We start from the raw sequence: 55,759 nt of genomic DNA, 5'->3' as shown, positions 1-55,759 counted from the left end.
TGGACTTGCTGGAATGCTGGGCGAGCAGGTCCAGCCGCAACTGTTTGGGCCACCAGTCGCGGTTGGTGGTACCGCTGCCGGCGGCATGGTTGAACGGGCACTTTGCTTCGGTTGACATGCGCTCTCTCCTTGGGAGGACCAACCCACTACGCGTTCTGCAATGGCGTCAGGCGTCGATGCCGCATTCGAGAGGTGGACCGTTGCCGGTCACCCAAGGCGCATGATCCTGATCCGGTGGGGGTGCCGTGACGCGAGCCGGGCGGGCTTTGGCGCGCGTCGACATGCCCCGCAATGGCCGAGCGTACGCCGACGAGAGCGAAGGTTCCGTGTTTGCTTGAGGCTTAGGTTCGTCGTTCTGGCGAAGCGCGAAAGCCGAAGGCTAGGCTGGTCGTCCAAGGCGGCGTGCTGCGATTGATGCGATACCGCCAGGGTGCCGCCTACGACGCAAAGCTAGTCCCGTGGGACGCGGCGGGCGTTTCGATCGACTGCCGCCGACGCAAAGCTAGCCCCCTTTTTTGGGACGCTCGAGTCACTTTTCTCTTGCTGGCCCAAGAGATCCCACGGGACTAGCTTCGCGTCGAAAGTAACCCAAAGAAAATGGCCTAAAAAGCTCACACTGACTGCGGTATACGAGCCTGAAGGATTCGGAGCCCGGATCGTCACGATCTCCCAAATCGACGGTATGGCTATATCGCGAGTAAGGCGGTGCAGAAGACTTAAGGCGGAGGCTCGCTTCGCATCGCCTTTTGCGGTGCGCGCCACTTCTCCCTCTCCCCTCCGGGAGAGGGCCAGGATGAGGGGCGAATGTTCGCCGGAACGTATAAAAATCGCAGGCATTTAAATGGATGCCGCGCACGTTCAAAAAAACATAACAGTGCGGCGGCATTGCACCACCGCACTGCGATTGGTCTAACTTTAAGCCTTCTTGGCCGTCTTTCTGACCGCGCGCTTGACTGCCTTCTTCGGAGCCTTCTTGGCTGCTTTCGCACGCTTGGCCGGCGCCGTCGACGGTTTCGCCGAGCTGTCGATCAGCAGGTGCTGTTCCGTGACGCCGCGACGCTTGAGCGCCTTGACGAACCACAGCGGCTGGCGGCCGCGGCCGGTCCAGGTGACGGAGGGGTCGGAAGGATCGCGGTATTTGGGGGCGACCGAACCGGTCTTGCCCTTCGCCGTCTTCTTACCGCGGGAAGGATAGATGTCGTCCAGGCTCAGCCCGCTCTGGCGCAGCAACGCCTCGATCTTGTCCTTGACGGCCCGTACGTGCGCCGTGCGCGCCTCACGCATATGGGCGCTCGCGTTGGCAATAAGTGCCTCGAGTTCTTTCGGGGAGAGGTGCTTCAGATCAATCGCCATTGCGATACCTACGTGGTGGAATCAAGCCCAGTCTAGGACATTAACGGCGACAAGCCACACCTGTCATGTCTGAAAAGCCTTATTTTTGGCTTGTGCAGCATGCGAACGCGGCAAACGATACGATTGGCGACAACGCATGCGAGGCCCGGCCGGCTCGAGACGTTGCGATGCCATGCACGGATTCAAGGGAGACCCCGTGAAGATCGAAACGCTAGCCATCCTGCTTTTCGCCGCATGGTTCCTGTCGGAACTGGCCATCCTGCGTACCGCCAACGATCGAAGCGGCTCCAACGTCGACCGGCGATCCATGCAGCTATTGGCCTCCAGCAACCTGTTTATTCCATGGCTTTGCATTGCTCTCTATCTTTTTGGCATCGGCGCAAACGCTTTTCCGCCCGCGATCAAGATAATCGGCGTGGCAATCATGCTGCTCGGGTTCTGCATCCGTTGGGCCGGCATGTGGACCTTGCGCAAATTCTTTTCGGCGAACGTGGCGGTGCAAAGCGACCATCGCCTGGTCATCCAGGGCCCTTATCGATTCGTGCGCCATCCGGGCTATTTCGGCGGATGGCTGGCCTTCGTGGGCCTGGGCCTCGCGCTGGGCGACTGGCTCGCGCTGGTGTTATTGACCCTATTGACGATACCGGCCTTTCTTTATCGCATCGACGTCGAGGAAAACATGCTTCGACAAGCCTTCCCCGATTATTCGTCCTATGCCTTGAAGGTAAAGCGGTTCGTGCCGTTTATTTGGTGATGCGGCGCTTCGCCACCTCGGATGCGCTGAGCGTTCCCTGCTGACCGCCAAAATGGCCGACTACATAATTGGATAATGCCGCGATCTCCGCATCGGAATACGCGCGACCAAACGAAGGCATGAAAATACGCTGGCCGCTCACGTCCAATTGCGTGCCATGCAGGATCACCTGGGTCAGGTTCGTCGCGTGCGGATCGCGCACGGATCGCAAGCCGGTGAGCGCGGCGTAGTCCGTCTGACGTCCCTGCCCGCTATCCAGATGGCAGCCCGCACAAGCACCGACGAACAATTGCTCGCCAAGACTGGCGCTGGTCGGCAATGCGGTGGCGGCCAGCGGAGCGTGCTCGGGCACGCCACCCTGCTGCGGCTTCACCTCCCGCAAGTACGCAACCAGCGCAGTGAGATCCGATGGCGTGAGGTATTGCAGGCTGTATTCCACCACTTCGCCCATCGGACCGGACGCGGTGCCGCGACCGGCAGCGTGGCCCTTGGAGAAATAATCGATCAGCTCCTGATCGCTCCACGCACCGATGCCGTGCTCCTTGTCGGACGTGATGTTATAGGCCTTCCAGCCTTCCAACTCGGCGCCGGCCAGCGCTTCGCCGTGCTTCATCGCAAACGCGGCATTCCTCGGCGTATGGCATTCGCCGCAATGGCCCAGCGCCGTGGCCAGGTAGGCGCCGCGATTCCACGCTTCCGATTTGCCGGGCACGGGCTGGAAGCGCTCTTTCTTCAGGAACACCGCATTCCACAGGCTGATCGCCCAGCGCTGATTGAACGGAAACGACAGATCGTTCGCCGGCGCCGGTGCGTGCACGACTGGCAAGCTGAACAGATACGCCTTGATCGCCAGGATGTCATCGCGACTCAGCGCGGTGTACGAGGCGTACGGAAAAGCCGGATACAACGGACGCCCATCCTTGTCGACGCCGGCATGCAGCGCGCGCACGAAATCGTCGTCGCTCCAGCCGCCGATGCCGGTTTCCTTATCCGCGGTGATGTTGGATGAGTAGATCGTTCCGAACGGAAGCTTGAACGGCACCCCGCCCGCATACGCCGCACCGCCGGGCACGGTGTGGCAGGCGGCGCAGTCGGCCGCGCGCGTGAGGTATTCGCCACGCGCCATTTGCGCAGTGAGGTCGGGCGGTGTGCCCGCCCCGGCCGGCTGTGCAAGCGATTCGTCGCCGCTGTGCGTCACGGTCAACAATGCGTAGCCGGTGAACACGACGGCCACCAGCACCACGATGCCGACGACCACGGCAATGGCACGTCCGATTCTCATGTCGGCGTCCTCACGATGGCGGCGAGCGCGTCCGATGCGGCAGAAGGATCCGGAGTGGTTGCCGACAGCACTGCGTCCAGCGCGTGCTTGTCCTGCACCAGTGCCGACGTATCGATGGGCAGCGTCCTCAGGCGCACGCCGGTGGCGGCGAAGATGGCATTGGCCAGGCTCGGCATGGCCATCACGGTGCCGGTTTCGCCGATACCGCCCGGCGTTTCGGTACTGGGCACGAGGTAGACCTCGGTGGGCGGCGTCTGGTTCATGCGCAGCACGCGGTAATCGTTGAAGTTGCGCTGCTCGACCGCGCCATGCTTCAACGTGATGCCGCTATACAGCGCCGCGCTCCAGCCGTAGACGAGTCCGCCCTGGATCTGCGCTTCCACGGTGTTGGGATTGATCACGGTGCCGCAGTCCACCGCCGCCACCGCCCGCCGCATGATCACTTCGCCTTGCGGCGACACTTCCACTTCCATCACCACGCAAAGAAAGCTGCCGAACGGTGCCGCCAGCGCGATGCCGCGGCCGTGCCGCGGAGGCAGGCTGCCGCTTCCCCATCCCGACTTCTGTATGGCCAGGTCCAACACGCCCCGTGCGCGCGGGTTGTCACTGACCAGGTCGCGGCGATAGGCGGCGGGGTCCTTGCCGGCGGCGTGGGCGAGTTCGTCGATGAAGCTTTCCACCACGAACACGTTGTGCGTCGGCCCCACGCCGCGCCACCAGCCCACATGCAAACCGGTGGGCATGTCGTGCCGCACCCAGTCCACGCGTAGATTGGGGATCGCGTAAGGCAACTCGGCGGCACATTCGACCAGATCCGGATCGAGGCCGTTCTTGCCCATCGCGCCGGGCGCGAACGTCGCCATCACCGACGCGCCGGTGGTGCGGTCGGTCCATGCCTGCGGCCGCCCCTGATCGTCGAGGGTGGCCGAAATGCGATCGTAGTAGGCAGCGCGATAGCGGTCCTGCGCGATGTCTTCTTCGCGCGTCCAGATGACCTTGACGGGGTAGGCCACCTGCTTGGCAATCGCCACTGCCTGCTCGACGGAGTCCTCGAACAGCCGCCGCCCGAAGCCGCCGCCCATGTACTGGTTGTGCACCTGGATGCTTTCCGCTGGCAGCCCGGTGACCTTCATGGCCACGTCGACACAGCGCGCAGGTACCTGCGTACCCACCCATATCTCGCACGCATCCGGGCGCACGTGGACGGTGGTGTTGAGCGGCTCCATGGTGGCGTGCGCGAGCATCGGCAACTGATAGGTGGCCGAGATCAGCTTGCCCTTCACGTTGCCCACCTGCCCCACTTCGCGGCCAAGGATCGGCGTGCCATGTTCGGAGGCGTCGGCCAGATCCTTGAACAGTTGCTCGGTGGTGAAGGCGCCGTTCGCGCCCGGATCCCAATGGATGTCCAGCGCCTCCAGACCCTTCTTGGCCGCCCAGAAATGCTCGCCGATCACGGCGACGGCATTGTCCAGCTTCACCACGTCGATCACGCCGGGAATCGCGCGAGCGCGCGTCTCGTCCACCGAGACCAGCTTGCCGCCGAAGGTGGGGCTGGCCTGCACGGTGGCGACCTTCATGCCGGCCACGCGGATGTCCATGCCGAACGCCAGCGTGCCATCGACCTTGCCTGGCGTGTCGACCCGACGCAGCGATTTGCCAATCAGCTGGAATTGCTTGGGATCCTTCAGCGGCGCCTTGGCGGGAGGCGTCAACTGCCCGGCCGCGTCGGCCAGCTCGCCATAGCTCAGGGTGCGCCCACTGGGGGTATGCGTAACCACACCGTGCGCGGTGGTGCATTGGCCGGGGTCCACCTTCCAGCGTTGCGCGGCGGCCGCCACCAACATGGAGCGTGCTGCGGCACCGGCATCGCGCAAGGTGGTCCAGCAAAAGCGAATGGTGGTGGAGCCGCCCGTCGCCTGGTCGCCCAGCAGGGGGTTGGTGTAGAGCTTGCGGTTGGGCGGCGCATGCTCGACCGCGATCTGATCGAGCCCCACGTCCAATTCTTCGGCCAGCAGCGTGGCCTGGCCGGTATAGGCGCCCTGCCCCATTTCAATGCTCGGCATCACCAGTTGCACGCTGCCGTCCCGGTTTACCCGCACGAAAGCGTTGGGCGCAAACTGCGGATGATCGGCATCGAGGCGTGCGTGCTCGGGAAATCCCCAGACATGTCGTGCCCCACCAAGCGATATGAACGCCACCACCAGGCCGCCGCGCTTGAGCCATTCGCGCCGCTGCGGGTCTTGCAGTCCGGGCTCTTCCTGCGCGCGATCAACACGAAGCGTCATGGCGAAGTCTCGACAGTCAGGCGGGAATGGAATCGAACGATGCTCAGGCGATGGTTTGCGGAAGCGTGATCTGGCCGGTGGCGGCCTGCTTGATGGCCGCGCGAATACGCACATAGGTGCCGCAGCGGCAGAGGTTGCCCGACATCGCGCTGTCGATGTCCGCATCCGTGGGCGACGGCTTCTGCGCCAACAGCGCGGTCGCGGCCATGATCTGGCCGGTCTGGCAGTAGCCGCATTGCGCCACCTCGATACCGAGCCACGCCTTCTGCACACGCTGGCCGAGGTCGGTGCCGCCGACGCCTTCGATGGTGGTGATTTTCTTGCCCACCGCGCCGGCCACCGGCAGCACGCACGAGCGCACCGCCTGCTCGTCCAGATGCACCGTGCACGCGCCGCATTGGGCAATGCCGCAGCCGAACTTGGTGCCATTCATGCCGAGCACGTCGCGCAACACCCATAGCAGCGGCATGTCGTCGGGGACGTCGACCTGCGAATCCTGACCATTGATGGAAAGAACGATCATCGAAGACCCCTTGCAAGGCTCGCACACGGTGGCGACTGGCTGCCGGCAATGCCCTCGGCGCCGGCCGCAGCCGGCACCAGGAGTGAAACGGGATGATCTTCCTACGCTGAAAAGAAAGGACAGGTGAAGACCGATCGCCCGTCTTGACGCAGCGTCCACGCGATTCGTTGCTGACTTCCGCCATGAACGTGACGCAGGAATTCGAACCCTTGTACCGCGCCGCCCGGGCATTGGACTGGCGTGGCGGCAGCAGCCCGGCGGCGCTGATCACCATCACGCGCACGCGCGGCTCGACCTTTCGACGAGCCGGGGCGAGCATGCTGGTGATGCGTACCGGAACGCTGGTGTGCGAACTGTCGGGCGGCTGCCCCCAGCGCGATATCGTGCTGCGTGCGCAACGGGCGATGGAGCAAGGTCAGCCGGCCCTGGTCGGCTATGGTCGCGAAAGCAATTTCGACGTGATGCTGGAGACCGGCTGCGGCGGCGAACTGGAAGTGCTGATCGAACCCTGGCAGCAGCCGGACGACCTGCTCTTTCTCGATGCCATTGCACAGCTGCGCGAACGGCGGCAATCCGGCGCAATGGCCTCGGTCTTTGCCAGCAATGGCGATGCGCTGTCGGGTCGCCCGCAGCGACTGGTGCAGGGCGAGCAGACGCTGTGGTCCAACATCGGCCAGCCAGCGCTGGGCGAACGCGTCCTGGCGGAGCTTGCCGTCTCGACCATCGACGGCGGCGCGGCCGTCGCCCGCCCCGTGGAGAGCAGCGGCAGGCACTACGACATCCTGTTGGAATCGCTGCGACCGCCGCTCGCCCTGGTGGTGATCGGCGACGGCGCCGATGCCACCGCACTGGCCCGGCTGTCTCGCCAGCTCGGCTGGCACACGACGGTGGTCAGCCAGCGCGAGCCTCGGCAAGCGCTCGACGGCGCACATCAGCTCACTGCATCGCCGCGCTCACTGTCTGGCCAGGTGAGGCTCGACAGCATGACCGCGGTGGTGGTCATGACCCATCGACTGGAACACGATCTGGCGTATCTGGGTGAGCTGCTCGACACGCCCGTGCCCTACCTCGGCTGCATCGGCTCGCGCCAGCGCGCCGAGCAGATACGCGCCGCCCTGCCACGCCCCGATCCTCGCCTGCGCGCGCCCGCCGGACTGGACGTCGGCTCGGAAACGCCCGAGGAGATCGCGTTGGCGATCGCCGCGGAAATCCTGGCGACACGCAACGGCCGCAGCGGCGGATCGCTGGTGCATTCGCAGGTCTCCATCCACCCATGAGCCGCCATGACCTGCAGATCGGCGCCATCATTCTCGCGGCCGGCAGTGCCAGCCGCTACGGCGCGCTCAAGCAGGTGATCGCCATCGATGGCGAACCGATGGTGCGGCGGATCGCGCGCAACGCCCTGGCCGCGCGGTTGCAGCCGGTGATCGTGGTGGTTGGCGCGCAAGGCGACCGGGTGATCGACTGCCTCAACAACCTGGACGTGGTGGCTGTCGAAAACGTCGAATGGGCGAGCGGCATGGGCAGCTCGTTGTCCGAAGGGGTCAAGGCGCTGATGGCGCAGGCATCGACACTGCAGGCCCTGATGGTGCTGCTGGCGGACCAGCCGGCGATCCGCCTCGACGATCTGGAAAACATGCTGACCGCGCATGCCCAGGCACCCCAGCGCATCCTTGCCTGTGGGCACGAGGGCGCGCTCAGCCCGCCGTGCATTTTCCCCATGACCTATGCCGAAGAACTCAGCGCCCTGCAGGGTCCGCAAGGCGCGCGCTCGCTGCTGGAAAAACATGCGGCGCAGGTCGATGCCTTCGATCTGCCCGCCGCGCTCGCGGATATCGACGAGCCCGACGATTACACCGCCTGGGAAACCGCCCAGAACCGCTCGAGGGCGGACGAGATCTAGTCCTCGATTTCCTGGACCGGCGCCCCCATCTTGCGGACATCGCCACTCGTCCACCGCGCCGTTCCGTGACCCAGTTTTCGCTGTTCCCCCAAGGCCCGCTGGTACTGCTGGACGACTTCAGCGGGCGGATGGTCTACCAGGACAACGTCATCGCGCCGGACGAGGCCGCGGCCTGGCATGCGCACCTGCTCGACAGCCCGATCTGGCGGCAGCAGCGCCGCGTGATGTACGAACGCGAACTGGACGTGCCGCGCCTGACCGCGCATTTCGCCGCCGACGATCCCGGGCTGCCATGGCCGCTCGGCGAGGCGCTCGCGCAGGCATGCGCGGCGACGGGTGCGTCGTTCAACAGCATCGGGCTGAACCTCTATCGCGACGAGCACGATAGCGTCGCCATGCACAACGACCGCCTGGGCGACCTGGTCGACGGATGTCCGATCGCCTTGATCTCACTGGGCGAGACGCGCCGCATGCACATCCGCAGCAAGAAGCATCTCGCGCCCCGACGCCTGGACCTGGATCTGGCGCCGGGCAGCCTGTTGCTGATGAGCTGGGAAACGCAGACACACTACGACCACGGCATTCCCAAGCAGACGCATCCGCTGGGGCCGCGCATCAGCCTCGCCTTCAGGACGCGCAAGCCGGCCTGAGCATGCGCGCCTGAACGGGCGACACGATGCTCACGCCCGCGCGACGCGGCGTAGAACTCCGGCGCGACAGCCTCGTCACACATCTGACCAGGAGGCCGCGAGCATGAGCGCCGACAAGAAGCAAAAACACACACCGCAGCAGCCACCCGGCACCTCCGGCTATCCCGAACCGCAGCCTACGCCGTCCAAGGGCGGGACGATGCCGAACGAACACACGCCGCACGAGCCGCAGAACAATCCGGAGCAGAAGCCCAAGTCGTCCTGATGCCGATCAGGCCGCCAGGCTCTTGATCACTGCATCGACAAAGGCAGGGATGTCGTCCGGCTTGCGACTGGTGATGAGCTGGCCATCCGTGACGACTTCGCGGTCTTCCCAGGTAGCGCCGGCGTTCTCCAGATCCAGGCGCAGCGAAGGCCATGACGTCACCGTGTGCCCTTTCACCAGCCCCGCATTGATCAGAGTCCAGGGCCCGTGGCAGATCGCGGCGATAGGCTTGCCCGCATCGCCGAAGGCCTTGACGAAATCCACCGCCTTCTGCAGCTGCCGCAGGTTGTCCGGATTCATCACGCCGCCGGGCAGCACCAGCGCATCGAAGCTTTCGGCCTTCGCCTGATCCAGCGACTGGTCGACCGCGACCTTCCTGCCCCAGTCCTTCTTGTGCCAGCCGGTGATCTCCTGCTTGCCATCCGGTGCGATCACCGTGACCTGGGCGCCGGCTTCCTCCAGCAGTCGCTTGGGCTCCATCAGCTCCGATTGCTCGAAGCCGTCGGTGGCGAGCAGCGCAACTTTGCGGCCTTTGAGTTTGCTCTGGGTCATCACGTTCCCTCTCGTCAAGGTGAGTGCGCGATGCTGCAGAACGCCTCATACGACACGCGTCGGTTTTGCGTTTCGATCGCGTGACGAGCCAGCGGCGAGTCAGTCAGCCGTGCAGCGATCAGGCCGAACGCCGTGGCGCGCGCTTGCGCGTCGATGTCTTCTTCGTCGCCTTGGCGGTGGCGCGCTTGCTGGCCGTGCCGCCGCCCTTGGGCTTGGCGCGCGACGCGGCCTTCTTGGCGGGCGTGCGCTTCTTGCTCGCCAGGCTCTTCTGCAACAGCGACATGAAATCGACCACGTTGGTGCTGGCGTTCTCCGCCATCTCCGACTCGTCCTCCACCAGCGGCGTCACCACGCCTTTGGACTTCATGCGCTTCTCGATCACCTTGTGCAGGCGATTGCGGAATTCGTCGCGGTAATCGCCCGGCTTCCACTGGTCGGACATGGAATCGACCAGTTGCTCGGCCATCTGCATTTCCTTGGCGGTAATGCGGTAACTGGCCGTCTTGCCGGCGGGCAATGCGTAGTCCCCGACGTCCACCAGCTCCTGCGGGTAGCGCAGCAATACCAGCAGCAGGCTGTCCTCCTTGGGAATCACGGCCGAAAGATATTCGCGGGTGCGGATGACCACCCGGGCGATGCCGATCTTGCCGGTGCGCCGCAGCGTCTCGCGCAACAGCACGTAGCCCTTTTCGGCCTTCTTTCCCGGCACCAGCACGTACGGCTTTTCGTAGTACTCCGGCCCGATGGAGGCCGCGTCGACGAAAGCCTCCACCTCCACCGCCTCACGCCCTTCCGGCGAGGCAGACTTGAGGTCTTCCGGCCGCAGCACCACGTAGCTGCCCTTCTTGTACTCGTACGCCTTGACGATGTCCTTCCACGGCACTTCCTCGCCGGTATCGGCGTTGACGCGCTCGTAGCGGATGGGCGTATTGCTGCGGCTGTCGAGCATGCGGAAATGCAGGTCCACGCGCCGCTCGGCCGGCATCACCGATACCGGCACGTTCAACAGGCCGAACGACAGCGTGCCGTTCCAGATCGGGCGAGCCATGGCCGGACTCCTCATGAGGCGAATCGTGAGCAAAAGCCCTGCGGCGTGATTCCGCGGTGAGCCATGCGTGAAATCGCCGGAGAGTCGCCGGTTTCGTTTCAGCTAGCCGCGTTCGGCGGCGCCCTCGTTGATCGCGGCCAGCATCTCGCGACCCAGCTCCACCATGGTGAACGGCTTGCTGATCAGACGCACGCCCGCGTCGAGGATGCCGTTGTGGACGATGGCATTGCGGGTATAGCCGGTCATGTAGACCACGATGAGTTCCGGATAAAGCTCCTTGGCACGCGTGGCCAACTGGCGCCCGTTCATGCCGGGCATCACCACGTCGGTCAGCAGCACGCTCACATCGGGATGCGCTTCCAGTTCGCGCAGGGCGGCTTCCGCAACCGCCGCTTCCACCGCCTCGTAGCCGATCTCACGCAGTGCATTGACCACGAACAGGCGAACGTCCTGGTCGTCCTCCACCACCAGCACCTTGCGATGCGCGTGGATCGCCTCCTCGCCGTGGATGTCGACGCCTTCGTCCAGCGCCTCGGAGAAATCGCGCGGCAGATAGAGCTTCACCGTGGTGCCGACGCCGAGTTCGCTGTAGATCTTGATGTGTCCGTGCGATTGCTTGACGAAGCCATGCACCTGGCTGAGTCCCAGGCCGGTACCCTTGCCCAGCTCCTTGGTGGTGAAGAACGGATCGAAGGCCTTCTGCATCACCTCGGCCGACATGCCGCCGCCGGTGTCGGTGACGGCCACCATCACGTACTGGCCCGCGGTGACTTCCAGGTGCTGCTGCGCGTAGGAGCGATCGAGCACCGTGTTGGCGGTTTCAATGGTCAGCTTGCCGGCGCCACCCATGGCATCGCGACTGTTCACCGCCAAATTGACGATGGCGCTTTCCAGCTGTGCGCGATCCACGAAAGCGGGCCACAGGCCGCCCGTCTGGATCGTCTCGATCTTGATGTTTTCGCCCAGCGAGCGGCGCAGCAAGGCCGACATGTCGCGAATGCAGCGGTTGATGTCGGTGGGTTTGGGTTGCAGTGCCTGCTGGCGTGCGAAGGCCAGCAGTTGCTTGGTGAGTTCGGCCGCCATCATGGCGCCGTTCAAGGCGTTGTTGGCCGGGCCCTGCACGCGCGGATCGTCGCCGGGAAGCCGTCGCAGCAGCAATTCCAGGTTGCCGATGATGATGGCGAGCATATTGTTGAAGTCGTGCGCGACGCCGCCGGTCAACTGGCCGATCGCCTCCATCTTCTGCGCCTGCCGCAGCTGGGCTTCGACGTCTTCGCGCTGCTCGATTTCGTGCTCCAGCGCCTGCACCGAACGGGCCAGCGCGCCGGCATGCTGCTGTCCTTCGCGTATCACCATATAGGCAAGCGCAGCGGCCAGGCCGATGGCGAGCACGATGGCGATCATCAGCAGCAAGCGCTGCGTATCCATCGACGCACTACGCCGGCGCAGCATGTCCTGCTCGCCCTGGTCCATGCCCATCACGACGCTGCGGATCTGCACCATCAGCTGCCGGCCCGCATCGCCCTCGACCAGCTCCTGCGCTGCATCGACCTGTCCGTTGTCGCGCAACTGCACGGTGCGGCCAAGTTCGTCCATCTTCGCGGCAATGAGCTCGAACAACTGCGCCTGTTGTCCGGCCCGCTCGGGACTGAGCGTCACCATGCTGCGCAGCTTGCCTTCACGCACGGGAAGCTGCGTCTTGGCTTCCAGGAACGGCGTGAGGTAGGAGCGATCGCCGGTGAGCAGATAGCCGCGCTGGCCGGTCTCGGCATCCTGCACCAGACTGAAAAGCTCCCACGTGCTCTGTTGCATCTCCAGCGAATGCTGCACCCAATGTTCGGCGCGAAAACTCGACGCCACGGCGAACACGATCAACACGCAGGCGACGCCGAGCAGCATGAAGCCGCCGACGATGCCTCGCCTCATGCGCGAGCGAAGACCCACCGATTCCATCCAACCCCCTGATTGCACCATCGTCCGGCCGCACGACGTGGGTGAGCGGCGCGCTTTTCAGCGGCAGCCTCACTTTTTCGTAACGCGATTTGGCTGATTTTCAACAGTCCGCCGACGCTGTCAATCCCGCCTTTTTGCCGTGCCCGCGCCTGAATTTCCTGCATACGATTTCTTGATACGGTCATCACCTCCGCTGCCGCTACCATGCCTTCATGCGCCACGGTGGCGCCGGCTGGGGGAAGCTGAATGCGTTTGATGGCCACGCGGGAACGAAGCACCACCTCGCTCGACGAGCGGCCCGCCTTCGACGAGGCCATGGCGATCTATCTTCGTAAAGTGGCCGATTGCCGGCGCCGACGCCTGGGCGCGGACTTGCTGCTGGTGCTGGCCTGCGTGTTGCTGGCCAGCAGCGCACTGGCTCCGCCACCGTTACGCCTTGCGCTTTGGCCGGCGGCGTTTGGCGTGGCATGGGCGGGCGTACACTTGGGCGAGCGAGCCGCGCGTGCTCGTGCCCGCCTTCGCTGGTGAGCTGAGCCTATCGTTTGGATACGCCGTCAAACGAGTGCGCCAGCGCACCGGACTTCATCTCCGTCACCACTATGGGTGACTGCAGGCAAGCCATGAATGTTTCGCCGTCGAGCTTCAGCAACGCCATTCCAGGCTGGATGGGCGAAGCTTTCGGCCGCCCCTCGGCCACCGAAGCCATGCAATGGCTGCTGGCCACCATTGGCCAACAAGTAGGTGCCGAGGCATGCCTGGTGGTGCGCATCAATGGCGCCGGCACGCACGGCTCGGTCTCCTCGTTCTACGGTCAATCGCTGCAGACGCTGCCACGCGATCCGCACCCGCTGGGTGGCAGCGCGTTTGAACGCGCGCTGGCCGCGACGGCGCCGTTCGCGCTGGAAGCGAGCACTTTGGGAAGCGACACCTGGCTGGGCAACCGCGGCATCACCGGCGGCGCCATGGTGCCCTTGCAACAGGGTCCGATGAAATTCGGTTCGCTCGGCGTCTATTTCATGCACGACGCCGATGTCAACGAAACGCTGGGCTTGTTGGCCGAACTCAGCATGCTGATATGGCCGCTGCTGTGCTGGCAGATGCTGGGTGCGGAGATCAATGCGGGCGACAGCCAGCAGGCCGCCATGGCTTCGGTACATCGCGCCAACAACATCCTCAGCAATATCGTGCTGCTGACGGATCTCGCACTGGATTCGCCTTGCGGCCGCGACGACGAACGCCTGCGCTCGGTGCTTCAGCGCATTGCCGGCGAAAGCGTGCGCTGCGCCGACGTGCTGCGGGAAATCAGTCCCGGCTAAGCACCCGGCCCGGACAGGGAAGCGGCGCCCTGCCGAGCGCCGCTCTCCCTGAGGAGCCTTACGGTTTAGTGCTTGTCGGCGTCACGCTGACGATCGTGCTCCTTGCCGATCTCCTTCTGCACCTTGCCGGCGTTCTTTTCGATATTGCCGGCCGCTTCCTTCACTGGATTGTTGGTGACCTTGCCTACGCCTTCCTTGATGGCGCCCTTGACTTCGTGCTTGGTGCCTTCGACGCGATTCTTATCCATAGCATTCTCCTGAGCCGCCACATTGCGACGGGATCAGTTTTAGGAATTGCGCAGTGCCCGCCCTGTGAAATTAAAAGAAAGCACGCTGTTGTCGCGCGCGCTTATTCAGCGGCGCAGCCAAGTTGTTAGGACAATGCCAAAGGAGCATGCGCAGCGCGTGCGCATTCATTGGCGAGTCGGCGGCATGCTCAAGCGAGCATGCCGCGCACCTTGCTGAGCAGCTGCTCGATCTCAAAGGGCTTGATAAGGATGTCCATGCCTTCGTCGAGCAGTTCGTTGTTGGTCAAGGCGCTCTCGGCATAGCCGGTCATGAACAGGATCGGCAGCGCCGGTCGCCACGCGCGTGCCGCTTCCGCCAGCTGCCGGCCGTTCATGCCCGGCAGGCCCACATCGGTCAGCAGCAGGTGGATGGCGCTGTCGCCGCGCAGGACGCGCAACGCCGCGTCCACGTCCTCGGCCTCGGTGCATTGATAGCCCGCGTCGGAGAGCAGCTCCCGCGCCAGTGCGCGCAACGAGGTGTTGTCCTCGACGATAAGAATGCTTTCGCCCTGCCCCTGTGCCCAGTCGATGTCGACGTCGGCCTCTTCTTCCACCTGCAATTGTCCGCGTGGCAGGGTGAGCCGCACTTCCGTGCCCACGCCCTGCTGGCTGCAGATGGCCACGCGTCCGCCCGATTGCCGCGAGAAGCCGTAGATCATCGACAGGCCCAGGCCCGTGCCCTTGCCGATCGGCTTGGTCGAAAAGAACGGTTCGAACACGCGCTCGAGCACTTCGGGCTCGATGCCCGTGCCGTTGTCGATCACGGCGACCTGCACGTAGTCGCCGTCAGGCAGTTCCTTGTCGCCGTGCAGCGTCGTGGCGGCGGTCAGCACGCGAATCTCGCCACCGCTGGGCATCGCATCGCGTGCGTTGATGACCAGGTTGATGATGGCGTTTTCCAGCTGGTTCGCATCGACCTTGGCGACGCCGGTGCCGTCCATCAGGTCGAAGCGCAATTCGATGTGCTCGCCGATGGTCCGGTGCAGCAAGTCGCCAAGCGAACGCACCAGCTGATTGATGTCGACCGGCTTGGGGTCGAGCGGCTGTTGCCGCGCAAAGGCCAGCAGGCGATGCGTGAGCGACACCGCGCGGCGCGCCGAACCGAGCGCCATGTCGGCGAAACGTTGCACCCCTTCCACGCGCCCTTCGGCCACGTGGCGGCTCATCAGGTCGATGCCGGTGATGATGGTGGTGAGCAGGTTGTTGAAGTCGTGCGCGATGCCGCCGGTGAGCTTGCCCAGCGCATCCATCTTCAGCGCCTGGTGCAGTTGCGACTCGGTGCGTTCGCGCTCGGCGATTTCCAGCGCAAGCTGGGTATTGACCGATTCCAGCGCCGCCACGTGGCGTTGCTCGCGCCGCCACTGCTCGGTGACGTCCTCGACGAAGACCAGGCCGAGGTCCGGAGCCCGATACGGCGCGATGCGCCACTCGATCCGGCGCACCACCTCTCGCAGCCGCATGGAAAAGGTGCCGCGCCAGCGCTTGCGCTCCGCCAGATGGCCGCGCAACTGATCCAGCGTGTCGTCCTGCCCCGGCTCGAATGCGGCCGGCAGCTTGCCCGGGTCGACCGCGCCATCGAGCAGGCGCACGAACGCGTCGTTCGCCTCATGGATGACGAAGCCCGAGTCCATCACGGCGATGGGCGCGATGGCGCTGGTGAAGATTTCACGGAAGCGCGCCTCGCTTTCCAGCAAGGCATCTTCCGCGCTGCGCACGCGCAGCAGGGTGCGCAGCGTCGCCAACAGCACGTCCGGGTCCACCGGATGGATGAGATAGGCATCGGCGCCCGCATCCAGTCCGGTGATCAGATCGCCGGTCTCGATCGACGCGGCCGAGACATGGATCACCGGCAGCAGGCGCGTACCGGGCTGGCTGCGCAGCTGGCGCACGATGTCGAAACCGCTCATGTCGGGCAGGTTCACGTCGAGCACCAGGGCGGCGAACGCATGCTGCTGCAACAACATCAAGCCTTCCGAGCCGGTGCCCGCCTCGATCACCGGATAGCCGTGGCGCTCCAGCACGCGTCGTATCGAATAACGGGTCGCCGCGTTGTCGTCGACGATCAGCAGCGGACTATGGCGTGGCATCGATGGCGCCCTCCGGAAGCTTGAGCGGGAGAACCACGAAGAACACCGAGCCTTCGCCCGGCGTACTGTCCATGCCGACGTGGCCGCCCAGCAATTCCGCATAGCGCTTGCACAGCGCCAGCCCCAGGCCGGTACCGCGCAGGCGTTTCTGCAGGGGCGAGTCCAGCTGGCTGAAATCCTTGAACAGGTCCTGCCGCAGATCGGCCGGAATGCCGATGCCGGTATCGCGCACGGCAAAGCATACGGTGCCGTCGTCCTGCAGATGCGCCGATACCTTCACGGTGCCGCGCGGGGTGAACTTCAGCGCATTGGAAATGTAGTTGCGCAGGATCTGCGAGAGCTTGCGATCATCGGTATACAGCTTGGGCATGCCTTCGGGATCTTCGAAGATCAGGTCGGCCTCGGTCATTTCGGTGATCGGACGGAAGGTGCCACGCAAGGCGGCGAACAAATCCATCATGTCGAACCAGGCCGGCGAAATGGTGATGCGGCCGGCCTCGATCTTGGCCAGGTCGAGCAGATCGTCCACCATCTCGCTCAGCTCGCGCGCCGCCACCGAAATGTAGTTGACCTGGCGATGCTGCTCAGGCGTAAGGGGCCCATCCATTTCATCGGTGAGCAGCCGCGCGATGCTCAGCACGGAGCCCAGTGGCGTGCGAAATTCATGGCTCATGTAGGAAAGGAAGCGGCTCTTCAGCTCCGAGGCCTCGCGCAGTTGCTCGGCCTGCTTGTCCAGCTCCGCATAGAGCGCCACCACGCCCTGATTGGTTTCGTCCAGTTCGGCGCGCAGCGCCTGGGCCTCGCCGCGCAGGCGTGCCAGTTCGTCCTGCAGGGTGGACCCGGGCTCGTTGGATTCAGACATGCGTGCGCTCCAGGGCGACGACCATCACGGTGGCATCGTCGCGATTTCGGTTGAAGTCGCGATGCAGCACCGCCGCGATGACCGCCGGGTGACGATGCAGCAGCCCCGGATAGTCCGCCATGCGCCAGCGGGACTGCAGCCCATCGGAATGCATGATCAGCAGCTTGCCGATGATATCGCCGAAATCGAAGGTCTGGGCATGCCTGAATTGTGCGCCCACGATGCCCGGATGAGAGGCCAGGCCTCGCGTGACCTCGGCGCTGACGACGCAGGCCGAGATGTTGCCGATGCCGGCGAAGCGCAACGAGCCCTGCGCGGTGTCCACCCGGGCGACCGCTGCGGCGCCGCCGCGCGTGCCCATCATCGAGCGGTGCATCTCGTCCATCATCACGGCCGGTTCCGCCTGCGGATGGTCGGCAAAGGCCTTGACGGCCGCAGCCGCAGCCACCGATGCCGCCTCGCCGTGACCCAGCCCATCCACCATCATCATGGTCCAGACCGTGTCCTTGACGGCCAGCGCCCAGCTGTCGCCGCAGAAGTGTTCGCCATGCAGCGCGGTCTGGCTCACGCCGAAGCGGATATCCTCGTCGGCCTGCTGGCGCGGGAACAGTCGTGCCAGCACCACCGAGCCGCGTTGATCCGAATAGACGTCCATCAGCTGCGATTGCCGAACCACCGCGCCCAGGCCGATGCCTTGCGTGCCGCCGGTCGAGAACCCGTCCTGCAGACAGGCGGCGAGATGAAATCCCGGCCCGCGGTCGACCGCAACAATCTCGACCCCGCGCACGCTGCGTCCTGGAATCTCCCGCAGGTGAAGGATGCCGCCCTGGCCATGCTTGATGACGTTGGTGGCCAGTTCGGTGGCCACCAGCGCCACGCGGCCGCCGTCCGAGGCTTCGAAACCCGTGTCCGTAGCGAGCTGCTGGGCCCAGCGGCGGGCCTGGCCCACTTGCGTGACCTCGTCGAGGGTGATGCTGAGCGCCGGCGAACCAGCCAGCGTCAGTTCCATTTGGTGATGGTGACGCGCGTACCCTGCCCGGGCGCGCTTTGGATATCGAACTGGTCGACCAATCGCTTGGCGCCCGCCAGCCCCAGGCCGAGGCCGTTGCCGGAGGTCCAGCCGTCCGTCATGGCCTGCTTGATATCGGGGATGCCCGGGCCGTTGTCGCGAAAAACCAGCTGCACGCCTTTGCGTGCGCCCTCCTCCACGATGGCCCAGTCCATGTCGCCGCCACCGCCGTAGATCACGGCGTTTCGTGCCAGCTCACTGACCGCGGTGACCAGCTTGGTCTGGTCCACCAGGCGCAAGCCGCATTCCAGCGCCAGTTTTCGCACGGCCTGGCGACCGAGCACGACATCCTGCTCGGATCGAAGGGCAAACGTTCCGCTGCGCATGCTGCTCATTGATTCTGTACACGCTCGCGCAGGAGCTGCATGCCGCGTTCGACATTCAATGCCGTACTGACGCCTTGCAGCGTGAGCCCCAGCTCGACCAGGGTAATGGCCACCGCGGGCTGCATGCCGACCACCACGGTCTCCGCGTCCATGATGCGCGACAGTCCCGAGATCATGCCGATCATGCGGCCGATGAACGAGTCGACGATATCCAGCGCCGAGATATCGATCAGCACGCCTTTGGCCGAGGTCTCGTTGATCCTGGTGGAAAGATCGTCCTGCAGTGTCATCGCCAGTTGGTCATGCATATCGACCTGGATGGTGACGAGCAGAAAGTCGCCCATGCGTAGAATGGGAATGCGATCCATGGGTCACTCGGCTCGCGTCACGGTCAGCCCGGAGCGCTTGAGCGCCAGTGCCAACGCATCCGCCAGGTTGGCCTTGGTGACGATGCCGCCGAGGTCCAGGCCCAGATGCACGATGGTCTGCGCGATCTGCGGACGGATGCCGCTGATGATGCAGTCCGCGCCCATCAGTCGAATGGCCGTCACGGTCTTCAGCAGGTGTTGCGCCACCAGCGTATCGACGGTGGGGACGCCGGTAATGTCGATGATGGCGATGTCCGAGCCGGTCTCGACGATGCGCTGCAACAGCGATTCCATCACCACCTGGGTGCGCTGGGAGTCCAGCGTGCCGATCATCGGCAACGCCAGCACGCCATCCCACAGCTTGACCACCGGCGTTGACAGCTCCAGCAATTCCTCCTGCTGGCGCATGATCACCTCTTCGCGCGATTTCTGGAACGCGCGGATGGTATGCATGCCCAGCAGGTCGAGCAGCTCGGAGACGGCCCAGACCTCGTTCGACAACGCCTTCGGGTCGCCCGCATAGGTGGTCTGCAGCTGATCGAACAACGGCCTCTTCAGCGAGAAGATGAAACGCGCCGTATGCTGCGAATCCAATCCGCGCTGGGCACGACTGCGCGAGAGCAACTCCAGGAACTGCCGCGACTCCGCCCATTCGCCCCGGGACAAATCGGCCGCATCGCCGACGGCCGAAGCGGCCACCAGCAGGCGAAGGAAGTCCTTGGCCTGTGCGCTCACTTCGTCGCGCGTGATGCGGTTGTCCGACAGCGACCCTTCCTGCTCCAGGCCCGCTATCCAGGCGGTCAGCAGAGCCGACTCGTTTTGCTTGATCGCGTCGATGGTCGCTTGCTTGAGAATCGACATGGGTGCCTCCCGTGGAAATCGTTTCATCTTCCGGGAAGGCGCCACGCTTTGGAATAGCCAGCGAAGAAAACTTCAGGCATAGCGGGAATTTGACATGGCCTTGACGCATTCGTGTTTAGACAGGGCTGTTGAGGCCCTATGTCGCCCAAGCCACGCATCCATGAGCTCCGATCACGTTCTGACCATTCTTCTCGTCGAAGACGACGACGGCATCCGCACCATTGCCAGCGTGCTATTGGAATCGGAGGGCCATCAGGTGTTCGCCATGGCCACCGGCGAACTGGCCCACGAGTGGCTGGCACAACGCCAGCCCGACGTGCTCTTTGCCGACGTCAACCTGCCGGGCATTGGTGGCGCGGAACTCGCCCGCCTGGCGCGACAGGCCAACCCCGACTTGCGCATCCTGCTGACCTCCGGCGAGGCCATGCCCGATCCGGCCTGGCTGGCCTCGGGCGGCCACTATCTCAACAAGCCGTATGATCGGCGCACGCTGCTGGCCGCCATCCAGGCCACCGCCAAGGCCGTGGCCTGACGCGATCACGAGAACTGCGGCGGCGGACCGCCCATGCCCACCTCGGCCACCATCCGGCGAATGCGATGAAGCACCCATTCGTGGTCCTCGTGCGCGGCGTCGCGCAACACTTCTTCCGCCAGCCCTGAAAATTCCTGCCAGAACGACTGCGCCTCGGGATACTTGCGCGCCAGCGCGCGCGCGTAGCCCTGCAGTCGTTCGAGATCGCTGTCGAGGTTCTCGCGATTCTTGGTCATGGGGCGAGTTGTAGCGGGATGATGTGATACGCCGCGTCGCAATCGTGTCGGCTGAGCGTGATGCATGGTCGCCGTGCAGGCGATTGTCCCAACGCCAGCCAAATGTCCGGGTCGAATCCGCGTGCCGCCGCGGATATTTCACATGCGAGCGGCAAGGTGCTCACGAACCGACCGCCATCGTCGTTACACACCAACGACGAGGTTACCCCCATGAGTCAGCACGATCACGAAATCAAGGTACTGAACGGTCTCATCGAAACCACCATCGACAGCGTGGACGGTTACGCCGAAGCCGCCAAGGACGCCGAAAATCCCCAGTTCCGCGACCTCTTCCTGACCCGCGCCGCCGAACGCCGCCAGATCGCTGCGCGCCTGCGCGAAGCCGTGCGTCGCGAAGGCGGCGATCCTGCCGACGACGGCACCGTGCTCGCCTCGGCCCATCGCGTGTTCACCGGCTTGCGCAGCTCGATGAGCCATGGCGACAAGGCAGTGGTCGACGAAGTCGAGCGCGGCGAGGATCACATCAAGGCGAAGTACGACGATGCGCTCAAGGACGACAAGCTGTCGCTCTCGGCGCGTGAGGCGATCCAGCAGGCGTATGCATCGGTCCGCCAGGGCCACGACCAGATGAGTGCGATCAAGCATTCGATGCAGTAACCGTTCGATGCCATCGGGATCGTCGATGCGGTCCCGATGGCAGCTCACCCCTGTGGGAGCGCACTTGTGCGCGACAAGCGTACGAAGCGGTGCGTAGCGACGCTCCCGTCGCGCACAAGTGCGCTCCCACAGGATTTGCCAGTGTTGCTGATCACATATGCGGCTGCTGGTCCGGCGGCGGCACCGGATCCTTGATCGGCACCGGCGGCGGTTCGGGATCGGTCAACGGCGGACGCTGCGGCGTCGGCGGCGGAGGCTCGGGTTGCACGGGCGGCTCCGTCGGATTCGGCGTTGCCGGCGGCTTGACCGGATCCGGTGTCGGCGCAGGCACTTCGCCCTGCACCACGTACGTACTGAATGTCTCGATGATCATGCTGCGACTCCTGCTCGACGCGAACGCATCGTCGCGGCCCGTCGCTGAACTGCGTGCACGCGATGCGTGAACAAGCGCATTCACGGCAGCGGTATCGCCAGCGTTCATCCCCGTCTACACGGCACCGCGATGTCGGCAACCGCAGCTGACTCGCGCCGCCGAATTTGACCAGCCGCTCACTCCCGGGGGCGTTAGCTCCTGCAGGCGACACAACGGAGAACTCTGCCATGAAAACGCGCGCCATCACTTCCTTCGCCATGGTCCTGGCCATCTGCTCGAGCGCGGCTTTCGCGCAGACGTCGCAACCGCAGACCCGCACCGTCTGCGAAGACGTCCCGGTGAAGCAAATCAACTCCAGCGATACGCATCGCGTGGCCGGCACGGCGATTGGCGCCGTGGCGGGCGGCGTGTTGGGCAACCAGGTCGGCGGCGGCAAGGGCAAGACGCTTGCCACGGTGGGTGGCGCGGTCGCGGGCGGCGTGGTCGGCAATCAGGTGCAGAAATCGCACCAGGACAAGAACGCCACCTATGCCACCGAGCGCCGCTGCCATCAGGAGCAGTACTGACTCGCGCCGAAGTGAATCAAACGAGGCCCTGGATGGCGCCGCCACGAATCACCAGACGTCGATCCACTCCAAGGAGAGCTGCTGCATGAACACGTCCGTCTACTGCATGGCCCGTACGCCCGAGCAAGCCGAAGTGATCCTGCTCGAACTCAAGCAGGCAGGCTTCACCAACAACGATATCTCGGCCTTGCTGCCGGATCGTCGCGGCACCAAGGACTTTGCCCACGAGCACAGCACCAAGGCGCCGGAAGGCGCAACCGCGGGCGGGATCGCCGGCATGGGTGTGGGCGCTGCGCTGGGCTGGCTGGCCGGCATCGGCGCGCTGGCGATTCCCGGCGTCGGTCCGTTCATTGCGGCAGGCCCGGTCATGGCCGCGCTGGGCGGCGCCGCCGTGGGCACGGCCACGGGCGGCGTGGTCGGCGGCCTAGTCGGCATGGGCATGCCGGAATTCGAAGCCAAACGCTACGACGCGAAGATCCGCGAGGGCAACATCCTGATCTCCGTGCACACCGAGAGCGGCCAGCAGAAAGACGTGGCCAAGGACGTCTTCAAACGCAACAATGCCGACGATATTTCCACCGCCTCCGAGGCACGAGTGCACTGAAACCGTGCTCGTTTTGACGCCAGCTGACTCCGGTCAGCAGCGGCAACGAGGTTTTCACATGTGGCTCACGATGGGAACGATCTGATCCCGGCATTGACCGCATACAGCACAGTGGGGCCAACATCATGCACGCCAAGAAACGTCGATCCGGTTTCGTCATACTCGTGGAAGACAATCGTCAGAACGCACAGGCCACGGGCGAATATCTCGAAAGCCAGGGCTATACCGTCGACTATGCCTATGACGGCATTACCGGTCTGCACCTCGCCTCCTCCAACGACTACGATGCCATCGTGCTCGACGGCATGCTGCCGGGCATGGACGGCCTCGAGGTTTGCCGCCGCCTGCGCGGCGAGCACAAGGTGAGCGCGCCGATCCTGATGCTCACCGGCCGCAACACCCTGGACGACAAGGTGGCGGGCCTGGACACGGGTGCGGACGATTACCTGTGCAAGCCGTTCGACCTGCGCGAACTCGAAGCCCGCCTGCGCACCCTGATCCGGCGCGAGCGCCGCCAGGTCTCGCGCGAGATCCTCACCGTGGGCGACCTGACCTTCGATACGGGCACGCTCAGCGTGAGCCGCGCCGAACAGGAACTCACCCTGTCGCCGATCGGCCTGCGCCTGCTCGCCATCCTGATGCGCGAATCGCCGCGGGTAGTCAGCCGCTCGCGACTGGAGCGCGAGGTGTGGGGTGAATCGCTGCCCGATTCGGATACCTTGCGTTCGCATCTGTACATCCTGCGTCGTGCGATCGACAAGCCGTTCGAGAAGCCGTTGATGCATACCTTGCCCACCGCCGGCTACCGCCTCGCGGATCTCTCGCCCGCCAGCAAACCCGCCACACCGAAGGCGTCCGGCTCGACTCTCGCTACCGCCTGATACACGGAAACGCTGTTCTCGACGGCCGCCGGAATCCGGCGGCCGTTTTTCGTTGCACCACGATGCCGCCACACATGGTTTCCACGCGGGCTCCACCTGGGACAACGCAAAGTGCCGGGAACGGATGCAACAACCGCCCCTCGCGAGCCCCGTGCTTGCGCCGCGCAACCGCCGCCACCGACTGAACGCGCAGCCTGGTGCTCCGACAGTCAGTTCGATCGCCGGGCAAGACCGCAAGGACGCACTGTTTCCACGATGCCGCCATCCCGGCGGCATCCGGACCGAATCGAGGTGGCCGTGCGTATCGCTCAAATTTCTCCCCTGTACGAAGCCGTTCCGCCCAAGCTTTACGGCGGCACCGAACGCATCGTGGCCTATCTCACCGATGCACTGGTCAAACGCGGCCATGAAGTGACGCTGTTTGCCAGCGCCGACGCGCAAACACATGCGCGCCTGTGCGCCACGCGCGCGCAGTCGATACGCCTGGATCCTTCGCCGCTCAAATCCGATCTCGCGGCGCACCTGACCCAGCTGTACGAGGTGAAGCGCCAGCTCGAACGCTTCGACGTGCTGCATTTCCACATCGACCTGCTGCACCTGCCCGCCTTCGAAGCCGTGGCCTCGCATACCATCACCACCCTGCACGGGCGACTGGACCTGACCGACCTGGCCGACGCTTACGCGCGCTGGCCTCAGTATCCGCTGGTCTCGATTTCCCGGCAGCAACGCGCGCCGCTGCCGCATGCCTCGTGGATCGCCACCGTGCCGCACGGCATCCCGGCCGACCTGTATCGCGCGCATCCGCACTCGGGCGACGGCTATCTCGCCTTCCTCGGTCGCATCTCGCCGGAAAAACGTCCTGACCGGGCCATCGCCATCGCGCGACGCGCGGGCATTCCGCTGCGCATCGCCGCCAAGGTGGATGCCGTTGACCAGGCGTATTTCCACGAACATATCGCTCCCCTGCTCGACGATCCGCTGGTGCAGTTCGTGGGCGAGATCAGCGATGCGAACAAGGAGGCTTTCCTCGGCAACGCGCGCGCGCTGCTGTTCCCGATCGACTGGCCCGAGCCGTTCGGCCTGGTGATGATCGAGGCGATGGCCTGCGGCACACCCGTCATCGCATGGAATTGCGGCTCGGTACCGAGCGTCGTCGACGACGGCTTGACTGGCTTCATAGTAAACAGCGAGGACGAAGCCGTCGACGCCGTGATGCGCCTTCCCCGCCTCAACCGCAAGAGCATCCGCAGCGTCTTCGAGCGACGCTTCACGGCCGACGTCATGGCGGCCGCCTATGAGACCGTTTATCGGCAGGTGATGATGCCGCCGGCCGATCTGCGCGCAGTGGGAACATGAAAGCTGCAGGGAATGAGACGAGCGGATGAACAATGATGCGTTTGCACCCAACGAAATTACCGAAAACCTCACCATCGGCGAAACGCGGGCCATGTTCGCGCTCAAGGCGGCGCACAGTTTCGCCGTCAGCGATGCGCGCGGCGACATGCTGGGCGGCGCCGAGGGCATGTTTCGCAACGACACGCGCGTACTCTCGCATTGGATTCTCGAACTGGGCGAGGCACGCCCTTCCCTGCTGAGCGGCACGGTGAGCCACGACAATGTGTTGTTCACCGCCGACCTCACCAACGAACCCTTGCCGCCCACCGGTGGCAAGGCCGCGCCCGCGGGCGTGATCCATGTGCAGCGCAGGCGGCTGCTATGGGACAACCGTTTGTTCGAGCAGGTCCATCTGCACAACTTCGACGACAGCGATCTCACCGTGCTGGTGCGGCTGCGCTTCCACGCCGACTTTCGCGACATCTTCGAAGTGCGCGGCATCGACCGCGAACGGCGTGGCGAGGCGCTGCCCGCCAAGATCGAAGGCGATCATGTACAGCTGGGCTATCGCGGGCTCGACGAGGTCATGCGCCGCACGGTGATCTCCTTCTCCGAGACGCCGAGCCATGTGGCCGCGCAACGCGCCGATTTCGAGCTGGATATTCCACGCCTGGGCAGCAGCTCGCTGTACATCGAAGTGGGCGACGAACACATTCGGCCTTCGCGCGAACGTTACCGCCGCGCCGCCGCCGCGGCGCGCGCCACCATGCGCCAACGCCGCCATCGCGGCGCCAGCCTCAAGAGCAACTCGCGCCTGTTCAACAACTGGCTGGACCGCTCGCGCGCGGATATCGCGCTGCTGGTGGCCGACCTGCCCACCGGCCCCTATCCCTACGCCGGCATCCCCTGGTTTTCCACCCCGTTTGGACGCGACGGCCTGATTACCGCATTGCAGACGCTATGGGTCGACCCCAGCCTCGCACGCGGCGTGCTGGGTTATCTCTCCAGCCGGCAGGCGACGGAAACCTCGGCCTTCCGCGATTCGGCGCCCGGCAAGATCATGCACGAGACGCGCTCTGGCGAAATGGCTTCGCTGGGCGAGGTGCCGTTCGGGCTCTATTACGGCGGCGTCGACAGCACGCCGCTGTTCGTGATGCTGGCCGGCGCCTATGCGCAACGCACCGCCGACTACGCCTTCATCGACACCCTGTGGCCATCGCTCAAGGCCGCCATGGGCTGGATCGAAACCACCTGCGATGCGCACGCCCACGGCTTTCTCGCCTACGCACGCGGCGCCGAGGGCGGCCTGGTGAACCAGGGCTGGAAGGACAGCAACGATTCGGTCTTTCATGCGGACGGGCGCATTCCGCAGGGGCCGATCGCGCTGGTCGAAGTGCAGGGCTATGTGTATGCCGCGCTGCGCGGCATGGCCAAGCTCGCCGAGCATCGCGGCGACAGCGAGCGCGCCTCGCACTGGCGAACGCGCGCCAGCACCATGCGGCATGCGGTGGAGGAGTACTTCTGGGACGAGAACCTGGCGAACTATGCGATCGCCCGCGATGGCGACGACTCGTTGTGCCGCGTGCGCGCCTCCAACGTGGGGCATCTGCTGTATACGGGGCTGCCGCGCAAGAAACGCGCGCAACAGGTCATCCGCCAACTGTCGTCCGCCGCATTCGACGGCGGCTGGGGCATACGCACGCTGGCGAACGCGCAGGCGCGCTACAACCCCATGTCCTATCACGATGGCTCGGTCTGGCCGCATGACGTGGCCATGGGCGCCGCCGGCATGGCGCAATACGGCGAGCGCGCCGACGTGGTGCGCCTGGTCGGCGAAACCTTCGAGGCGGCCACGCACTTCGGCATGCGCCTGCCGGAATTGTTCTGCGGCTTTCCGCGGCGGGCGGGCGAACCGCCCGTGGCCTATCCGGTGGCGTGCATGCCGCAGGCCTGGGCGGCGGGATCGATGTTCATGCTGATGCAGGCCTGCCTGGGCGTGGATATCGATGGGCGCCGCGGCATCGTGCACGTCCGTCGCCCACGGCTGCCACAGGGTATCGACCGGTTGATCGTGCACGGCCTCGAGGTGGGCGGCGCGCAACTGGACGTCGGCTTCGAACGCATCGGCGGGCGCGTAGTGACCTTCCGCGAACGCGGCGCCAACGATGTGCGCATCCAGGTCGAGCAGTGAGTTTTCAGAACAGCGGATAGCTGCCCTGCACGCCGTGCGTGCTCAACATGGCACCGATGCGTGCGGTCAGCCAGTCCTGGTCGGTGGGGTCGCTGCGCTGCATCAGTTCGTCCGCCAGCTCGGCGAAGCGGGGCCAGAATTCCGTGGCCGAGGGGTGCGACTGGAGCAACGAGGACACCTCGATGTCGAGTTCGCCGAGGCTGCGTTCGAGGCGTAGACGGGTACGGTTCATGCGCGAAGCGTAGGCCGGAATTCATCACGGCGGTGTGGGATTTTTGCGAGTTCGGCGTGGTCCGCTAGAGGCCATGGCGCCATGCCAGCGCACCGTCGGGAAACAGGTCGGCAAGCGGCAGCCCCACCGCTTCGCATGCATCCATCACGTAACGCAGCGAGCGTGCCGCCTCCCCGCGCTGCCACTCCGGCGGGACGTTGAAGGCCTCGTACTCGATGGCCTCGAGCATGCGCAGCGACCACTCGTAAAGGCCATCGCCCTGGCTGCCGAACCACTGGCGCAGCCAGTCGCGCAGGCTGTGCAACGCAAACCCTTCCCGCGCCGCCGCATCGTGCAGCAGCGCTGTCACCTCCGGGCAAATGCCCCGAAACCATTCGCTGTAGCCGGCCGCCTCGTCCGGCACCGTCAGCGGTGCGGGCGAGCGTTGCGTGGCATGGCGGACGATGATGTCCCGTTCGATCTGGCGCGCCTGCGCCAGCCGCTCGGTTTCCAGCAGCAGGCCGCGCTCCAGGTCGAACACGTCGAAGAAGCGTCGATGCAAGGTGCGCATGCGCACCAGCGGTTGGCGCGAGTAGCCCACTTTCAACAGGTCCTGCTCGCGCCACGGCAGCATGTAGACGAAGGTACGCCCCTTGCTGAGCGACCTGGGCATGACGAACTCATCCATGCCGCTTATGGTCGCACAGCACTCCCCATGCGGCGGTCACAAAAGGCAATCAAGCGATTCACACGCGCCGTGGAAGCCTCGCGGCATGAGCGGAGATCAGCCGTGAGCCACGCCAAGACCGGACCGGAACGCGACGCCGCGGCCGAAGGGCTGGTCTACGTCAGCGACGACGAGCCCGGCCTGCGACGGCGGCGGCGCGGCAAGGGCTTCGTGTACCTGGATGCGCGCGGCAAGCGCGTGATCCGCAACGCCGTGATCGAGCGCATCCGCCTGCTGGCGATACCGCCCGCCTATGCGGATGTATGGATCTGCGCCAACCCGCGCGGGCATCTGCAGGCCACCGGCCGCGACGCCAAGGGGCGCAAGCAGTATCGCTACCACCCACGCTGGCGACGCGTGCGCGATGGCGGAAAGTTTTCGCACATGGCGGAATTCGGCGCCGCACTGCCGCGCATCCGCCGACGCGTGCGCAACGACCTCACCCTGCCCGGATGGCCGAAGGAAAAAGTCCTGGCCCTGGTCGTGCGCCTGCTCGACGAAACGCTGATCCGCGTGGGCAACGAGGCCTACACCACCGACAACGGCAGCTACGGACTGACCACCTTGCGCTCGCGCCACCTGCGCACGCAGGCGGGCAGCCTGCAACTGAGTTTTCGCGCCAAGAGCGGCCAGCAGAGCGAGGTGAAACTCAGCAACAAGCGGCTGGTCCGCCTGTTGCGGCGCGTGCAGCAACTGCCGGGACAGCGGCTGTTTCAATATCTCGATGAAGACGGCAAGCGCCATGCCGTCGACTCGGGCATGGTCAACGATTATCTACGCGACGCCTCCCAGGGCGATTTCACCGCCAAGGATTTCCGCACCTGGGCCGGCACCGTGCAGGCGGTGGGCCTGCTCGCCGCCACGCCGCTACCCGAGGACGCGGGAGAACGCAGCCAACAGGAAACGATCAACACGGTGGTGCGCGAGGTGGCCACGCTACTGCGCAATACGCCAAAGGTCTGCCGAACCTCGTACATCCACCCCAAGGCTTTCACCGGCTGGAGCAGCGGCGAGTTGCACCGGCTGGTGCCCGCCGCCTGCGTGCAACACTCGCGCAAGCTGGAACAGGCCACGCTGCGCTTCCTGAAACATCGCCCGCGGGGTGCGTGAGCGCGCTCAACCTTCCCTGTTCAGACGCAGGTCGTTGAACTTGCGCCGTTCGATCAGCGCCGTGATCCTGCCATGCGTATCGCGCTGGAATACCAGCAGGTTGCGCTCGTCGTCGCTGCCCATGAACACGTCTTTCGCCACCGGCTGCAGGGTATTGAGCTTGCCGCCCGCCTTGGTGACATAGCCGAGCACGCCGTGATCCACCGATACCGTCCAGGCGCGCTCCGGCGTGTAGCGATAGGTGCCGGCGTAGTCGCTCAATACCAGGCCCGGCACATCGATCTTCGGCGGCGCGGTGGGAATGGTCACATCCTCGAAACCCGCCACCTTCCATTCGCCGGCCTGCTTTACGAAGGTAAGCAGCGCGCGGTAGCGCACGACGAACTTCTGTCCGAAGTAGGATTCGGTTTCGTACTGCTCCACGCTCAGCAAGGCACTGTCGCCATGCAGCCAGGCATGCGGATCGCGCATTTCCATGTTGCCGGTGATGCCGGGCGGAAACGCGCGCAGGCTTTCAATGGTTTCGGCCTTGCTCGCCACGCGGCCAAACTCGTCGATCATCACCGCATCGTCGGTGACCGATTTTTCCCAGATCGCCTTGTCGCCCGTGGGCAAGGCGTCCATCAGTTTCTGCGTGGTTTGCACCAACTCGTCCCGCAACGCGGCCGGCGCCTCGTCGGCATGAAGCGGCAACACAGCCGCTGCGGCAAACAGTCCTAGCACGATCGATCGACGCAACATGAACACCCCTCCCGGCCATGCCGCGAAGCATGCGCCGCGCCGCCATCGCGCACCCGTGCTTGAAGTCACAGCCGGTCCGGCGCACCGCGGCGGTTTGCCGCGCGTGCGGCAATGCGGTCATCGACCGCGGCAGCGGACACGCCCAGAATCGGCGCAGCCCAGCCGCATGTAGCGCAACGCGAAACGCCCGTCATGCCATCCACCTCTTCCGCCGCAGCGACTTCCTCGTCCACCGTGCCGATCCTGCTGGCCGCGCCGCATCGCGCCATGTTTTCCGTCGGCGCGATCCTGTTGGCCGCCGGCATGGCCTGGTGGTTATGGGTGTTGATCGCCGCATGGCGCGGTGGGCCGCTCGCGGCGCAAGCGCTCCCGGTGGGATGGACCCACGGCGTACTGATGCAATACGCCACCCTCGTGCCGTTCGTGATGGGCTTCCTGCTCACCGTCTTTCCTCGTTGGATGAACGTGGAAGCCGTGCCTCGCCATGTCTATGCCGCCGTCTTCGGCTTGATGCTCGGCGGCGGCGCGCTCGTGCTGGCGGCGGCAAGTGGTTGGCCACAGGCGCTGCCCGTCGGTCTGAGTGGCATGTTGCTTGGTTGGCTCATTGCATTGGGAACACTGGGGCATCGCCTGCACCGCCATGGTTACCGCGACGTCTGGGCCAGGTCGGCGTGGTGCGCGCTGGCGCTCGGGGCAATCGGACTGGCCATGGTGTTGTGCGCGAGCCTCGGTGCATCGCTGCTATGGGTACCGGCAGCCAACAAGATCGCCACCTTCGGCCTGCTGTTGCCGATGTACTTCACCGTGGCGCACCGGATGGTGCCGTTCTTTTCCGGCAACGTCATCGCCAACTACCGCGTGGTGCGGCCGATCGGATCCCTGCTGGCGGTCTGGATGCTGAGCCTTGCCCATCTGGGTTTTGACCTGCTCGATGCGGCGAACTGGCGATGGCTGGTGGACACGCCGATGACGGCGCTGCTGTTGTGGCAATGGCTGGCCTGGCAACCCTGGAAGGCGAAACGCCCCGGCTTGCTGCTGGTGTTGTACGTGGCGCTGGCATGGCTGCCGCTGTCGTTCCTGCTGTACACCGTGGACAGCATCCACAGCTACATCACGCATACGAATTCACGCGCGCTGGCGCCACTGCATGCGCTGACCATCGGCTTCTTCAGCTCCATGCTGGTGGCGATGGTGACACGCGTGACGCATGGCCATTCGGGTCGTCCGCTGGCCATGGGTCCGGTTCCCTGGTTCGCCTTTATGGGTATCCAAGGGGTTGCCCTGGTTCGCATTGCCGCTGAATACCTCTCGCAGCCCTGGCCCTGGTATATCGCGGCGGCAGCGTTGTGGCTGCTCTCGCTGGTCCCATGGATCGCGCGCTCGCTATGGATCTATCTCACCCCCCGTCGTGATGGCGCGCCGGGTTGACGCTCCGCTGAAGAGTTCATCGCATGGCACTTTTCCCCGCTGCAAACGAAATCGGCATCGCCACCCTGGTCGACCGCTTCTACGACAAAGTGCGCGCGGACGCGGAGCTGGGTCCAGTGTTCGACACGGCCATCCATGACTGGACGACGCACAAGGTGTTGTTGCGCGATTTCTGGTCCTCGCTGGTGTTGCGCTCGGGCCGATACAAAGGCAACCCGATGGGCGTGCACCGTGCGTTACCTGCGTTCCCGCCGAGCCTGTTTCATCGCTGGCTGGCGCTGTGGCGGGAAACCACCCGCGAAGTCTTCGACGCGCCCGTGGCCGAACTCTTCATCGGTACCGCCGAGCGGGTGGCGCAAGGGCTCAGCCTGGGGATGGGCCTGGGACGGCTGTCGCTCGAACACCCGTCGCGCGTGCTCGGTCCGCTGCACATCGTGTCGTGAGGGCAATGATGGGAGTACACTTCACAGATGAGAATCAATCGCATTTGTGAAGCCTGGCGCGCACTCCCGCTGCTGATCCTCCTGCTGGGCCTGGCCTCGCTGCCAGCCCATGCGCAGACGGACGCCAACGATCCCGCGGCCAGCGTGCCAAAGACCTGGCAGATGCTCGATTACCTCGCCGCGGACTATGCGGGCGCAGTGAAAAATGGCGAGGTGACAAGCGCGTCGGAATACGACGAGATGCGCGAATTCGCCCGCCATGCGCGCGATCGCGTGGCGGCGCTGCCGCCTGCCGCGGCCACGCCGGTGCTGCGCGAACAGGCTGACCGGTTGATCCAGTTGATCGACGCCAAGGCACCGGCGTCCGACGTAGCGCGCCAGGCGCATGCGCTGACCGATACGCTGCTGCAGGCCTATCCGATTCCCACCGCGCCCACCGAGGCGCCGAATCTCGCCCGCGGCGCCGCCGTCTACCAGATGCAGTGCGCCGTCTGCCACGGCACCACCGGTCATGGCGATGGCCCCGCGGGACTTCAGCTGTCGCCGCGGCCGATCGACTTCACCGATGCCTCGCGGGCCGACCAGCGCAGCGCGCTGTCGCTCTACGAAGTCATCAGCCAGGGCGTTGCCGGCACGCCCATGGCGAGTTATGCGCAGACGCTTTCCACCGACGATCGCTGGTCGCTCGCCTTTTACGTCGGCACCCTCGCCTATCCCGACGCGATGACAAACGGCGAGCAGGCCTGGCGCACCGATCAACGCGCCCGTGGCGCCATCGCCTCGCCCAGTGAATTGGCGCGTGCACGCGTCGCCGGTCTCGCCGAGGTGATCGGGACGGCCCAGGCACGCCTTGTCGTGGGCTATCTGCGCGCGCATCCCGAGGCGGTGCACGAAGCGCTGACCGGCCTTTCGCTGGCGCGCACGCGTGTCGCCGACAGCGTGGAGGCCTATCGCAAAGGCAAGTCGGAAGAGGCGCGGGAGCTGGCGCTCTCGGCCTATCTCGACGGCGTCGAACCGGTGGAAGCCCGGCTCGATGCGCGCGACGCGGCACTGCGCGCCCGCATCGAAACCGCCATGGGCGCCTATCGCACGTCGCTGTCGCTGCCCGCGGCAAACGATGCGGTGCCCACCCAGGCGCACGAAGTGGATGCGCTGCTCGCCCAGGCGCAGGCGCTGCTGACGGCAAGCGCAGCGAATCCGATGACCACGTTCGTCGGCGCGCTCACCATCCTGGTACGCGAAGGCCTGGAAGCGCTGTTGGTCGTGGTGGCGCTGCTGGCCTTCCTGCGCAAGGCGGATCGGCACGACGCCACGCGCTATGTGCATGCCGGCTGGTTGCTGGCGCTGCTGGCGGGCGCGGCCACCTGGGCGGTGGCCAGTTACGCCATCTCGATCAGCGGCGCCAGTCGCGAACTGACCGAAGGGCTTTCCTCGCTGTTTGCCGCCGCCGTGCTGCTGGCGGTCGGGTTGTGGATGCACCAGAAGAGCATCGGTGGCCGCTGGCAGTCCTATCTGAAGGCGAAGATGGCCACGGCGCTGGACCGGCGCTCGGCATGGTTCGTGTTCGGCCTCACCTTCATCTCGGTCTATCGCGAGGTGTTCGAGACCATCCTGTTCTACACCGCGTTGTGGAACGAGGGCCAGGGACAGTGGTTGCTCGCGGGCATCGTGGTGGGCGCCATCATCCTCGGTTTCATCGCCTGGGTACTGCTGCGCACCAGCCAGCGCCTGCCGCTGGGCCTGTTCTTCTCGATCAGCTCGCTGGTGATCGCGCTACTGGCGATCGTGCTTACCGGCAAGGGCGTGGCAGCACTGCAGGAAGCGGGATGGACGGCGGTGACCGTGGCGCCGGTGCCGTCCATCGACCTGCTGGGCATCTATCCCACCTGGCAGTCGCTGCTGGCGCAGTTGGCGGTGGCGCTGATGCTGGCCATCGGCTTCACGTACAACCGCTGGCGAGCCAAGGCCGCCTGACCCTTTCACCCTGCGGACGGGGCGTTCCACCGCCTCACGTTCGATGGCACTTGAATTCTGTAACGGTCGATACATAATATTGTTCCGACCGTTACAAAACGAGATACGCCATGGCACGGCCACGCGAATTCGACGAACAGAAAACCCTCCAAGCCGTTGCCGAGGCATTCTGGACGCGTGGCTACGAGGCCACCTCCACGCGCGACCTGGCGCAGCGCACCGGCTTGACGGTGACCAGCCTGTACAACGCGTTCGGCGACAAGCAGGCATTGTTCCAGCGGGCCTTGCAGCATTACCTGGACGCAACGCTGCGGGAGCGCATCGATCGCCTGGAACAAACATTGGCACCCAGCGAGGCTGTCGCCGCGTTCTTCAACGAAGTCATCGAACGTTCGCTATCCGATAGGCAACAGCGCGGCTGTTTTCTGGTGAACTCGGCGCTGGAAGCAACGCCCGACGCGCCTGAGCTGCGCGCCGCCATTGCAACCGAAATCGACGCCATCCGCGCCTTTTTCCGTCGCTGCCTGTTGGCCGGCCGTCGCACTGGCGAGGTGCCGTCAACCGTTTCCGCCGCGGACGCCTCCGCGCATCTATTGGCTGTCCTGCTCGGCCTTCGCGTGATGGCTCGCATCAATGCCGACCGCGCCAGCATGACCGCTGCCGTGGCTACGGCGCTGAAAGCTGCCGGCATCTCGAAACATCGCTGAAGAAATCCCCCCCCAATCGCTGGAGCCCCCTCATGTCATCCCGCACTTTTCTCGTCACCGGCGCCACCAAAGGTATCGGCCGCGCCATTTCCCATCGTCTCGCCAAGGCAGGACACCACGTCGTGGGCCTGGCGCGAAACGTCGACGAGCCGGATTTCCCTGGGACTTTGGTCTCGGTCGATCTCGGCGATCGCGAGGCCACCGACAAGGCGCTGAAAGCGCTGGTCGAGCGATACTCCTTCGACGGCGTGGTCAACAACGTCGGCTATGTGCGCGTGGCGCCGATTGGCGAGGTGGACCTGGACGACCTCGACGACGTGCTTCGCATCAACCTCGTACCCACCGTCCAGGCCGTGCAGGCGTTGCTGCCGCAGATGCGCGCGAAGGGTTGGGGGCGCGTGGTAAACATCACCAGCCTGGTCGCGCTGGGTTACGCGCAGCGCACGTCCTACGCCGCCGCCAAGGCTGCGGTGAACAGTTTCACCCGCACCTGGGGGCTGGAACTCGCCGAAAGCGGCATCACGGTGAATGCGGTGGCGCCAGGTCCGACGGAAACGGAGCTGTTCCGCGCAAACACGCCTGAAGGCAGCGAGGCCGAGCAACGCTTCCTCGCCGTGGTTCCCATGAAGCGCCTGGGCAAGCCGGACGAACTGGCGGCGACGGTGGAGTTCCTGCTGTCCGATGGCGCCAGCTACATCACCGGGCAGACACTCTATGTCGACGGCGGCGCATCGATCGGTCGCGCTGCCGCCTGACGGCACCCCTCAGTGGAAATCGCGCGAACGGCTGTCGAGCGACCCCAGCAGCTCGCTCATGTCGATCAGCCGATGCGCGATGAGATGGCTCACGCCATCGGCGTGTTCCCAGCGGCCGTCCACGCCCAGCAGGCGCGATTCGAGGAAGATGCGCCGCTGGCGCTCGGCCACATGGCTCCACACCACCACGTTGATCGGTCCGAACTCGTCTTCGAGGGTGATGAAGGTGACGCCGCTGGCGGTTTGCGGCCGCTGGCGCTGCGTGACCAATCCGGCAGCGCGCACCCGGCTGGCATGCGGGCGATGCTGCAGGCTTCTCGAATCCAGGCAGCTCGCGGCACGCAGGCGCGCACGAATCTGTTGCACGGGATGCGGCCCCAGGCTGAGTCCCGTGCGGGCGTAATCGGCCAGCGTGTTTTCGCCTTGCGAAGGCGGCGGCAAGACCACCTCCTCTTCCACCGGGCTGGTGTTGCCGAACAGCGGCAACTGCGCCTCGATACCGGCCATGGCCCAGCGTGCGCGATGGCGGTGTCCGGCCAGTCCACGCAAGGCATCGGCTTCGGCCAGGGCTTCCTGCTGATGCTTGTTGAGTCCGGCGCGCGCGCACAGGTCGGCCACGTCATCGAAAGGTCGCTGCGCACGCGCCGCCATCAGTTGCAGCATCACCTCCTCGCGGCAACCGCGCACCTGCCGGAAGCCCAGCCTCAGTGCATAGCCGCCGTTTGATGAAGGGTCCGCTTCGAGCGTGTTGTCCCAATCGCTGTAGCGCACGTCCACCGGCCGCGCCTTGATGCCATGGCGTTGCGTGTCCTGCACCAGCTGGCTGGGCCCGTAGAAACCCATCGGCTGGGCGTTGAGCAGCGCGCACATGAACGCCGCGCGGTAATGGCGCTTGAGCCAGCAGCTCGCATACACCAGCAAGGCGAAACTGGCCGCATGGCTTTCGGGAAAACCGTAGGAGCCGAAGCCCTTGATCTGCTCGAACAGGCGCGCGGCGAACTCCTGCGTGAAACCGTTCTTCAACATGCCGGCCATCAGCTTCTGGCGATGGATCTCCATGTCGCCATTGCGCCGCCATGCGGCCATGGAACGGCGCAATTGATCGGCCTCGCCCGGCGAGTATTCGGCCGCCACGATCGCCAGCTTCATCACCTGTTCCTGGAACAGCGGCACGCCGAGCGTGCGCTCGAACACATCCTTGAGCGCTTCGGACGGATAGGTGACCGGCTCCTCGCCACGCTTGCGGCGCAGATACGGATGCACCATGTCGCCCTGGATGGGCCCGGGCCGCACGATCGCCACCTGGATCACCAGGTCGTAGAAATTCTCCGGCCGATGCCGCGGCAGCATGGCCATCTGCGCGCGCGATTCGATCTGGAACACGCCGATGGTGTCGGCTGCGCGGATCAACTCGTAGGTTTGCTCATCCTCCTTCGGCATCGAGGCCAGCGTTTCCACGCGGCCATGATGCGTCTCCAACAGCTTGAGGCATTTGCGGATGCAGGTGAGCATGCCCAGCGCCAGGCAATCGACCTTGAGCAGCCGCATGGTGTCCAGATCGTCCTTGTCCCACTGGATGATGGTGCGATCGGGCATCGAGGCGTTTTCCACCGGCACCAGATGCGACAGCGGCTGATCGGAAATGACGAAGCCGCCCACGTGCTGGGAAAGATGGCGCGGGAAATCCATCAGCTCGTAGGTCAGCGCGATCACGCGTTTCAGCAGCGGACTGTCCGGATCGAAGCCGCGCTCCCGCAGACGGCCATCCAGCGGGTCGTCGCCGTCATTCCAGGAGAAGGTGCGCGACAGCAGGTCGATCTGGTCCGACGGCAGCCCCAGCACACGCGCCACATCGCGCACGGCGCTGCGGCCGCGATAACAGATCACCGTCGCGGCCAGCGCGGCGCGCTCACGGCCGTATTTCTGGTAGATGTGCTGGATCACTTCTTCGCGCCGCTCGTGCTCGAAGTCGATGTCGATGTCCGGCGGCTCGTCGCGCTCGGCCGAGATGAAACGCTCGACCAGCAGCGTGGTGGTGGCCGGATCCACCGCCGTCACGCCCAGTGCGTAGCAGACGGCCGAATTCGCCGCCGAGCCGCGCCCCTGGCAAAGGATCTGCTTGCTTCGCGCGAAGGCCACGATCTCCTGCACGGTGAGGAAGTACGACTCGTACTTCAGCTGCTCGACCAGTGCCAGCTCGTATTCGATCTGCTCCCTCACCTTGCGCGGCTCACCTTGCGGCCAGCGCCAGCGCACGCCCTCTTCCGTCAACTGCCGCAGCCATGTGGTGGGCGTATGACCTTCGGGTACCAGCTCGGCGGGATAGCGGTATTTCAGATCCGTCATCACGAAATGGCAGCGCTCGGCGATGCGCACGCTTTCTTCCATCAATGGATCGGGATAGATCGCCGACAGCGCCTCGCGCGTGCGCAGGTGCCGCTCGCCATTGGGAAACAACAGGTCGCCCGCGTCGGCCACGGTGCGGTGGTAGCGGATCGCCGTCATCACGTCCTGCAGGGCGCGACGGCGGCGCACGTGCATATGCACATCGCCGGCAGCGACCATCGGCAGCTCCAGCGCCGCAGCCAACGCCTGCAGGTCGGCAAAACGGCGGGCATCGTCAGGGCCGCGATGCAACTCCACCGCCAGCCACAGGCGTTCGGCAAACAGGGTTTTCAACCATGTGCCATGCGCAGGATTCAACTCGGCCTGCGGCAGCCACAGCGCCAGCGTGCCGGGCAGGCCATCGGCGAAATCCTCGCGCGTCACGCGATACGTGCCCTTCTCCGCCACGCGGCGGCCACGGGTAATGAGCGCACACAGCGAGGTGTAACCGAGCAGGTTCTCGCACAGCAGCACCAACTTCGGGCCGTGCTCGAGCTGGAATTCCGCGCCCACGATCAACTTCAAGCCTGTGTCGCGCGAAGCCTCGTAGGCACGCACGATACCGGCCAGCGAACATTCGTCGGTGACCGCCAGCGCGCGATAGCCGCATTCCTTCGCCCGCTCGAACAATTCGCGCGCACTCGACGCGCCACGCTGGAACGAGAAGTTCGACAGGCAATGCAGCTCGGCGTAATCGCTCATGCGAACCACCCATGCAACATCCAGTTACCCTGCTCGCCCGGCGCGCAGAACACCCACGCGCACTGCCCTTGCGAGGTGCGCACCACGTAGTAGTCGCGCCGGATATCGCCGCCATCCCACCAGCCGGTTTCGATGCGCTCGGGACCGGCGAGCACCTCGGGCAGCGGTCCGCGCAGGGGGCGCGGCGTGTCCAGCAGCCAGGTGGGGCGCGGCAGGGTTTCGGGCAGGGTTGCCGCTTTCACATGCGATGCATCCGATTGCGCCTTTTCCGGGCGCGGATCGACCGTGCGATGCAGCTGCTGGATCGCCTGCTCGCCCAGGCGCGCGCGCAAGCGTTCGCGCAATTGCTCCAGCGGCACGGCATTCACCGGGCGCGTATCGAACAGATCGCGGCCCGCCGGCACGAACGGCGGCAGCTCGCTTGCCACCAGGCGCATGGCCAGCACCGGTTGCGGCAACTCAAGACGTTCGAACCGTCCGCGCGCGCAGTCGAACAACAGGCTGGCATCGCGAGCCGCGGTCAACATGCCCACCGTCACGCGCGTCGGCGCACCGCTGCTGTGTTCCAGCTCCAGCTCGAAACGCTGCACGCCGCCATCGCGACCGGCGAGATACGCCGCCAGGTCGCTAGTAAGACGGCGCAACGGAAACACCAGCGCTTCGACGTGTTCGATCTCATGCGTCCACTCCATACGCTGCTCGAACGCATCGGGCGGACGGTAACTGTCGATCGGCGTGGGTTCGTCGCCGGTGAGGCGATCGAGTTGCGCCACCAGCTCTCCGCCGAAACGGCGCTGCAGGCCGGCGCGCGGCAATTTGAACGCCTGTCCCAGCGTGCGTATGCCCATCGATGGCAGACCCTGCGCCGCATCCAGCGGCAGGCGTGCCCGCGCAATCGGCACGGGCGACAGCGCTTCGCGCAGCAGCTCCGGCGACATCACCGCAAGACCATCGTGCATGCCGGCCAGCACATAGGCCGCGTGCGGCGTCGGCGCAAGCGCGATACGGTGGCGGAAACCGAGTTCCCTCAGGTCGTCGCGCAACAGCGATTCAAAGCGCGGCCACGGCCCGAACAGGTTGAGACTGCGGCTGACCTCCAGCACCACGGCATGTGCATACAAGCCGACCTCGGCGCTGTAGCGATACGCCCATGCGGCCAGCAGGCGATGCCAGCGCGCCTCGTCTTCCGCGTCGTGCTCGACCATCGCGAACTGCTGCAGCAAGGCCTGCGCAGCGACCAACTTCTGCCCGCGATAAATGCCTGTTGCACGCGCCGACGCATTGGCCGCATGCACGATGCGCGCCTGCGCGGGGCCACTCACCAGCACCAGCGGCTCGTCCGATGGCGGCCGTCGCCGGAGGACACCGTCCAGCGCCAGTTGCGGCAGCAGAATGCAGGCCCAGAGCATGATGCTTTACGACCAGCCGGAAACGAGTGGTACCGCGCTCACCGGCGGATTGCCGCCACGGCATTTGCGCACGCGCACCTGCCACGTGGGAGTGCTTTCCAGCTCCAGCCGCAAGGCTGCCGGCGACGCCTGCACGGCATGGCGGCGATCGCGGAACACGAATGCCAGCGCCTTGCCGGTATCGGCGGCCACCTGCAATCGGCGCAAGGCACGATCGTCGGCATGCGCGGGCCACGCCAGCACGGCCGCGCAACTGGCCGAGCGCAGGCATTGTTCGGCGGCCCAGAGCACGTCGCGTTCGTCCGCGCGCACGATATCCACTTGCGACATCACCACGCCGCGCGCTTCCCAGCCCGCCACATACGGCACGTACGGCGGCGAGATCACCATCACCGGACGTCCTTCGCGGGTGAGCCGCGCCAGCGTGGGCAACAGCAACTGCAGCTCGCCCACGCCATCGGCGGGCAGCAGGATTTCGGTCATTGCATGCTCGGGCCAGCCGCCGCTGGGCAGTGCCGAATCCAGCGTGGGCCAGCCGGTCGGCTGGCTGCCCGACGGTTGCGGCGCGGCACGCCCCTGCCAGACCTGGCGGCTGTGCAAGAGCGAATCGAGTGCAACGAGCTGGCCCATGGGCGCATGGCTCCGATTCAGCGCAACGTGCGCAGGCAGCGCGTGACCACGCCCCACACGCTGAGCGTCTCGCCCTCGCGGAACACGATGGGCTTGAAGTGCGCGTTCTCCGGCAGCAGCGCGATATGGCCATCCACCTTGCCCAGCCGCTTGATGGTCAGTTCGTTGTTGACCACCGCCACCACGATGTCGCCCTGGCGCGAAGTGAGCGCGCGATCCACCAGCACTTCGTCGCCGTCGAAGATGCCGGCGCCGATCATCGACCAACCCGACACGCGGATGATGAAGGTGCTCGGCTCATGCCCACGCAGCACGAGATGCTCGTTGAGGTCGACCACTTCGTCCACGTCGTCGTCCGCCACCGAGGGCACGCCCGCCGGCACGCGGCTGAGAAAGGCCGTCAAGGCGACCGTCGACGGCTCCAGCGACACGGGACGCGGCGCCTCCAGCGTGGCCGGGCTGCGATAGGCCTCCAGATAAGCCAATACGCCCGGCACCTGGCTGTCAGGGACGCGAATACGCTGACTGGGTTCACCGGCGGGACGACCGGCTCCCGGGCGGCGTCCACCGTGGTCGGAAGGAGGCATGAGGCGACTTGATTAGTGGGCCGACAATCAAGATAGCACGTTGGCATTCTCACCGAGCGAGATTCAGGGCCCCGGCAGGAGGAAAACTCAAACGATTGAATCAAAAGGCGATTCAGCCACCCACCCGGTACACCCGCCCCTTCCATTGGGAGCGCTCGCCGCGCCAGTAACGCAGCGCCGAACTCCAGGTCATGCCCAGGTACAGGGCTGCGCCCAGCGGCAGCAGCAGCGCCCACCAGCCGGACATGCGGTAGTACCTGAGCATGGGCAGATAGCCCAGCATCATGGCGATCAACGCCAGCCATGCCCATGGCCACACCTGCGGCACGCCCAGCAATACCAGCGGGGCGCCATAGGCGAGCAGGAACAACGCCGTCACCAGCAGCAGCACGGCGCTCGAATAACCCAGCTGGGTGAAGGCCGAGCGCGCCACCATGCGATGGATGGCGTCGAAGCTGCCGTAGGGCCGCAGGCTCACCACGTCGCGACTCAAGCCAATCCAGCTGCGGCCACCGGCGCGTTTCACCTGGCGGGCCAGTGCGCAGTCATCGATCAACGCATCGCGCAGGCTGGCGAAAGCGCCGATGCGTTCGAGCATATCCGTGTCCACCAGGATGCAACCACCCGCGCCCGCCGCCACCAGCTTCGAGCGCGAGTTCGAAACCGCAAACGGATAAAGCAGCTTGAAGTAGTAGACGAACGCGGGCAGCAACAGGCGATCCCAGAAACTGGTACGGCGCAGGTCCGCCATGATCGACACGAATTGACGCTGCTCGCGCTGCTTGTGCTGCAACAACCTCGACAGCATGCCGGGGCGCAGTTCGATATCCGCATCCAGCAACAAGGTCAGTGGCGTACGCACGTGTCGCCTGCCCTGCTCCAGCGCCCACAACTTGCCCGCCCATCCCTCCGGCAAGGGCGCACCGGCAATCACCCGCACGTTCGGATAGGAACTGGCCACATTGGCCGTGCTGTCGTTCGATTGATCGTCGATCACGATCACCTGAAGCCCGGCCCCCTGCTGCTGCAAGGCACGCAGCGTCGTGCCGATCACATCCGCCTCGTTGCGCGCGGGAATCAACACGGTGATGTCGTCGAAGGGAACCCCGATCAACGGATCGGCTTCGAGATGCTCGCGCGTGCTCCACGGCCGCCAGGGCACCAGCAGCAACCCCAGCCACATCACGGCGGGGGCGATGGCGCAAACGAGCAGCCACATCGGTCAGTGGCCCGCGTCCGCTCCCGGACTCCTGCGCTGGATCGCGCTGATGGGAATATGGATGGCCGTGGCGTCGGCGCGGTCGCCGTACAGCACCGGCAGATCCGGCGCCATCGCGCCATCGATGCGCGGACCGAAGGTGGCCACCCGCGCCGCCTTCAGCGGATGGGCGAAGGTGTCGTCCACCGCGGTGCCTTCGAAGCCGCAGTGCGCCATGCAGTTGTCGCACTTGGGATTGATGCCGACGCCGTATTTGTCCCACGCCGTCTCTTCCATCAGCTCCTTGTACGAACTGGCGTAGCCCTCGTCGACCAGCAGATAGCACGGCCGCTGCCAGCCGAAGATGTTGTAGGTGGGATTGGACCACGGCGTGCACTGGTAACTCTGGTTGCCCGCGATGAAATCCAGGAACATCGACGACTGGTTGAATACCCACTTGCTCTTGCGCTCGCGGCCGATGCGGAACACATCGCGGAACAGCTGCTTGCTTTCGGTGCGGCCGAGGAACACATCCTGGCGCGGCGCATGCTGGTAGCTGTAGCCCGGCGACACCGTGATGCCCTCGATGCCCAGCGACATGGCGAAATCGAAAAACTCTGCGATCTCTGCGGGCTGCTCGTTGTTGAACAGCGTGCAGTTGATGGTGACGCGGAAACCGCGCGACAACGCCAGCTTGATCGCTGCCACGGCCTTGTCGAACACGCCTTCCATGCACACCGATTGATCGTGCCGCTCCTGCAGGCCGTCCAGATGGACCGACCAGGTGAAGTACGGCGAAGGCGTGTACTCGTCGATATGCTTGGTCAGCAGCAGCGCGTTGGTGCACAGGTAGATGAACTTCTCGCGCGCGATCAGGCCCTGCACGATCTGCGGCATCTCCTTGTGGATCAGCGGCTCGCCACCGGGAATCGACACCACCGGCGCGCCGCACTCGTCCACCGCCCGCAGCGCATCTTCCACGCTCATGCGTTTCTGCAGGATCTCTTTCGGATGATCGATCTTGCCGCAACCGGCACAGGCGAGATTGCACTGGAACAACGGCTCCAACATCATCGCCAGCGGGTAGCGCTTCTGCCCGCTGACTTTCTTGCCGATGATGTAGCGCGCGATCTTGGTTTGTTGAATAAGAGGAATGCCCAACGGAATCTCCTCATCGCTGACCGATGGATCTTGCTGCGGCGCGCTTCACGAGACAGGCGCCAGGGTTCCAGTCGTTTTCATCGTCGCCACCGAGTATAGCCACGCGGCGACATCGTGGTGTTCAGGACGCCAGGCTGGCCGGCGGCGCAAATACATGCGCATGTTCGCGTCGCAATCGGTCCCATTCGATCTTGAACCAGGGCGTGAAACGTTCGGGATGCGCGGCGATTTCGCGATCGAGGTCGTCCGGCGCGACGTAACGCAGCGCGGCGATCTCAAGCACATTGGCGACCGGCGCCGCCTCCGTACGACCGGCATACACCCAGCAAAGTTCATGTTCGGCGCCTTCGTCGTCGAACTGCGCCTGATACTGGAACTTGAACTGGAACTGGAATTCGCACTGCATGCCGAGCTCTTCGGCCAGACGGCGATGAATGGCCGTCTCCATCGTCTCGCCGCGCCGCGGATGGCTGCAGCAGGTGTTGGACCAGTAACCCGGCCACAGGCGCTTGCCCTCGGCGCGCTGCTGCAGCAGCAGCTCGCCATCGGTGTTGAACACGAACAAGGAGAATGCCCGGTGCAGGATGCCTTGCCCGTGATGCGCGGAGGCCTTGTCGAGAAAGCCGGTTTCGCGGTCGTGTTCATCGACCAGCACCAGCGGTTCATCCTGGAACGACACCACGCTCTTCGTCCAGGCTGCTTCGTTGTCATCCCACTCGCGACTAGCCAAGGTTCGAACCTCTCTACTTCCGGCGGACGGCGGCGTTACACGCCTTGTCATCACATCTTCGTCACATATGGCGCGACGCTCGTGCGACCGTCAAACGAACGCACTCAGGCTAGCAAGGTTGAGCGACGCGGTGTAGCCCCTTGTGCGTTCAGCGCGCCGAAGAGGCACTGCCGGAAGACACAGGAAACGGCTCGTGCGTGCGTGTCCAGTTGGTGCTTCCACCCAGCAGCGTGATGCCGATGTAGCCGCGCAAAACCAGCCGATCCGGCGATGGCAGATGAATTTCGCAGTGGTATTGCTTGCCGTTGTCGGTGTTGTACACACGGCCATCCACCCAGGCGTGCGCGTCGGCGTCGTAATGCAGTCCCCACAACAGGCGCAGGCCGGTCAGCGGACGCGAACGCAGCGCGGGATCGGGATTGTGGCGGTCCGTGACGATCTTCCCGTCGAGTTCCGGGCCATCCTCCGCGCCGTACCTATCGTGCAGCTGCCATACGATCGCGCCCACGAAGGTATCGCCTTCGCGCTGGATGCGGATGACGGCGTCGCGGCTTTCCACCAGCCAGTCGCCCTCGATGGCGGTGGCCGGCGAACCGTCGCCCGCGGGCGTCTGCGCAAGCGCAGCCGTACCTATCAGGCACAGACACACGATCCAGCGCAAAAAGTAGGCTTTCACAAAGTGCATGCATTCATTTTGGAAGGAATGGTGGATCGTGACCTAATCGACCTCATGCCCACTTTCTCCATCCCATCGCTGCTGTCAGGGCTTGGCCTGGTGCTCGCCTCGTGCGCGACCGCCTATGCCTGGCTGAGCCTGTGGGCCTGGTTTCGTAGCGAACGCCGCAAGCAGCATCGGCGAGCGACCGTGAACGATCAGGCAAGCCGCCCGGTCAGCGTGCTCAAGCCGCTGCATGGCGCCGAGCCCGGCCTTTACGAAAACCTGAAAGGGTTCTGTGCGCAGCGATACGCGCACTACGAAATCCTGTTCGGCGTGCGCGATCCGGACGACCCGGCGATTGCCATCGTGCAGCGCCTGCAGCGCGAGTTTCCCGCACTTTCCATGGCGCTGGTGATCGATCCCGTCGTGCACGGCGCCAACTTCAAGATCAGCAACCTGATCAACCTGCTGGCGCACGCACGCCATGACTGGCTGGTGCTGGCCGACAGCGACATCAGCGTGGCGCCGGATTACCTGGCACGCGTCACCGCGCCGCTGGGCGATCCGCAGGTGGGTATCGTCACCTGTCTCTATCACGGCGTGGCGCACGGCGGCTTGGTGGCGAGGCTGGGCCGCCTGTTCATCGACGACTGGTTCGCGCCTTCCGTGCGACTGGCGCATGCCTTCGGCTCCACCCGCTTCGCCTTCGGCTCCACCATCGCCGTGCGTCGCGACACGCTGGATGCCATTGGCGGCTTCGACGCGCTGAAGGACACCCTGGCCGACGATTTCTGGCTGGGCGAACGATCGCGCCAACGCGGCTTGCGCACTGTACTGAGCGATGTCGTGGTGGGCACCGACGTGAGCGAAAACCGCCTCTCCAGCCTGTGGTCGCACGAATTGCGCTGGATGCGCACGATTCGCGCCATCTCCCCGGCAGGATTCGCATTCAGCTTCGTGTGCTTCACCTGGCCGCTGTTGGCGCTGGCGCTGCTGCTGTGCCCCACGATTGCCTGCCTGCTCGTGGCTGCGCTGGGAGTTGTCGCCCGCCTAGGACGATATCTGGCAGCCTGGCGCAGCACCGCAAGAACCCGGCGCGGGCAGGACCTCTGGCTCACTCCTTTGCGCGACGCACTGTTGCTGCTGGAATGGGCCGGCGCGCTGACCCATTGGCGCGTGCAATGGCGCGGACAGGCGCTGCATGCGCGCGACCATGCGCCATCGCGCTATCCTTGAGCACGATGTGTTGAACCACTCATTGCGGACGCAGCTGCAGGAGCTTGACCATCCATGAAGACGCTTTTTCTGCAAGCCCCTTCGTTTGACGGTTTCGATGGCGGCGCGGGTTCGCGCTACCAGGCCAAACGAGAGATCAAGAGTTTCTGGTATCCCACCTGGCTGGCGCAGCCGGCCGCGCTCGTCCCCGGTTCGCGCGTGCTCGATGCGCCGGTGGAGGAACTGTCGGTGGAAGAAACCCTCGACATCGCCGCCGGCTACGAGCTGGTGATCATCCACACCAGCACGCCTTCCTTTCCCACCGATGCGAAATTCGCCGAGCTGATCAAGCAGCGCCGCGCGGACATCCTGATCGGCATGGTGGGCGCCAAGGTGGCGGTGGAACCGGATGCCTCGCTGCTGGCATCGCCCGCGATCGACTTCGTCGCCCGCGAAGAATTCGACTACACCTGCAAGGAAGTGGCCGAAGGCCGCGCCTTCAAGGACATCGCCGGGATCAGCTACAAACTGATCGACGGCAGCGTGCAGCACAACCCGTCGCGCGCCACCATCGAGCAGATGGACGACCTGCCCTTCGTGGCGCCGATCTACCAGCGCGACCTGAAGATCGACCGCTATTTCATCGGCTACCTGCTGCACCCCTACGTGTCGATCTACACCGGCCGCGGCTGCCGCTCGAAATGCACATTCTGCCTGTGGCCGCAGACGGTGGGCGGCCATCGTTACCGCGTGCGCTCCGCCGCCAACGTGCTGGCCGAAGCGAAGTGGATCAAGGAGAACATGCCGCAGGTGCGCGAACTGATGTTCGACGACGACACCTTCACCGACAGCTCCAACATGGAACGCGTGCACGAGATTGCACGCGGCCTGCATGCCATGGGCTGGACCTGGAGCTGCAACGCCAAGGCGAACGTGCCGTACGAGTCGCTCAAGATCATGAAGGAGAACGGCCTGCGCCTGCTGCTGGTGGGCTACGAATCGGGCGACGACCAGATCCTGCACAACATCAAGAAGGGCTTGCGCACCGACATCGCGCGCACCTTCACCGAGAACTGCCGCAAGCTGGGCATCACGGTGCATGGCACCTTCATCCTCGGCCTGCCGGGCGAGACAAAGGAAACCATCGCACGCACCATCGCCTACGCCAAGGAAATCAATCCGCACACCATCCAGGTCTCGCTGGCCGCGCCGTACCCGGGCACCACGCTGTACAAGCAGGCGATCGAGAACGGCTGGCTGGAACACAACACGGCCGCCAACACGGTCAACGACAAGGGCGTGCAACTGGCGATGATCAGTTACCCGCATCTGTCCAAGGAAGAGATCTTCCACGGCGTGGAGACGTTCTACCGCAGCTTCTATTTCCGCCCGTCGAAGATCTGGGAGATCGTCAAGGAAATGGCCGGCAGCTGGGAAATGACCCGGCGACGATTGCGCGAAGGGGTGGAGTTCTTCCGCTTCCTGCGCGCGCACGAGGCATGACGCCGCAGCCCCCGCGTCACCGATGATGGCATCGCCCGCAGCAGCCACGCGCCCGCGCTTGATCGTGACGGCCGACGATTTCGGCCTGCATCCGGCAGTGAACCACGCCGTGGAACGCGGTTTTCGCGAGGGGGTGCTGCGTGCGGCCAGCCTGATGGTGACGGCGCCGGCCGTCGCCGATGCGGTGGCACGCGCCAAGCGCATGCGGGGCCTGGCGGTGGGACTGCACCTGGTGCTCGCCGACGGGCAATCCGCGCTGGCTCCGTCACAGATACCCGCCCTGGTCGACGCGCGCGGCCGCTTCGGCGACGATATGCTGCGCGACGGGTTTCGATTCTTCTTCCTGCCGCATGTGCGCACGCAGCTGGCCGCGGAGATCCGGGCACAGTTCGAAGCGTTCGCCGCCACCCGTCTGCCGCTCGACCACGTCAACGCCCATAAACATTTCCATCTTCATCCGACGGTGCTTTCCTTGATCCTATCGATTGGGCGCGATTACGGCCTGCAAGCGGTGCGCTGGCCCGCCGAACCCGGCTCCGGCCCCTGGCTGAAGCCCTGGCTCGCGCTGATGCGCCATCGTCTGCGACGCGCGGGGATGCGTTCGAACGACCGCGTGTTCGGCATCCGGCACAGCGGCGGCATGGACGAACAGGCGTTGCTCGACGTGGTCGAGCATCTGCCGCAAGGACTTAGCGAGATCTACCTGCACCCGGCTACGCATAACGCGCTGACGCCCACGATGGCGCATTACCGCCATGCCGATGAACTGGCCGCACTGCTGTCGCCTCGCGTCCGCCGCGCCGTGGCCGAGCACTGCCAGCTTTGCGATGGCTTTGGCGATCCGGCAGCCGCATGAAATATTTTGTTTATCTCGCCGGCTTGCTCGGCCTGGTCGCCGCGATCATCCTGGTGACACAGCAGAACTGGTCGGCCATCCGCGGCGCCTTCGACCATGCCGGCTGGGCCTTGTTGTGGCTGTTGCCGTTCCACGCGCTGCCGCTGTTGCTGGACGTGTTCGGATGGCATGCGCTGCTGGCCCCCAGTGATCCACAACGCCGCGTGCGCATGCCGTTCCTGTTCTGGGTCGCCACCGTGCGCGAGGCGTGCAACCGCCTGCTGCCGGTGGCCAACGTCGGCGGCGAAATCGTCGGCATCCGGCTGGTCAAGTGGCGCGGCCTGGAAGGTGCGCCGGTGGCGGCAAGCGTGATCATCGAAGTGCTGCTCACGCTGGTGAGCCAGTACATCTTCGTGGCTTTGGGCCTGTTGCTGTTGATCGGCATGGCCGGCCACATCGGCACGTTGAACTCGGTGATCGGCGCGGTGGTCGCGACACTGCCGCTGCCGATCGGGCTGATCTGGATCCTGCGTCACGGCCAGCTGTTCTCGCGCCTGGAAACCTTTGCGGAAAAACTGCTGGGCGGCCCGTCGCGCTTTACCGAATTGCTCGATGGTGCCCGCCTCGACGACGAAGTGCGCAAGCTGTACGGCATGCCCGCCCGGCTGGGCGTGGCCTGCGCCTGGCAGGTGGCCGGCTTCGTGGTCGGCAGCTTCGAAAGCTGGCTGGCCCTGCAACTGCTGGGCTACCCCATTTCCGTGTGGGATGCGATCGCCATCGAGGCCACCACGCAGGCCGTGCGCCACATCATTTTCTTCGTGCCCGCCGGCCTGGGCGTACAGGAAGGCGGCCTGGTGCTGTTCGGCAATATCATTGGCCTGCCGGCGGATGCGGCCATCGCCCTGTCGCTGGTGAAACGCGCCCGTGAGGTAGGCTTTGGCGTGCCGGCGTTGTTGTCGTGGCAGTGGGCGGAAGCGCATCGCCTGCACCGTCGCTGGCTGTCGCGCCGCAAGCCCGCGTTGTCCGATGCACCGGACCGGAAGTTGTCGTAACGCAACGAGGTGAACCTGTGTCCCATGACGCCGTAGCCGACGCCGACCACAGCATGCGCCACTGGGCCGGCAACGAGCCGGGGCGCATCAGGATCGGTTCCGATGCGCACAAGCGGCTGTTCTGCCGCATGATCCTGGACACGCACAACCCGTACAAACCGGCCGTGATCGAATGGCCGGCGCTCGATGCCGACACTTTGCATCGCATCACCTCGCTGCCGATCTGGGACATCGCCGTGCAGACCGAGGGCAAGGCCAAGCTGCGCGTGGCCACTTACACGAATACCATCGTCGATCCCCTGCTGCGCGAAGCGCTGACCATGGACGGCGACGAGGAAGCGCGCCACAAGGTGGTGCTCAGCAAGATGGTCGAAGCCTACGGCATCGCACTGGCGCCCGAGCCCGAATACGAGGTGCCGAAGGATCCCGAATGGGGCTGGCTGGTCACCGGTTACAGCGAGTGCATCGACAGCTTCTTCGCCTTCGGCCTGTTCGAGTCGGCCAAGCGCACGGGTTATTTTCCCGCCGAACTGGTGGAAACGTTCGAGCCGGTGATGCAGGAAGAGGCGCGCCACATCCTGTTTTTCGCCAACTGGGTGGCGTGGCATCGCAAGCAATTGCCGTGGTGGCGGCGTCCCGCGTTCGAGCTGAAGGTGCTGCGGGTATGGCTGTTCCTGATCTGGGAACGCATCGGCATCGCCAAGGGCCTGGACAACAACGGCGAGATGCAGGACGCGAACTTCACCATCACCGGCCACCAGCAAATCGGCCTGGACCTGAAGATCGGCGAGCTGCTGGAGCTGTGCCTGGCGCAGGACAGTTTCCGCATGGGCGGCTACGACGAGCGCCTGCTGCGGCCGACCTTCGTGCCGCGCATGGCGCGGCTGGCACGGCGTTTCATGCGCTAGAAAGATCTCCTGTGGGAGCGCACTTGTGCGCGACAAGCCGACGAAGTGATAGCACCGACACTCTGCGGTCGCGCACAAGGTTGCCGACAACTCAGCGGTGCAGACTGAACCAGGCGACCGCATCTTCCAGCGCAAGCCGCACCGGCCCCGCCGCGTAACCAAGTTCCCGCTCCGCCTTGGCGCTGCTGAAGAACATCCGCTTGCGCGACATGCGCACCTCTTCCACCGTGGCGATCGGCGGCCGGCCGCTCAGCCGTGCCCATGCCTCGGCCACGTAGGCCACCGGCATCACCGCGCCGTGCGGCAGGCGCCAGCGCGGCGGCGGGCGGCCCACGATGTCGGCAATCTCGAACAACAACTCGCGCAGGCTCAGGTCGGCGCCGCCGAGGATGTAACGCTCGCCCACCACGCCATGCTTGAACGCCAGCCAGTGCCCGTCCGCCACATCGTCCACGTGCACCACGTTGAGACCCGTGTCGACATAGGCCGGCATGCGGCCCGCCATCGCATCGCGCACCAACCGCCCGGTCGGCGTGGGCTTGATGTCGCGCGGTCCGATCGGCGTCGAGGGATTGACGATCACCACCGGCACGCCCTGCGCCGCAAAACCGGCTGCCACCTGTTCGGCAAGAAACTTCGAGCGCTTGTAGTGGCCGACCATGTCGCCCAGCGACACCGGTGTGGTTTCCGTGCCCGGCGTGCCATCTTTCGGAATGCCCAGCGTCGCCACGCTGCTGGTATAGACCACCCGTGGCACCCCGGCGCGCTGCGCGGCGTCGAGCAAGGCACGCGTGCCTTCGACATTGGTCTGATACAGCTCCTGCGGCCGCGGTGCCCACAGGCGGTAATCGGCGGCCAGGTGGAACAGCGCATCGCAACCGTCGCAAATCCTTGCCAGCGAGGCGGCGTCGGTGAGGTCGCCTTCGACCACCTCCACTTCCAGGCCTTGCAGGTTGCGCCGGTCGGCACCCGCACGAACCAGTGCGCGCACGTGGTGATCCTCGCGCAGCAACCGCCGCACCACGGCCGATCCCACGAACCCCGTTGCGCCGGTGACCAGCGACCTCACGGCGGCCCTGCCAAGCTGTGCCCACCTATCGCCAGCATGCATCCTGGACACATAAGGCTGTCGTTCCTGAACTCGCGGGAAGAGTTGAGTTTCATTATGTATACACGACGCGCAAAGCGGCGCGTGACGCCACCGTAGCCGTTTCGCCACGGACCGTACCAGTGCCTGTGACAGGCGTGCGTTGCGGCGGCTTTCGCGGCGGACCGGTAGCGTCTCTACGAATCGATGACATTCGCTTTGGTGATATGGCCGGGTCTCCCATGTGCGGGGTGATACCATGCCTGTGTCGCTGGTTTCTCTCTGTATGTGAATACATAAGAACGCCGAGGCACGCCCATGTTCGACGCAAAGCAAGCGGCTGCGATCGCCCCCAGCAACGCCAGCGCTTACCAGGAAGCGATTCTTCCGAAAGTGTCACGCACGTTCGCCCTGACGATTCCGCAGCTGCCACCGGCGCTGCGCGACGTCGTCGCCAATGCCTATCTGCTCTGCCGCATCGCGGACACCATCGAGGATGAACCCGCCTTCAGCGCGGACGAAAAAGGCCGTTACGAGAACGCTTTCGTCGACGCCGTGACCGGACGCATCGATGCGCGCGAGTTCGCCGCCCAGGTCGCGCCGCGCCTCTCGGAGGCCACCTCGGAAAGCGAACGCGAGCTGCTGTCGCGCTTGCCATTGGTGCTGGAGATCACCGGCACCTTCAACCCCACCCAGCACGAAGCCATCGTGCAATGCCTGCGCGTGATGTCCGAGGGCATGCACGATTTCCAGCGCGTGGTCGGCCTGCAAGGCCTGGACACGCTGCGCGACCTGGATCGCTACTGCTATCACGTCGCCGGCGTGGTCGGCGAAATGCTCACCAAGCTGCTGGTCGATTTCGAACCCGAACTCACGCCGCAGACGCGTACGCTGATGCGCCTGGCCATTTCGTTTGGCCAGGGCCTGCAGATGACCAACATCCTCAAGGACCAGTGGGAGGATCGCAGCCACGGCGTGTGCTGGTTGCCGCACGATATCTTCGCACGCTACGGCGTGGAGCTGCGGGACCTCAGCGCCGGCCAGCAGGATGCGCACTATGCGGACGCGATGATCGAACTGATCGGCATCGCCCATTCGCACCTCTGCCGTGCGGTGGAATACACCTTGATCGTCCCTGCCAGGCACGCGGGTTTCCGTCGCTTCTGCCTGTGGAGCATCGGCCTGGCCGTGCTCACGCTGCGCAATCTGCAGGACCGGCTCGACTTCTCCTCGGGCACCCAGGTGAAGGTGTCGCGTGCGGCCGTGGCACAGACCATCGGCCTGACCCGCCTCACCGACAAGTACGATCCTGCCGTGCGTTTCCTGTTCGGCGCGGCGGCGCGCAAGTTGCCGCTCACGCCGCTGGCGCCGGAATGGGATGTCGCGCAGCCCACCCCTGCGTGGCCATGGCGGAGGGCATCGCCGTTGAAAAACGCGCGATCGCTATGACGGATTCCTCTGCTACCGTCGTCGACTCCGCCCCGCCCTTCATGCGTCAACCGCTCCACGATGCCAGTCGCATCGACCGGGCCATCGACCGCGCGCGCCAGGCACTGATCGCGCGCCAGCGAACGGATGGCCACTGGTGTTTCGAATTTGAAACAGACTGCACGATCTCGTCCGAATACATACTGATGATGCACTTCATCGACGAGATCGACGAGGTACTGCAGGAAAAGCTGGCCCGCTACATCCGCCTCAAGCAACGCCTGGACACGCATGGCGGCTGGCCGCTGTACCACGACGGTGCGCTCGACCTGTCCTGCACCGTGAAGGCCTACTACGCGCTGAAGGCGGCCGGCGATGCACCCGACGCGCCGCATATGCGCCGTGCCCGCGATGCCATCCTGGCCAAGGGCGGCGCGGCGAAGAGCAATGTGTTCACCCGCATCCTGCTGGCGATGTTCGGCCAGGTGCCGTGGCGCGCCGCGCCGTACGTGCCCGTCGAGATCATGCTGTTTCCGCGCTGGATGCCGTTCCACCTCGAGAAGGTGTCGTACTGGGCACGCAGCACGATGGTGCCGCTGTTCATCCTCTGCACGATGAAGGCAAAGGCAAAGAATCCTCGCCAGGTCGGCATCGCCGAATTGTTCGTGACGCCGCCGGAGCAGGAACGGCAGTACTTCGCCACCACCACCTTCGTCAGCAAGCTGTTCCTGCTGCTCGACAAGCTGGGTCGCGCCTGCGATCCGCTGATGCCCTCGTCGCTGCGCCGCAAGGCCATCCGCAAAGCCGAGCAATGGTTTCTGCCGCGGCTAAACGGCGAGGACGGTCTGGGCGCGATCTTTCCGCCGATGGTGAACGCGCTGGAGGCGATGGACCTGCTCGGCTACGCCAAGGATCACCCGGTCCGCGCCACCTGCCTGCGCTCGCTGCAGAAGCTGATCGTGCACCGCGACGACGGCACGGCTTATTGCCAGCCCTGCGTGTCGCCGGTGTGGGACACCGGCTGGGCCGCCATGGCGCTGTTGCGCACCTCGGCCGATGAGGACACGCAAGCCGTGGTGACGCGGGCGCTGGAATGGCTCGCGCCGCTGCAGGAACTGCAATGCAAGGGCGACTGGTCGGTGCAGGCGCCGGGGCTGCCGCCCGGCGGCTGGGCGTTCCAGTACGCCAATGCGTATTACCCGGATCTGGACGACACCGCCGTCGTGGCCGCACTGCTGCACGTGGCCGTGCGTGGCACGCCGCGTGAGGGCGTCCATCGCGAGCGCATCGAACGCGCTGCGGACTGGCTGGTCGGCATGCAGTCGGACAACGGCGGATTCGCCTCGTTCGATCGCAACAACACGCACTATCACATCAACGAGATTCCCTTCGCCGATCATGGCGCGATGCTCGATCCGCCGACGGAAGACGTGTCGGGCCGCGTGCTGGCGTTTCTCGGCCTGCTCGGGCGTCCGCAGGACCAGCCCGCGATCGAACGCTGCATCGCCTATCTGCGCAGCGCGCGATTGCCGGATGGTTCGTACTGGGGTCGCTGGGGTACCAACTACATCTACGGCACCTGGTCGGTGCTCGGAGGACTCGCACTGGCCGGCCAGGACATGCGCCAGCCGTGGATACGCGCCTCCGTCGACTGGCTGTTCTCCCGACAGCATGCCGACGGTGGCTGGGGCGAAACCAACGACACCTATTTCGACCCTGCCTTGCGCGGCACCAACGACGGCGTGAGCACCCCGCACAGCACGGCATGGGCCGTGCTCGGCCTGTGTGCCGCGGGCGAGCACTCGTCCGAAGCGGCGCATCGCGGCGTGCGCTGGCTGCTCGATCATCAGCAGGCCGCGGGCGAAACCGAAGCGGATCTCTGGTATCACCCCAGCTTCAACGCACCGGGATTCCCGCGTGTGTTCTTCCTGAAATATCACGGCTACACGGCATATTTTCCGCTATGGGCACTCAGCCGCTATCGCCAGCTGCTTGCGAACTCGTCGCCGACGAGGTGACGCCGGGCAGCGTGGGCTTCGTCACCGCGCTTGCCTCGGAAGCGCGGGCGCTGACGCGCCGGTCGCTGCGCGTGCGCACGGCGTTGCCGCTCGAACAAGGCGGCGTGCTCTGGCTTTCCGGCATGGGCCAGCAAGCAGCGCGAGACGGCGCGCTTGCACTGATCGATGCAGGCGCAACGGCATTGGTGTCCTTCGGCGTGGCTGGCGGCCTGGCGCCCGGCCTGCGCAGCGGCACTTTGTTCTGCCCGTCCTGCGTACTCGACGAGCGCAGCCATGATTACCAGCCCGATGCCTCGTGGCGCGCCGCGCTTATCCGAAGCCTGGGTACAACGAGTCTTCCAATCGTCCATGAAGGCACTTTGCTGAGCCTGCTCGCGCCGTTACTCAGCGTCGCTGAAAAAGGCGCGATGCGCGAACGCCATCAGGCCCTGGCCGTCGATATGGAGAGCGCAGCGATTGCCGCGGTGGCGGGCGAATACCGCATACCGTTCATCGTGCTGCGCGCCATCGTCGACGAGCGCACGGACAACGTACCGGTCGAACTGCAAACCAGCATCGATGCCTGGGGCCGGCCGCGCGCGGGTCGCCTGATCCTCAGCGTGTTGCGGCATCCCGGCTTGCTTGCACACCTGCCCGGCCTGGCTGCGCGCATGCACAAGGCCACGGGTGCCCTGCGTACGGCGGCCAAAGTAGCCGGCACCGATTTGGCGCGCGCAGCACGACAGCCCTGCTAATCTCACCTTGTACTCGGATGCCAGGCCTGGCCTCGACGGAGCGCCGGCGGCATCGAAGCCTGGAGGCCCGACGGCGTGTTCAGAGCGATCCATAAAGGCCTGGTCTGGCTGGTCGACCGCAGCGGTCGTCACTACCTCATGGTGCTGTCGCTGGCGCTGCTGCTGGTGGTACTGAGCCTGTGGGGAGCATCCAGCAAGCTGAGCATCGACACCGATGCGGACCATCTGTTCTCCGAGAAACTCGCCTGGCGGCAACAGAGCCAGGCCTTCGCGCGACAGTTCCCGCAGTTCAGCGACACCCTCA

At 65.2% G+C, this 55,759-nt stretch carries 58 protein-coding genes (2 of these 58 running past the window's edge); 29 read left to right on the top strand and 29 right to left on the bottom strand.

From position 1 onward, the window contains the following. Together katG and ISP20_RS13180 are read right to left on the bottom strand one after the other, a co-directional pair. Nucleotides 1-118: the beginning of a catalase/peroxidase HPI gene (gene katG / locus ISP20_RS13185; protein WP_204636544.1), read on the bottom strand. 2,141 nt of this gene lie to the left of the window's left edge; only the first 118 of its 2,259 coding nucleotides appear in the window; it begins with the start codon at nt 116-118; the stop codon falls past the left edge of the window. A 797-nt stretch (nt 119-915) separates the two neighbouring features. Continuing rightward, a complete protein-coding gene (locus tag ISP20_RS13180) occupies nt 916-1,353 on the bottom strand; it encodes an H-NS histone family protein (RefSeq protein WP_204636543.1) in 438 nt (145 codons plus the stop codon). A gap of 196 nt (nt 1,354-1,549) precedes the next feature. On the opposite strand from ISP20_RS13180, the gene ISP20_RS13175 reads away from it, so the two are divergent. After that, the gene (locus tag ISP20_RS13175) at nt 1,550-2,107 is read left to right on the top strand and encodes a methyltransferase (protein ID WP_204636542.1); all 558 of its coding nucleotides are present in this window, start codon (nt 1,550-1,552) and stop codon (nt 2,105-2,107) included. Here the strand turns inward: ISP20_RS13175 and ISP20_RS13170 are convergent. The 3 genes from ISP20_RS13170 to ISP20_RS13160 are packed head-to-tail and all read right to left on the bottom strand — an operon-like array spanning nt 2,097 to nt 6,197. After that, a complete protein-coding gene (locus ISP20_RS13170; RefSeq protein WP_204636541.1) occupies nt 2,097-3,389 on the bottom strand; it encodes a c-type cytochrome in 1,293 nt (430 codons plus the stop codon). The genes ISP20_RS13175 and ISP20_RS13170 overlap by 11 nt on opposite strands. Further along, complete coding sequence (locus tag ISP20_RS13165; RefSeq protein ID WP_204636540.1) at nt 3,386-5,674, bottom strand: xanthine dehydrogenase family protein molybdopterin-binding subunit; 2,289 nt, start codon at nt 5,672-5,674, stop codon at nt 3,386-3,388. The genes ISP20_RS13170 and ISP20_RS13165 overlap by 4 nt, the downstream gene beginning before the upstream one ends. Before the next feature lie 43 nt (nt 5,675-5,717). After that, complete coding sequence (locus ISP20_RS13160; protein ID WP_204636539.1) at nt 5,718-6,197, bottom strand: (2Fe-2S)-binding protein; 480 nt, start codon at nt 6,195-6,197, stop codon at nt 5,718-5,720. A gap of 143 nt (nt 6,198-6,340) precedes the next feature. Between ISP20_RS13160 and ISP20_RS13155 the strand changes: the two genes are divergently transcribed. From ISP20_RS13155 to ISP20_RS13140, 4 genes are all read left to right on the top strand, one after another. Further along, nucleotides 6,341-7,474 (top strand): XdhC family protein, encoded by a 1,134-nt coding sequence (locus ISP20_RS13155; protein ID WP_204636538.1) that lies wholly within the window; start codon nt 6,341-6,343, stop codon nt 7,472-7,474. After that, nucleotides 7,471-8,100, top strand: a complete 630-nt coding sequence (locus ISP20_RS13150; RefSeq protein WP_204636537.1) for a nucleotidyltransferase family protein — start codon at nt 7,471-7,473, stop codon at nt 8,098-8,100. The genes ISP20_RS13155 and ISP20_RS13150 overlap by 4 nt, the downstream gene beginning before the upstream one ends. 65 nt (nt 8,101-8,165) lie before the next feature. Beyond that, the gene (locus tag ISP20_RS13145) at nt 8,166-8,750 is read left to right on the top strand and encodes an alpha-ketoglutarate-dependent dioxygenase AlkB (RefSeq protein ID WP_338031001.1); all 585 of its coding nucleotides are present in this window, start codon (nt 8,166-8,168) and stop codon (nt 8,748-8,750) included. A gap of 103 nt (nt 8,751-8,853) precedes the next feature. Further along, complete coding sequence (locus tag ISP20_RS13140) at nt 8,854-9,015, top strand: hypothetical protein (RefSeq protein ID WP_204636536.1); 162 nt, start codon at nt 8,854-8,856, stop codon at nt 9,013-9,015. Nucleotides 9,016-9,021: 6 nt separating this feature from the next. On the opposite strand, the gene ISP20_RS13135 is transcribed toward ISP20_RS13140, so the two are convergent. The 3 genes from ISP20_RS13135 to ISP20_RS13125 all read right to left on the bottom strand — a co-directional run bounded on the left by ISP20_RS13135 (nt 9,022) and on the right by ISP20_RS13125 (nt 12,541). After that, a complete protein-coding gene (locus ISP20_RS13135; RefSeq protein WP_204636535.1) occupies nt 9,022-9,567 on the bottom strand; it encodes a type 1 glutamine amidotransferase domain-containing protein in 546 nt (181 codons plus the stop codon). A gap of 118 nt (nt 9,568-9,685) precedes the next feature. Then, entirely contained in the window at nt 9,686-10,615 is a 930-nt protein-coding gene (ku, locus tag ISP20_RS13130) for a non-homologous end joining protein Ku (protein ID WP_204636534.1), read from the bottom strand. 102 nt (nt 10,616-10,717) lie between these two features. After that, on the bottom strand, nt 10,718-12,541 hold the full coding sequence (locus ISP20_RS13125) for a CHASE3 domain-containing protein (protein ID WP_204636533.1): 1,824 nt from the start codon (nt 12,539-12,541) through the stop codon (nt 10,718-10,720). Nucleotides 12,542-12,814: 273 nt separating this feature from the next. Between ISP20_RS13125 and ISP20_RS13120 the strand changes: the two genes are divergently transcribed. Continuing rightward, entirely contained in the window at nt 12,815-13,096 is a 282-nt protein-coding gene (locus tag ISP20_RS13120; RefSeq protein WP_204636532.1) for a hypothetical protein, read from the top strand. 92 nt (nt 13,097-13,188) lie between these two features. After that, nucleotides 13,189-13,884 (top strand): hypothetical protein, encoded by a 696-nt coding sequence (locus ISP20_RS13115; protein ID WP_204636531.1) that lies wholly within the window; start codon nt 13,189-13,191, stop codon nt 13,882-13,884. Nucleotides 13,885-13,949: 65 nt separating this feature from the next. Here ISP20_RS13115 and ISP20_RS13110 read toward each other — a convergent pair whose 3' ends face one another. The 7 genes from ISP20_RS13110 to ISP20_RS13080 form a co-directional block, all read right to left on the bottom strand. Then, nucleotides 13,950-14,132: a CsbD family protein gene (locus tag ISP20_RS13110; protein WP_204636530.1), complete on the bottom strand. Its 183-nt coding sequence runs from the start codon at nt 14,130-14,132 to the stop codon at nt 13,950-13,952. A 188-nt stretch (nt 14,133-14,320) separates the two neighbouring features. Further along, a complete protein-coding gene (locus ISP20_RS13105) occupies nt 14,321-16,258 on the bottom strand; it encodes a response regulator (protein WP_204636529.1) in 1,938 nt (645 codons plus the stop codon). Next, nucleotides 16,245-17,120 (bottom strand): sensor histidine kinase, encoded by an 876-nt coding sequence (locus tag ISP20_RS13100; protein WP_204636528.1) that lies wholly within the window; start codon nt 17,118-17,120, stop codon nt 16,245-16,247. The genes ISP20_RS13105 and ISP20_RS13100 overlap by 14 nt, the downstream gene beginning before the upstream one ends. Then, nucleotides 17,113-18,129, bottom strand: a complete 1,017-nt coding sequence (locus tag ISP20_RS13095) for an ATP-binding protein (protein WP_204636527.1) — start codon at nt 18,127-18,129, stop codon at nt 17,113-17,115. The genes ISP20_RS13100 and ISP20_RS13095 overlap by 8 nt, the downstream gene beginning before the upstream one ends. Continuing rightward, nucleotides 18,120-18,515 (bottom strand): anti-sigma regulatory factor, encoded by a 396-nt coding sequence (locus tag ISP20_RS13090; RefSeq protein WP_204636526.1) that lies wholly within the window; start codon nt 18,513-18,515, stop codon nt 18,120-18,122. The genes ISP20_RS13095 and ISP20_RS13090 overlap by 10 nt, the downstream gene beginning before the upstream one ends. Before the next feature lie 5 nt (nt 18,516-18,520). Beyond that, nucleotides 18,521-18,883, bottom strand: a complete 363-nt coding sequence (locus tag ISP20_RS13085) for an STAS domain-containing protein (protein ID WP_204636525.1) — start codon at nt 18,881-18,883, stop codon at nt 18,521-18,523. Nucleotides 18,884-18,886: 3 nt separating this feature from the next. Further along, a complete protein-coding gene (locus ISP20_RS13080) occupies nt 18,887-19,744 on the bottom strand; it encodes an STAS domain-containing protein (protein WP_204636524.1) in 858 nt (285 codons plus the stop codon). A 160-nt stretch (nt 19,745-19,904) separates the two neighbouring features. Between ISP20_RS13080 and ISP20_RS13075 the strand changes: the two genes are divergently transcribed. Then, on the top strand, nt 19,905-20,276 hold the full coding sequence (locus tag ISP20_RS13075) for a response regulator transcription factor (protein WP_204636523.1): 372 nt from the start codon (nt 19,905-19,907) through the stop codon (nt 20,274-20,276). 5 nt (nt 20,277-20,281) lie between these two features. On the opposite strand, the gene ISP20_RS13070 is transcribed toward ISP20_RS13075, so the two are convergent. Beyond that, a complete protein-coding gene (locus ISP20_RS13070) occupies nt 20,282-20,512 on the bottom strand; it encodes a hypothetical protein (RefSeq protein ID WP_204636522.1) in 231 nt (76 codons plus the stop codon). A 210-nt stretch (nt 20,513-20,722) separates the two neighbouring features. On the opposite strand from ISP20_RS13070, the gene ISP20_RS13065 reads away from it, so the two are divergent. Further along, the gene (locus ISP20_RS13065) at nt 20,723-21,169 is read left to right on the top strand and encodes a ferritin-like domain-containing protein (protein ID WP_204636521.1); all 447 of its coding nucleotides are present in this window, start codon (nt 20,723-20,725) and stop codon (nt 21,167-21,169) included. A gap of 151 nt (nt 21,170-21,320) precedes the next feature. Here the strand turns inward: ISP20_RS13065 and ISP20_RS13060 are convergent, their stop codons facing one another. Then, nucleotides 21,321-21,542, bottom strand: a complete 222-nt coding sequence (locus ISP20_RS13060) for a hypothetical protein (RefSeq protein ID WP_204636520.1) — start codon at nt 21,540-21,542, stop codon at nt 21,321-21,323. Nucleotides 21,543-21,769: 227 nt separating this feature from the next. Between ISP20_RS13060 and ISP20_RS13055 the strand changes: the two genes are divergently transcribed. From ISP20_RS13055 to ISP20_RS13035, 5 genes are all read left to right on the top strand, one after another. After that, entirely contained in the window at nt 21,770-22,108 is a 339-nt protein-coding gene (locus tag ISP20_RS13055; protein WP_204636519.1) for a glycine zipper 2TM domain-containing protein, read from the top strand. An 85-nt stretch (nt 22,109-22,193) separates the two neighbouring features. After that, a complete protein-coding gene (locus ISP20_RS13050; RefSeq protein ID WP_204636518.1) occupies nt 22,194-22,712 on the top strand; it encodes a hypothetical protein in 519 nt (172 codons plus the stop codon). Nucleotides 22,713-22,837: 125 nt separating this feature from the next. Continuing rightward, nucleotides 22,838-23,593 carry a response regulator transcription factor gene (locus tag ISP20_RS13045; RefSeq protein ID WP_204636517.1) on the top strand — a complete coding sequence of 252 codons (756 nt, stop codon included), beginning with the start codon at nt 22,838-22,840 and terminating at the stop codon, nt 23,591-23,593. A 297-nt stretch (nt 23,594-23,890) separates the two neighbouring features. Next, complete coding sequence (locus tag ISP20_RS13040; protein WP_204636516.1) at nt 23,891-24,949, top strand: glycosyltransferase family 4 protein; 1,059 nt, start codon at nt 23,891-23,893, stop codon at nt 24,947-24,949. A gap of 25 nt (nt 24,950-24,974) precedes the next feature. Further along, nucleotides 24,975-27,119 carry an amylo-alpha-1,6-glucosidase gene (locus ISP20_RS13035; RefSeq protein WP_239535784.1) on the top strand — a complete coding sequence of 715 codons (2,145 nt, stop codon included), beginning with the start codon at nt 24,975-24,977 and terminating at the stop codon, nt 27,117-27,119. 4 nt (nt 27,120-27,123) lie between these two features. Here ISP20_RS13035 and ISP20_RS13030 read toward each other — a convergent pair whose 3' ends face one another. Together ISP20_RS13030 and ISP20_RS13025 are read right to left on the bottom strand one after the other, a co-directional pair. After that, nucleotides 27,124-27,351 carry a hypothetical protein gene (locus tag ISP20_RS13030; RefSeq protein ID WP_204636515.1) on the bottom strand — a complete coding sequence of 76 codons (228 nt, stop codon included), beginning with the start codon at nt 27,349-27,351 and terminating at the stop codon, nt 27,124-27,126. A gap of 64 nt (nt 27,352-27,415) precedes the next feature. Beyond that, nucleotides 27,416-28,003: a hypothetical protein gene (locus ISP20_RS13025; protein ID WP_204636514.1), complete on the bottom strand. Its 588-nt coding sequence runs from the start codon at nt 28,001-28,003 to the stop codon at nt 27,416-27,418. Between the two features lie 117 nt (nt 28,004-28,120). Here ISP20_RS13025 and ISP20_RS13020 point away from each other — a divergent pair, with 117 nt between their 5' ends. Beyond that, a complete protein-coding gene (locus ISP20_RS13020; protein WP_338031000.1) occupies nt 28,121-29,167 on the top strand; it encodes a DNA topoisomerase IB in 1,047 nt (348 codons plus the stop codon). Nucleotides 29,168-29,173: 6 nt separating this feature from the next. Here ISP20_RS13020 and ISP20_RS13015 read toward each other — a convergent pair whose 3' ends face one another. Further along, nucleotides 29,174-29,908 carry a nuclear transport factor 2 family protein gene (locus ISP20_RS13015; protein ID WP_204636512.1) on the bottom strand — a complete coding sequence of 245 codons (735 nt, stop codon included), beginning with the start codon at nt 29,906-29,908 and terminating at the stop codon, nt 29,174-29,176. Nucleotides 29,909-30,100: 192 nt separating this feature from the next. Here ISP20_RS13015 and ISP20_RS13010 point away from each other — a divergent pair, with 192 nt between their 5' ends. The 5 genes from ISP20_RS13010 (at nt 30,101) to ISP20_RS12990 (ending at nt 35,215) form a co-directional block, all read left to right on the top strand. Continuing rightward, a complete protein-coding gene (locus ISP20_RS13010) occupies nt 30,101-31,336 on the top strand; it encodes an NnrS family protein (protein ID WP_204636511.1) in 1,236 nt (411 codons plus the stop codon). Between the two features lie 23 nt (nt 31,337-31,359). Next, the gene (locus ISP20_RS13005; RefSeq protein WP_204636510.1) at nt 31,360-31,779 is read left to right on the top strand and encodes a group III truncated hemoglobin; all 420 of its coding nucleotides are present in this window, start codon (nt 31,360-31,362) and stop codon (nt 31,777-31,779) included. 27 nt (nt 31,780-31,806) lie between these two features. Further along, nucleotides 31,807-33,753, top strand: a complete 1,947-nt coding sequence (locus ISP20_RS13000) for an FTR1 family protein (protein WP_239535782.1) — start codon at nt 31,807-31,809, stop codon at nt 33,751-33,753. A 110-nt stretch (nt 33,754-33,863) separates the two neighbouring features. Then, a complete protein-coding gene (locus ISP20_RS12995) occupies nt 33,864-34,460 on the top strand; it encodes a TetR/AcrR family transcriptional regulator (RefSeq protein ID WP_204636509.1) in 597 nt (198 codons plus the stop codon). Nucleotides 34,461-34,492: 32 nt separating this feature from the next. Next, nucleotides 34,493-35,215: an SDR family oxidoreductase gene (locus tag ISP20_RS12990; protein ID WP_204636508.1), complete on the top strand. Its 723-nt coding sequence runs from the start codon at nt 34,493-34,495 to the stop codon at nt 35,213-35,215. A gap of 9 nt (nt 35,216-35,224) precedes the next feature. Here ISP20_RS12990 and ISP20_RS12985 read toward each other — a convergent pair whose 3' ends face one another. The 8 genes from ISP20_RS12985 to ISP20_RS12950 form a co-directional block, all read right to left on the bottom strand. Further along, entirely contained in the window at nt 35,225-38,302 is a 3,078-nt protein-coding gene (locus ISP20_RS12985) for an error-prone DNA polymerase (protein ID WP_204636507.1), read from the bottom strand. Continuing rightward, nucleotides 38,299-39,711, bottom strand: a complete 1,413-nt coding sequence (locus tag ISP20_RS12980) for a Y-family DNA polymerase (protein ID WP_204636506.1) — start codon at nt 39,709-39,711, stop codon at nt 38,299-38,301. Before ISP20_RS12980 ends, ISP20_RS12985 begins: the two co-directional genes overlap by 4 nt. Nucleotides 39,712-39,717: 6 nt before the next feature. Then, nucleotides 39,718-40,341, bottom strand: a complete 624-nt coding sequence (gene imuA / locus ISP20_RS12975; protein ID WP_204636505.1) for a translesion DNA synthesis-associated protein ImuA — start codon at nt 40,339-40,341, stop codon at nt 39,718-39,720. A 17-nt stretch (nt 40,342-40,358) separates the two neighbouring features. Further along, on the bottom strand, nt 40,359-40,928 hold the full coding sequence (locus ISP20_RS12970; protein ID WP_239535780.1) for a LexA family protein: 570 nt from the start codon (nt 40,926-40,928) through the stop codon (nt 40,359-40,361). Nucleotides 40,929-41,040: 112 nt separating this feature from the next. Beyond that, nucleotides 41,041-42,147 (bottom strand): glycosyltransferase, encoded by a 1,107-nt coding sequence (locus ISP20_RS12965; protein WP_204636504.1) that lies wholly within the window; start codon nt 42,145-42,147, stop codon nt 41,041-41,043. A gap of 3 nt (nt 42,148-42,150) precedes the next feature. Continuing rightward, on the bottom strand, nt 42,151-43,287 hold the full coding sequence (hpnH, locus tag ISP20_RS12960; RefSeq protein ID WP_204636503.1) for an adenosyl-hopene transferase HpnH: 1,137 nt from the start codon (nt 43,285-43,287) through the stop codon (nt 42,151-42,153). A gap of 121 nt (nt 43,288-43,408) precedes the next feature. Next, a complete protein-coding gene (gene idi / locus ISP20_RS12955) occupies nt 43,409-44,017 on the bottom strand; it encodes an isopentenyl-diphosphate Delta-isomerase (RefSeq protein WP_239535778.1) in 609 nt (202 codons plus the stop codon). A gap of 148 nt (nt 44,018-44,165) precedes the next feature. Next, nucleotides 44,166-44,693, bottom strand: a complete 528-nt coding sequence (locus ISP20_RS12950; protein WP_204636502.1) for a DUF2147 domain-containing protein — start codon at nt 44,691-44,693, stop codon at nt 44,166-44,168. A 54-nt stretch (nt 44,694-44,747) separates the two neighbouring features. Between ISP20_RS12950 and hpnI the strand changes: the two genes are divergently transcribed. From hpnI to ISP20_RS12925, 5 genes are read left to right on the top strand one after another with little or no spacing between them, the layout of a single operon-like run. Continuing rightward, nucleotides 44,748-45,911 (top strand): bacteriohopanetetrol glucosamine biosynthesis glycosyltransferase HpnI, encoded by a 1,164-nt coding sequence (gene hpnI, locus ISP20_RS12945; protein ID WP_239535774.1) that lies wholly within the window; start codon nt 44,748-44,750, stop codon nt 45,909-45,911. A 54-nt stretch (nt 45,912-45,965) separates the two neighbouring features. Next, nucleotides 45,966-47,393, top strand: coding sequence for a hopanoid biosynthesis associated radical SAM protein HpnJ (gene hpnJ / locus ISP20_RS12940; RefSeq protein WP_204636500.1), 1,428 nt, complete (start codon nt 45,966-45,968; stop codon nt 47,391-47,393). A gap of 22 nt (nt 47,394-47,415) precedes the next feature. Continuing rightward, entirely contained in the window at nt 47,416-48,249 is an 834-nt protein-coding gene (hpnK, locus tag ISP20_RS12935) for a hopanoid biosynthesis-associated protein HpnK (RefSeq protein ID WP_204636499.1), read from the top strand. Beyond that, nucleotides 48,246-49,280: a lysylphosphatidylglycerol synthase domain-containing protein gene (locus tag ISP20_RS12930; protein ID WP_204636498.1), complete on the top strand. Its 1,035-nt coding sequence runs from the start codon at nt 48,246-48,248 to the stop codon at nt 49,278-49,280. The genes hpnK and ISP20_RS12930 overlap by 4 nt, the downstream gene beginning before the upstream one ends. 17 nt (nt 49,281-49,297) lie before the next feature. Continuing rightward, nucleotides 49,298-50,188 (top strand): ferritin-like domain-containing protein, encoded by an 891-nt coding sequence (locus ISP20_RS12925; protein WP_204636497.1) that lies wholly within the window; start codon nt 49,298-49,300, stop codon nt 50,186-50,188. A gap of 91 nt (nt 50,189-50,279) precedes the next feature. Here ISP20_RS12925 and hpnA read toward each other — a convergent pair whose 3' ends face one another. After that, nucleotides 50,280-51,257, bottom strand: coding sequence for a hopanoid-associated sugar epimerase (gene hpnA, locus ISP20_RS12920; protein WP_338030999.1), 978 nt, complete (start codon nt 51,255-51,257; stop codon nt 50,280-50,282). A gap of 336 nt (nt 51,258-51,593) precedes the next feature. Here hpnA and ISP20_RS12915 point away from each other — a divergent pair, with 336 nt between their 5' ends. The 4 genes from ISP20_RS12915 to ISP20_RS12900 form a co-directional block, all read left to right on the top strand. Further along, nucleotides 51,594-52,724, top strand: coding sequence for a phytoene/squalene synthase family protein (locus ISP20_RS12915; protein WP_204636496.1), 1,131 nt, complete (start codon nt 51,594-51,596; stop codon nt 52,722-52,724). 41 nt (nt 52,725-52,765) lie between these two features. Continuing rightward, nucleotides 52,766-54,721: a squalene--hopene cyclase gene (shc, locus tag ISP20_RS12910; RefSeq protein WP_239535772.1), complete on the top strand. Its 1,956-nt coding sequence runs from the start codon at nt 52,766-52,768 to the stop codon at nt 54,719-54,721. Beyond that, nucleotides 54,667-55,455, top strand: a complete 789-nt coding sequence (locus ISP20_RS12905) for a phosphorylase family protein (RefSeq protein WP_204636494.1) — start codon at nt 54,667-54,669, stop codon at nt 55,453-55,455. The genes shc and ISP20_RS12905 overlap by 55 nt, the downstream gene beginning before the upstream one ends. A 75-nt stretch (nt 55,456-55,530) precedes the next feature. Then, on the top strand, nt 55,531-55,759 hold the start of the coding sequence (locus ISP20_RS12900; protein WP_204636493.1) for an MMPL family transporter. The gene runs 2,384 nt beyond the window's last position; 229 of the gene's 2,613 nt are visible here — the first part of the coding sequence; the start codon lies at nt 55,531-55,533; its stop codon lies beyond the right edge, outside the window.

The sequence above is a fragment of the Dyella kyungheensis genome (assembly GCF_016905005.1).
GTDB classification, from domain to species: Bacteria; Pseudomonadota; Gammaproteobacteria; order Xanthomonadales; family Rhodanobacteraceae; genus Dyella; species Dyella kyungheensis.
The sequence above is the reverse complement of the archived record's forward strand: the minus strand, read 5'-3'. Positions and strand labels throughout refer to the sequence as shown.

What these genes read in the sequence shown, in the direction of transcription:
- ISP20_RS13180 (WP_204636543.1), bottom strand. Translation starts at nt 1,353, where the DNA reads ATGGCGATTGATCTGAAGCACCTCTCCCCGAAAGAACTCGAGGCACTT.
- ISP20_RS13170 (WP_204636541.1), bottom strand. Translation starts at nt 3,389, where the DNA reads ATGAGAATCGGACGTGCCATTGCCGTGGTCGTCGGCATCGTGGTGCTG.
- ISP20_RS13165 (WP_204636540.1), bottom strand. Translation starts at nt 5,674, where the DNA reads ATGACGCTTCGTGTTGATCGCGCGCAGGAAGAGCCCGGACTGCAAGAC.
- ISP20_RS13160 (WP_204636539.1), bottom strand. Translation starts at nt 6,197, where the DNA reads ATGATCGTTCTTTCCATCAATGGTCAGGATTCGCAGGTCGACGTCCCC.
- ISP20_RS13150 (WP_204636537.1), top strand. Translation starts at nt 7,471, where the DNA reads ATGAGCCGCCATGACCTGCAGATCGGCGCCATCATTCTCGCGGCCGGC.
- ISP20_RS13140 (WP_204636536.1), top strand. Translation starts at nt 8,854, where the DNA reads ATGAGCGCCGACAAGAAGCAAAAACACACACCGCAGCAGCCACCCGGC.
- ISP20_RS13135 (WP_204636535.1), bottom strand. Translation starts at nt 9,567, where the DNA reads ATGACCCAGAGCAAACTCAAAGGCCGCAAAGTTGCGCTGCTCGCCACC.
- ku (WP_204636534.1), bottom strand. Translation starts at nt 10,615, where the DNA reads ATGGCTCGCCCGATCTGGAACGGCACGCTGTCGTTCGGCCTGTTGAAC.
- ISP20_RS13125 (WP_204636533.1), bottom strand. Translation starts at nt 12,541, where the DNA reads ATGAGGCGAGGCATCGTCGGCGGCTTCATGCTGCTCGGCGTCGCCTGC.
- ISP20_RS13120 (WP_204636532.1), top strand. Translation starts at nt 12,815, where the DNA reads ATGCGTTTGATGGCCACGCGGGAACGAAGCACCACCTCGCTCGACGAG.
- ISP20_RS13115 (WP_204636531.1), top strand. Translation starts at nt 13,189, where the DNA reads ATGAATGTTTCGCCGTCGAGCTTCAGCAACGCCATTCCAGGCTGGATG.
- ISP20_RS13110 (WP_204636530.1), bottom strand. Translation starts at nt 14,132, where the DNA reads ATGGATAAGAATCGCGTCGAAGGCACCAAGCACGAAGTCAAGGGCGCC.
- ISP20_RS13105 (WP_204636529.1), bottom strand. Translation starts at nt 16,258, where the DNA reads ATGCCACGCCATAGTCCGCTGCTGATCGTCGACGACAACGCGGCGACC.
- ISP20_RS13100 (WP_204636528.1), bottom strand. Translation starts at nt 17,120, where the DNA reads ATGTCTGAATCCAACGAGCCCGGGTCCACCCTGCAGGACGAACTGGCA.
- ISP20_RS13095 (WP_204636527.1), bottom strand. Translation starts at nt 18,129, where the DNA reads ATGGAACTGACGCTGGCTGGTTCGCCGGCGCTCAGCATCACCCTCGAC.
- ISP20_RS13090 (WP_204636526.1), bottom strand. Translation starts at nt 18,515, where the DNA reads ATGCGCAGCGGAACGTTTGCCCTTCGATCCGAGCAGGATGTCGTGCTC.
- ISP20_RS13085 (WP_204636525.1), bottom strand. Translation starts at nt 18,883, where the DNA reads ATGGATCGCATTCCCATTCTACGCATGGGCGACTTTCTGCTCGTCACC.
- ISP20_RS13080 (WP_204636524.1), bottom strand. Translation starts at nt 19,744, where the DNA reads ATGTCGATTCTCAAGCAAGCGACCATCGACGCGATCAAGCAAAACGAG.
- ISP20_RS13075 (WP_204636523.1), top strand. Translation starts at nt 19,905, where the DNA reads ATGAGCTCCGATCACGTTCTGACCATTCTTCTCGTCGAAGACGACGAC.
- ISP20_RS13070 (WP_204636522.1), bottom strand. Translation starts at nt 20,512, where the DNA reads ATGACCAAGAATCGCGAGAACCTCGACAGCGATCTCGAACGACTGCAG.
- ISP20_RS13065 (WP_204636521.1), top strand. Translation starts at nt 20,723, where the DNA reads ATGAGTCAGCACGATCACGAAATCAAGGTACTGAACGGTCTCATCGAA.
- ISP20_RS13060 (WP_204636520.1), bottom strand. Translation starts at nt 21,542, where the DNA reads ATGATCATCGAGACATTCAGTACGTACGTGGTGCAGGGCGAAGTGCCT.
- ISP20_RS13055 (WP_204636519.1), top strand. Translation starts at nt 21,770, where the DNA reads ATGAAAACGCGCGCCATCACTTCCTTCGCCATGGTCCTGGCCATCTGC.
- ISP20_RS13050 (WP_204636518.1), top strand. Translation starts at nt 22,194, where the DNA reads ATGAACACGTCCGTCTACTGCATGGCCCGTACGCCCGAGCAAGCCGAA.
- ISP20_RS13045 (WP_204636517.1), top strand. Translation starts at nt 22,838, where the DNA reads ATGCACGCCAAGAAACGTCGATCCGGTTTCGTCATACTCGTGGAAGAC.
- ISP20_RS13035 (WP_239535784.1), top strand. Translation starts at nt 24,975, where the DNA reads ATGAACAATGATGCGTTTGCACCCAACGAAATTACCGAAAACCTCACC.
- ISP20_RS13030 (WP_204636515.1), bottom strand. Translation starts at nt 27,351, where the DNA reads ATGAACCGTACCCGTCTACGCCTCGAACGCAGCCTCGGCGAACTCGAC.
- ISP20_RS13025 (WP_204636514.1), bottom strand. Translation starts at nt 28,003, where the DNA reads ATGCCCAGGTCGCTCAGCAAGGGGCGTACCTTCGTCTACATGCTGCCG.
- ISP20_RS13015 (WP_204636512.1), bottom strand. Translation starts at nt 29,908, where the DNA reads ATGTTGCGTCGATCGATCGTGCTAGGACTGTTTGCCGCAGCGGCTGTG.
- ISP20_RS13010 (WP_204636511.1), top strand. Translation starts at nt 30,101, where the DNA reads ATGCCATCCACCTCTTCCGCCGCAGCGACTTCCTCGTCCACCGTGCCG.
- ISP20_RS13005 (WP_204636510.1), top strand. Translation starts at nt 31,360, where the DNA reads ATGGCACTTTTCCCCGCTGCAAACGAAATCGGCATCGCCACCCTGGTC.
- ISP20_RS13000 (WP_239535782.1), top strand. Translation starts at nt 31,807, where the DNA reads ATGAGAATCAATCGCATTTGTGAAGCCTGGCGCGCACTCCCGCTGCTG.
- ISP20_RS12995 (WP_204636509.1), top strand. Translation starts at nt 33,864, where the DNA reads ATGGCACGGCCACGCGAATTCGACGAACAGAAAACCCTCCAAGCCGTT.
- ISP20_RS12990 (WP_204636508.1), top strand. Translation starts at nt 34,493, where the DNA reads ATGTCATCCCGCACTTTTCTCGTCACCGGCGCCACCAAAGGTATCGGC.
- ISP20_RS12985 (WP_204636507.1), bottom strand. Translation starts at nt 38,302, where the DNA reads ATGAGCGATTACGCCGAGCTGCATTGCCTGTCGAACTTCTCGTTCCAG.
- ISP20_RS12980 (WP_204636506.1), bottom strand. Translation starts at nt 39,711, where the DNA reads ATGCTCTGGGCCTGCATTCTGCTGCCGCAACTGGCGCTGGACGGTGTC.
- imuA (WP_204636505.1), bottom strand. Translation starts at nt 40,341, where the DNA reads ATGGGCCAGCTCGTTGCACTCGATTCGCTCTTGCACAGCCGCCAGGTC.
- ISP20_RS12970 (WP_239535780.1), bottom strand. Translation starts at nt 40,928, where the DNA reads ATGCCTCCTTCCGACCACGGTGGACGCCGCCCGGGAGCCGGTCGTCCC.
- ISP20_RS12965 (WP_204636504.1), bottom strand. Translation starts at nt 42,147, where the DNA reads ATGTGGCTGCTCGTTTGCGCCATCGCCCCCGCCGTGATGTGGCTGGGG.
- hpnI (WP_239535774.1), top strand. Translation starts at nt 44,748, where the DNA reads ATGCCCACTTTCTCCATCCCATCGCTGCTGTCAGGGCTTGGCCTGGTG.
- hpnJ (WP_204636500.1), top strand. Translation starts at nt 45,966, where the DNA reads ATGAAGACGCTTTTTCTGCAAGCCCCTTCGTTTGACGGTTTCGATGGC.
- hpnK (WP_204636499.1), top strand. Translation starts at nt 47,416, where the DNA reads ATGATGGCATCGCCCGCAGCAGCCACGCGCCCGCGCTTGATCGTGACG.
- ISP20_RS12930 (WP_204636498.1), top strand. Translation starts at nt 48,246, where the DNA reads ATGAAATATTTTGTTTATCTCGCCGGCTTGCTCGGCCTGGTCGCCGCG.
- ISP20_RS12915 (WP_204636496.1), top strand. Translation starts at nt 51,594, where the DNA reads ATGTTCGACGCAAAGCAAGCGGCTGCGATCGCCCCCAGCAACGCCAGC.
- shc (WP_239535772.1), top strand. Translation starts at nt 52,766, where the DNA reads ATGCGTCAACCGCTCCACGATGCCAGTCGCATCGACCGGGCCATCGAC.
- ISP20_RS12905 (WP_204636494.1), top strand. Translation starts at nt 54,667, where the DNA reads ATGGGCACTCAGCCGCTATCGCCAGCTGCTTGCGAACTCGTCGCCGAC.